50 protein-coding genes, 1 tRNA gene and 3 pseudogenes are annotated in these 57,671 nt (G+C 66.2%); 32 read left to right on the forward strand and 22 right to left on the reverse strand.

Translation table 11 applies throughout. The features are described 5' to 3' along the window. Positions 1-127 precede the first annotated feature (127 nt). Positions 128-1,644, reverse strand: a pseudogene (locus tag AB0M74_RS27145) (substrate-binding domain-containing protein). 49 nt (positions 1,645-1,693) lie between these two features. Here AB0M74_RS27145 and AB0M74_RS27150 point away from each other — a divergent pair. The 3 genes from AB0M74_RS27150 (at position 1,694) to AB0M74_RS27160 (ending at position 4,636) form a co-directional block, all read left to right on the forward strand. Further along, complete coding sequence (locus tag AB0M74_RS27150) at positions 1,694-2,119, forward strand: MarR family transcriptional regulator (protein ID WP_366529129.1); 426 nt, start codon at positions 1,694-1,696, stop codon at positions 2,117-2,119. Between the two features lie 210 nt (positions 2,120-2,329). After that, a complete protein-coding gene (locus AB0M74_RS27155) occupies positions 2,330-3,316 on the forward strand; it encodes an aliphatic amidase (protein WP_366529130.1) in 987 nt (328 codons plus the stop codon). A gap of 21 nt (positions 3,317-3,337) precedes the next feature. Next, complete coding sequence (locus AB0M74_RS27160) at positions 3,338-4,636, forward strand: M18 family aminopeptidase (protein ID WP_366529131.1); 1,299 nt, start codon at positions 3,338-3,340, stop codon at positions 4,634-4,636. Here AB0M74_RS27160 and AB0M74_RS27165 read toward each other — a convergent pair. After that, entirely contained in the window at positions 4,585-5,892 is a 1,308-nt protein-coding gene (locus AB0M74_RS27165; protein WP_366529132.1) for a glycosyltransferase 87 family protein, read from the reverse strand. The genes AB0M74_RS27160 and AB0M74_RS27165 overlap by 52 nt on opposite strands. A 235-nt stretch (positions 5,893-6,127) precedes the next feature. Between AB0M74_RS27165 and purL the strand changes: the two genes are divergently transcribed. The 3 genes from purL (at position 6,128) to AB0M74_RS27180 (ending at position 8,934) form a co-directional block, all read left to right on the forward strand. Next, positions 6,128-8,422 carry a phosphoribosylformylglycinamidine synthase subunit PurL gene (gene purL, locus AB0M74_RS27170; RefSeq protein ID WP_366529133.1) on the forward strand — a complete coding sequence of 765 codons (2,295 nt, stop codon included), beginning with the start codon at positions 6,128-6,130 and terminating at the stop codon, positions 8,420-8,422. 173 nt (positions 8,423-8,595) lie between these two features. Further along, positions 8,596-8,733 (forward strand): hypothetical protein, encoded by a 138-nt coding sequence (locus tag AB0M74_RS27175; protein ID WP_366529213.1) that lies wholly within the window; start codon positions 8,596-8,598, stop codon positions 8,731-8,733. A gap of 21 nt (positions 8,734-8,754) precedes the next feature. Further along, entirely contained in the window at positions 8,755-8,934 is a 180-nt protein-coding gene (locus AB0M74_RS27180) for an alpha/beta-hydrolase family protein (RefSeq protein ID WP_366529134.1), read from the forward strand. A 58-nt stretch (positions 8,935-8,992) separates the two neighbouring features. Here AB0M74_RS27180 and AB0M74_RS27185 read toward each other — a convergent pair whose 3' ends face one another. Then, on the reverse strand, positions 8,993-9,283 hold the full coding sequence (locus AB0M74_RS27185; RefSeq protein ID WP_366529135.1) for a YiaA/YiaB family inner membrane protein: 291 nt from the start codon (positions 9,281-9,283) through the stop codon (positions 8,993-8,995). A gap of 422 nt (positions 9,284-9,705) precedes the next feature. Here AB0M74_RS27185 and AB0M74_RS27190 point away from each other — a divergent pair, with 422 nt between their 5' ends. From AB0M74_RS27190 to AB0M74_RS27200, 3 genes are all read left to right on the forward strand, one after another. Then, on the forward strand, positions 9,706-11,439 hold the full coding sequence (locus AB0M74_RS27190; protein WP_366529136.1) for an alpha/beta hydrolase: 1,734 nt from the start codon (positions 9,706-9,708) through the stop codon (positions 11,437-11,439). Then, positions 11,436-12,083 carry a CPBP family intramembrane glutamic endopeptidase gene (locus AB0M74_RS27195; RefSeq protein ID WP_366529137.1) on the forward strand — a complete coding sequence of 216 codons (648 nt, stop codon included), beginning with the start codon at positions 11,436-11,438 and terminating at the stop codon, positions 12,081-12,083. Before AB0M74_RS27190 ends, AB0M74_RS27195 begins: the two co-directional genes overlap by 4 nt. Positions 12,084-12,314: 231 nt before the next feature. Beyond that, positions 12,315-12,710: a sterol carrier family protein gene (locus AB0M74_RS27200; RefSeq protein ID WP_366529138.1), complete on the forward strand. Its 396-nt coding sequence runs from the start codon at positions 12,315-12,317 to the stop codon at positions 12,708-12,710. Positions 12,711-12,813: 103 nt separating this feature from the next. Here the strand turns inward: AB0M74_RS27200 and AB0M74_RS27205 are convergent, their stop codons facing one another. Continuing rightward, positions 12,814-14,085, reverse strand: a complete 1,272-nt coding sequence (locus tag AB0M74_RS27205) for an ABC transporter permease (RefSeq protein ID WP_366529214.1) — start codon at positions 14,083-14,085, stop codon at positions 12,814-12,816. Between the two features lie 225 nt (positions 14,086-14,310). On the opposite strand from AB0M74_RS27205, the gene purF reads away from it, so the two are divergent. The 6 genes and pseudogenes from purF (at position 14,311) to purM (ending at position 23,530) form a co-directional block, all read left to right on the forward strand. Continuing rightward, entirely contained in the window at positions 14,311-15,915 is a 1,605-nt protein-coding gene (gene purF, locus AB0M74_RS27210; protein ID WP_366529139.1) for an amidophosphoribosyltransferase, read from the forward strand. 565 nt (positions 15,916-16,480) lie between these two features. Next, entirely contained in the window at positions 16,481-18,061 is a 1,581-nt protein-coding gene (locus AB0M74_RS27215; RefSeq protein ID WP_366529140.1) for an ABC transporter substrate-binding protein, read from the forward strand. A gap of 98 nt (positions 18,062-18,159) precedes the next feature. After that, positions 18,160-19,170, forward strand: a complete 1,011-nt coding sequence (locus AB0M74_RS27220; RefSeq protein WP_366529215.1) for an ABC transporter permease — start codon at positions 18,160-18,162, stop codon at positions 19,168-19,170. Between the two features lie 92 nt (positions 19,171-19,262). Then, positions 19,263-20,123, forward strand: a pseudogene (locus tag AB0M74_RS27225) (ABC transporter permease); the annotation flags it as partial. Positions 20,124-20,508: 385 nt separating this feature from the next. Then, positions 20,509-22,242, forward strand: a complete 1,734-nt coding sequence (locus tag AB0M74_RS27230; RefSeq protein ID WP_366529141.1) for an ABC transporter ATP-binding protein — start codon at positions 20,509-20,511, stop codon at positions 22,240-22,242. Between the two features lie 208 nt (positions 22,243-22,450). Continuing rightward, positions 22,451-23,530 (forward strand): phosphoribosylformylglycinamidine cyclo-ligase, encoded by a 1,080-nt coding sequence (gene purM / locus AB0M74_RS27235; RefSeq protein WP_366529142.1) that lies wholly within the window; start codon positions 22,451-22,453, stop codon positions 23,528-23,530. A gap of 183 nt (positions 23,531-23,713) precedes the next feature. Here purM and AB0M74_RS27240 read toward each other — a convergent pair whose 3' ends face one another. From AB0M74_RS27240 to AB0M74_RS27255, 4 genes are all read right to left on the reverse strand, one after another. After that, positions 23,714-23,932 (reverse strand): DUF3073 domain-containing protein, encoded by a 219-nt coding sequence (locus AB0M74_RS27240; RefSeq protein ID WP_328408793.1) that lies wholly within the window; start codon positions 23,930-23,932, stop codon positions 23,714-23,716. A gap of 174 nt (positions 23,933-24,106) precedes the next feature. Continuing rightward, positions 24,107-25,060, reverse strand: coding sequence for an asparaginase (locus AB0M74_RS27245; protein ID WP_366529143.1), 954 nt, complete (start codon positions 25,058-25,060; stop codon positions 24,107-24,109). Positions 25,061-25,115: 55 nt separating this feature from the next. Beyond that, positions 25,116-25,817: an MOSC domain-containing protein gene (locus AB0M74_RS27250; protein ID WP_366529144.1), complete on the reverse strand. Its 702-nt coding sequence runs from the start codon at positions 25,815-25,817 to the stop codon at positions 25,116-25,118. Between the two features lie 74 nt (positions 25,818-25,891). Further along, the gene (locus AB0M74_RS27255; protein ID WP_366529145.1) at positions 25,892-27,010 is read right to left on the reverse strand and encodes a folate-binding protein YgfZ; all 1,119 of its coding nucleotides are present in this window, start codon (positions 27,008-27,010) and stop codon (positions 25,892-25,894) included. Positions 27,011-27,194: 184 nt separating this feature from the next. Between AB0M74_RS27255 and AB0M74_RS27260 the strand changes: the two genes are divergently transcribed. The 6 genes from AB0M74_RS27260 to AB0M74_RS27285 all read left to right on the forward strand — a co-directional run bounded on the left by AB0M74_RS27260 (position 27,195) and on the right by AB0M74_RS27285 (position 35,689). Continuing rightward, entirely contained in the window at positions 27,195-28,115 is a 921-nt protein-coding gene (locus AB0M74_RS27260) for an aminodeoxychorismate lyase (protein ID WP_366529146.1), read from the forward strand. A 182-nt stretch (positions 28,116-28,297) separates the two neighbouring features. Beyond that, positions 28,298-29,797 (forward strand): cytochrome ubiquinol oxidase subunit I, encoded by a 1,500-nt coding sequence (locus tag AB0M74_RS27265; protein WP_366529147.1) that lies wholly within the window; start codon positions 28,298-28,300, stop codon positions 29,795-29,797. 10 nt (positions 29,798-29,807) lie between these two features. Next, positions 29,808-30,875 (forward strand): cytochrome d ubiquinol oxidase subunit II, encoded by a 1,068-nt coding sequence (gene cydB, locus AB0M74_RS27270; RefSeq protein WP_366529148.1) that lies wholly within the window; start codon positions 29,808-29,810, stop codon positions 30,873-30,875. Positions 30,876-30,879: 4 nt separating this feature from the next. Next, entirely contained in the window at positions 30,880-32,751 is a 1,872-nt protein-coding gene (locus tag AB0M74_RS27275; RefSeq protein WP_366529149.1) for an ATP-binding cassette domain-containing protein, read from the forward strand. A 62-nt stretch (positions 32,752-32,813) separates the two neighbouring features. Then, positions 32,814-34,709 (forward strand): thiol reductant ABC exporter subunit CydC, encoded by a 1,896-nt coding sequence (gene cydC, locus AB0M74_RS27280; RefSeq protein ID WP_366529216.1) that lies wholly within the window; start codon positions 32,814-32,816, stop codon positions 34,707-34,709. 539 nt (positions 34,710-35,248) lie between these two features. Then, positions 35,249-35,689, forward strand: coding sequence for a hypothetical protein (locus AB0M74_RS27285; RefSeq protein ID WP_366529150.1), 441 nt, complete (start codon positions 35,249-35,251; stop codon positions 35,687-35,689). Positions 35,690-35,847: 158 nt separating this feature from the next. On the opposite strand, the gene AB0M74_RS27290 is transcribed toward AB0M74_RS27285, so the two are convergent. The 6 genes from AB0M74_RS27290 to AB0M74_RS27315 all read right to left on the reverse strand — a co-directional run bounded on the left by AB0M74_RS27290 (position 35,848) and on the right by AB0M74_RS27315 (position 40,048). Next, positions 35,848-36,552 (reverse strand): FABP family protein, encoded by a 705-nt coding sequence (locus AB0M74_RS27290; protein WP_366529151.1) that lies wholly within the window; start codon positions 36,550-36,552, stop codon positions 35,848-35,850. A gap of 207 nt (positions 36,553-36,759) precedes the next feature. Continuing rightward, on the reverse strand, positions 36,760-37,065 hold the full coding sequence (locus AB0M74_RS27295) for a DUF1416 domain-containing protein (protein ID WP_366529152.1): 306 nt from the start codon (positions 37,063-37,065) through the stop codon (positions 36,760-36,762). Between the two features lie 4 nt (positions 37,066-37,069). Then, positions 37,070-37,903, reverse strand: a complete 834-nt coding sequence (locus AB0M74_RS27300; RefSeq protein WP_366529153.1) for a sulfurtransferase — start codon at positions 37,901-37,903, stop codon at positions 37,070-37,072. A 31-nt stretch (positions 37,904-37,934) separates the two neighbouring features. Further along, entirely contained in the window at positions 37,935-38,507 is a 573-nt protein-coding gene (locus AB0M74_RS27305; RefSeq protein ID WP_366529154.1) for a DUF4395 domain-containing protein, read from the reverse strand. Positions 38,508-38,798: 291 nt separating this feature from the next. Further along, positions 38,799-39,236 (reverse strand): thioredoxin family protein, encoded by a 438-nt coding sequence (locus AB0M74_RS27310; RefSeq protein ID WP_366529155.1) that lies wholly within the window; start codon positions 39,234-39,236, stop codon positions 38,799-38,801. After that, on the reverse strand, positions 39,233-40,048 hold the full coding sequence (locus AB0M74_RS27315) for an LmeA family phospholipid-binding protein (RefSeq protein WP_366529156.1): 816 nt from the start codon (positions 40,046-40,048) through the stop codon (positions 39,233-39,235). Before AB0M74_RS27315 ends, AB0M74_RS27310 begins: the two co-directional genes overlap by 4 nt. Before the next feature lie 298 nt (positions 40,049-40,346). On the opposite strand from AB0M74_RS27315, the gene AB0M74_RS27320 reads away from it, so the two are divergent. From AB0M74_RS27320 to pstB (AB0M74_RS27345), 6 genes are all read left to right on the forward strand, one after another. Beyond that, positions 40,347-41,111, forward strand: a complete 765-nt coding sequence (locus AB0M74_RS27320; protein ID WP_366529157.1) for a response regulator transcription factor — start codon at positions 40,347-40,349, stop codon at positions 41,109-41,111. A gap of 2 nt (positions 41,112-41,113) precedes the next feature. Further along, the gene (gene mshD / locus AB0M74_RS27325; protein WP_366529217.1) at positions 41,114-42,007 is read left to right on the forward strand and encodes a mycothiol synthase; all 894 of its coding nucleotides are present in this window, start codon (positions 41,114-41,116) and stop codon (positions 42,005-42,007) included. Between the two features lie 245 nt (positions 42,008-42,252). Further along, positions 42,253-43,368, forward strand: coding sequence for a phosphate ABC transporter substrate-binding protein PstS (pstS, locus tag AB0M74_RS27330; RefSeq protein ID WP_366529158.1), 1,116 nt, complete (start codon positions 42,253-42,255; stop codon positions 43,366-43,368). An 88-nt stretch (positions 43,369-43,456) separates the two neighbouring features. Continuing rightward, positions 43,457-44,428: a phosphate ABC transporter permease subunit PstC gene (gene pstC, locus AB0M74_RS27335; RefSeq protein ID WP_366529159.1), complete on the forward strand. Its 972-nt coding sequence runs from the start codon at positions 43,457-43,459 to the stop codon at positions 44,426-44,428. After that, entirely contained in the window at positions 44,428-45,330 is a 903-nt protein-coding gene (gene pstA, locus AB0M74_RS27340; protein ID WP_366529160.1) for a phosphate ABC transporter permease PstA, read from the forward strand. The genes pstC and pstA overlap by 1 nt, the downstream gene beginning before the upstream one ends. 18 nt (positions 45,331-45,348) lie before the next feature. Next, positions 45,349-46,125 carry a phosphate ABC transporter ATP-binding protein PstB gene (gene pstB, locus AB0M74_RS27345; protein ID WP_366529161.1) on the forward strand — a complete coding sequence of 259 codons (777 nt, stop codon included), beginning with the start codon at positions 45,349-45,351 and terminating at the stop codon, positions 46,123-46,125. A 247-nt stretch (positions 46,126-46,372) separates the two neighbouring features. Here the strand turns inward: pstB (AB0M74_RS27345) and phoU are convergent, their stop codons facing one another. Then, a complete protein-coding gene (gene phoU / locus AB0M74_RS27350; protein WP_366529162.1) occupies positions 46,373-47,035 on the reverse strand; it encodes a phosphate signaling complex protein PhoU in 663 nt (220 codons plus the stop codon). Between the two features lie 334 nt (positions 47,036-47,369). Between phoU and AB0M74_RS27355 the strand changes: the two genes are divergently transcribed. From AB0M74_RS27355 to pstB (AB0M74_RS27365), 3 genes and pseudogenes are all read left to right on the forward strand, one after another. Next, positions 47,370-47,534 (forward strand): hypothetical protein, encoded by a 165-nt coding sequence (locus tag AB0M74_RS27355; protein WP_366529163.1) that lies wholly within the window; start codon positions 47,370-47,372, stop codon positions 47,532-47,534. 28 nt (positions 47,535-47,562) lie between these two features. Further along, a complete protein-coding gene (locus AB0M74_RS27360) occupies positions 47,563-47,970 on the forward strand; it encodes a Rieske (2Fe-2S) protein (RefSeq protein WP_366529164.1) in 408 nt (135 codons plus the stop codon). A gap of 50 nt (positions 47,971-48,020) precedes the next feature. Further along, positions 48,021-48,101 (forward strand): annotated as a pseudogene (gene pstB, locus AB0M74_RS27365) (phosphate ABC transporter ATP-binding protein); the annotation flags it as partial. Positions 48,102-48,658: 557 nt separating this feature from the next. Here pstB (AB0M74_RS27365) and AB0M74_RS27370 read toward each other — a convergent pair. The 4 genes from AB0M74_RS27370 to AB0M74_RS27385 all read right to left on the reverse strand — a co-directional run bounded on the left by AB0M74_RS27370 (position 48,659) and on the right by AB0M74_RS27385 (position 53,675). Next, complete coding sequence (locus AB0M74_RS27370; RefSeq protein WP_366529165.1) at positions 48,659-50,884, reverse strand: LCP family protein; 2,226 nt, start codon at positions 50,882-50,884, stop codon at positions 48,659-48,661. Positions 50,885-51,050: 166 nt separating this feature from the next. Next, positions 51,051-52,193 (reverse strand): tRNA dihydrouridine synthase DusB, encoded by a 1,143-nt coding sequence (gene dusB, locus AB0M74_RS27375; protein ID WP_366529218.1) that lies wholly within the window; start codon positions 52,191-52,193, stop codon positions 51,051-51,053. A gap of 112 nt (positions 52,194-52,305) precedes the next feature. Further along, the gene (locus AB0M74_RS27380; RefSeq protein WP_366529166.1) at positions 52,306-52,707 is read right to left on the reverse strand and encodes a DUF2834 domain-containing protein; all 402 of its coding nucleotides are present in this window, start codon (positions 52,705-52,707) and stop codon (positions 52,306-52,308) included. Between the two features lie 98 nt (positions 52,708-52,805). Then, positions 52,806-53,675 carry an SDR family oxidoreductase gene (locus AB0M74_RS27385; RefSeq protein ID WP_366529167.1) on the reverse strand — a complete coding sequence of 290 codons (870 nt, stop codon included), beginning with the start codon at positions 53,673-53,675 and terminating at the stop codon, positions 52,806-52,808. A gap of 302 nt (positions 53,676-53,977) precedes the next feature. On the opposite strand from AB0M74_RS27385, the gene AB0M74_RS27390 reads away from it, so the two are divergent. Both AB0M74_RS27390 and AB0M74_RS27395 read left to right on the forward strand, forming a co-directional pair. Next, positions 53,978-54,493: a hypothetical protein gene (locus AB0M74_RS27390; protein WP_366529168.1), complete on the forward strand. Its 516-nt coding sequence runs from the start codon at positions 53,978-53,980 to the stop codon at positions 54,491-54,493. Continuing rightward, a complete protein-coding gene (locus AB0M74_RS27395; protein WP_366529169.1) occupies positions 54,490-54,618 on the forward strand; it encodes a hypothetical protein in 129 nt (42 codons plus the stop codon). The genes AB0M74_RS27390 and AB0M74_RS27395 overlap by 4 nt, the downstream gene beginning before the upstream one ends. Positions 54,619-54,723: 105 nt before the next feature. Here AB0M74_RS27395 and AB0M74_RS27400 read toward each other — a convergent pair whose 3' ends face one another. The 3 genes from AB0M74_RS27400 to AB0M74_RS27410 form a co-directional block, all read right to left on the reverse strand. Further along, positions 54,724-55,689: an acyl-ACP desaturase gene (locus AB0M74_RS27400; RefSeq protein ID WP_366529170.1), complete on the reverse strand. Its 966-nt coding sequence runs from the start codon at positions 55,687-55,689 to the stop codon at positions 54,724-54,726. Between the two features lie 328 nt (positions 55,690-56,017). Further along, a complete protein-coding gene (locus tag AB0M74_RS27405) occupies positions 56,018-56,611 on the reverse strand; it encodes a DUF937 domain-containing protein (RefSeq protein ID WP_366529171.1) in 594 nt (197 codons plus the stop codon). 159 nt (positions 56,612-56,770) lie between these two features. After that, positions 56,771-56,843 (reverse strand) — tRNA-Lys (locus tag AB0M74_RS27410). Positions 56,844-57,671: the final 828 nt, after the last annotated feature.

Consider the following 57,671-nt stretch of genomic DNA (forward strand, 5'->3'; position numbering starts at 1 on the left):
CTCGGAAGGCATCATCGTGCCGAGTAGGCGCTTCGGTGGTGATCTCGCGACTGAAGTGTGTGTGCCTTGGATGTTTGTGGCATGGGCCGTGAACTTTGGTGCTGGGTCTCGCTTCGCTCGGAAGGCATCATCGTGCCGAGTAGGCGCTTCGGTGGTGATCTCGCGACTGAAGTGTGTGTGCCTTGGATGTTTGTGGCATGGGCCGTGAACTCTGGTGCTGGGTCTCGCTTGCTCGAAATGCGTGATCGTGCCGAGGAGGTGCGTCGGTGGGATGGTTGCGCCTGCGGCGCGCGCGTTTCGGCCGCGGCGAGATCGAGCCCCAACACCCGCCCCCGTCGCACCACCAAGACGGCGGCGTAGACAACAAGTCGCGAGGACCCGCGACCAGCGAATCCCTCGGCACGACAACGCCTTCCGAGCGCAGCGAGATCGAGCACGAGAGTTCGCGGCCCGTCTCGCGTCCGAGCGGCCGATGCGACTGCGACGCAGTCGCGAGCATCGGCCGCTCGGACGCGAGACCAAGGGGGCCGCGAACACGCAGCGCCGCAGGCGCTGCCAAAAACACAGCTCGAACAATACGGTCGATGATGTCGAAGTCGATGCCGTCGGCGGTGGCGATGTAGCCGGGCTGGATTGCCTGATTGCCGAGGAAACCTCTTGTGCCGCAGTGGGTTTCGGGCAATACGCCATTGTCGAGTGCGGCGTGGATATCGGGCACAGCGAATGAGTCCACTGTCGAGGCGAGTGCGCTCGAGGTGTGGATGGCCTCGTAGCTGGCGTTGCTGAAGCTGGTCAGTGCGGGGGGCGAAGCCGCCGTGCGGTTGCGGTAGCGGGCCATGCGCGCGCGGCCGTCGGGCGTGCGTTTGTCCACGAAGAAGCTGGAGGCCACATAGACGTTGTGGTTGGCGTTCGGGCCTGTGGCCAGCAGCACGTTCTCGTCGGCGGCGGGGCTGATCCGCACCTGGGTCGCGGCTCGCCCGGTCGCGGCGAATTGCTGGTTGAACCGGGATACGTCCCCGCCGACCATCAGGATGAGGACGGCGTCGGCGCGCTCGAGTGCGGGGGCGGACGGGAACTCGCCGAAGTCGGGTAAACCGAGCGGCAGGAATCGTTCGAGCACGATGGCGTGTGGGTCGGTCAGGCTGGCCCGCACCGCCCTGGCCGATTCGCGCGGCCAGATGTGTCGTTGCCGATGATCGCCCAGCGCCGCACGCCGTACTCGCGTTCGAGCCAGTGCACCGCGGGCAGGGTCTGGCCTGCCGGGTGTTCGCCGAGCATGAGCACACCGGGTAGTTCGTCGGTGAGGCCCTCGCGCCCGGTGGCGAAGAGGTAGGGCACCCGGCTCGCGTTGGCGCGTGCCACGGCCAGTCGCACCGCTGAGGTGTGCCAGCCGGTGATCGCGTCCACCATCTCGGTGGCGAGCAGCGCGGCGACCTCATCGGCGACCTCGTGCGGCGCGCGTCCGCCATCGATATTCGTGGTACGAATTTCACGTCCCAGAATTCCGGTGCTGCTGTTGATTTCATCGACCGCAAGCGAAATTGCCGCGTCGCAGGAGACGGCGACGATACCGCCGGGACCCTGCATCGGAACGATGTTGAGGATCTCGATAGTCCCGTCTTGGCTCTCGCCGAACGCTGACATTCGGTACTCTTCTTCTCGTTCGGGCGAAATTCAGGGCAGGCAGGAAATAATGACGACCATTGTAGGCGGATATTCCACGCTGCATGGTGCGCTGCGTGCTGCGGAACGCCGTTGGCTGGGTCACCTCGATGACGCGTTGTGTGCCAGGCAACTATCGGCGGATCAGTGGTCGATGCTGTCGAATCTGTCCGATGAGGCAGGCATCACAATGAGCGAATTGGCGTTCAGATCGCAGCTGGCGCCGTCGTCGGCGACCAGGCACGCGGACTTTCTCGCGGAACGTGGGCTGATCTTCCGGCTGGCCGCGGAGGATGATCGGCGGCGGATTCTGATTGGGCTGAGCAGGCTCGGCGTCGAGTTGGTCGAGTCGGTGCAGGCCGAGGAGGCGCGTGCGGAGCAGCAGCTGAGGACCAGGATGGGTGCGCGCCGTTACGCCGAACTGCTGCGGCTGCTCGAACTCGTTTCCGCAACTTGACTTTCGATGGTCCGGATTTCGGTAACATGGCGTTCGGCGAATTGATGCGAATGCGAATCATCGGATGTAACCGTCGACGTGCATGCCGCTCGGACAAATCATCCGATGAATGTCTCGAAAGTCCGGTTCGTCAGCAGTAAGCGCACGGAATGCCGTTCCTTCGGTTATGTTTCCAAACAGAATTAGTTTGGTCGATCGTCAGGAGCGAAGATGGGCTACGAAGCGGTTGTCTCGAACCCTGATGCGGTGCAGGTGGCCGTCATCAATCACATGATGCCGCGCTTGCACACGCGGGCCGAGGTGCTGGCGAACTGCTACCGGATCGGTCACCTGATCGACGGTCTGCGGCGCGGCCATCGCGATCTGGATCTGATTGTGCTGCCGGAGTATTCGGCCATGGGCGTGATGTACGACGAGACCGAGCTGTACTCCACCGCCGCGGTGATCCCCGGCGACGAGATGAAGATTCTTGCCGAGGCGTGTCGCCGCAACGGGGTGTGGGGCGTGGTCTCGATCGCGGGCGAGCGGCACGAGGAACACCCACTGCGCGCCCCGTACAACACCGCCGTGCTGATCAACGACAGCGGCGAGATCGTGCAGCGCTACCGCAAGATCGCGCCCGCCGCCGAGGGCGAAGCCTGCTACCCGGGTGATACGACCTATGTCTGCGAGGGCCCGAAGGGCATACAGATTTCCCTGATCCTCGGCGAGGACGGCAACTATCCCGAGGTCTGGCGCGACTGTGTGATGAAAGGCGCCGAGCTCGTCGTGCACTGCCAGAGTGTGCGCGGGTGCGCCGCCGAACAGCAGCTCACGATGGCCAAGGCGATGGCATGGGCCAACCGTGCCTACGTCGTGGTCGGCGGCGCCGCCGGTTTCGACGGAGTGCACTCCTACTGCGGCCATTCGGCGATCATCGACGCCGAGGGCCGGTCGCTCGCGCAGTGTGGGTCGGAGCCGAACGAGGTACGCACCGCGCGACTTTCGGTGCGGACGGTGCGCGAAACGCGGTACTTCGATCGCAACCGGTTCGGCCCGTACAGTCTGCTGCATCGCGGTACGACCCGAGACGCGCATGCGCACGGGCTCGCGGACTGCCCGCTCGACTTCTACCGGACCTGGATCAACGATCCGGTCAAGGCGCAAGAACAGGTCCAGGAGATCGTCGACCGGGCGGGCGTACCGGCGGTGCGCTGAGGGCTGCCTAGGATCGCAGGCATGCCCGTTTCCAGTACCGATGCCACCGCCGCAGGCTTGTGTGCGTTCATCGATGAGTCGCCCTCGTCGTTCCATGTGTGCCGTACGGTCGCCCGTGCGCTGGAGGCCAACGGTTTCACCCCACTCGAGGAGTCGGCGTCGTGGCCGTCGGGCGGGCCGAGCAGGCACTACGTGATCCGAGGTGGTTCGCTGATCGCCTGGGCGACCCCGGATTCCTCCGGTGACACGCCCTTCCGTGTCGTCGGTGCGCACACCGACAGTCCGAATCTGCGGGTGAAGCAACATCCGGACCTCGCCGTCGCGGGCTGGCAGCTGGTCGGGCTCGAGCCCTATGGCGGCGCGCTGCTGAATTCATGGCTCGATCGCGAGCTCGGCATCTCGGGTCGGCTGAGTGTGCGTGACGGAAATGTGGTGCGCGACCAGCTGATTCGCATCGACGAGCCGATCCTGCGGGTGCCGCAGCTGGCGATCCATCTGTCCGAGGATCGGCGCGGCGTCACGTTGGATCCGCAGCGCCACGTCAATGCGATCTGGGGCGTCGGGTCCGAACCGCGCTCGTTCCTCGCTTTCGTAGCCGAGCACGCCGAGGTCGACCCGTACGAGATCCTCGGTTGGGAACTGATGACCCACGACCTGACGCCGAGCAGGCTGGTCGGGCGCGACCTCGATCTGGTCAGCGCGCCCAGGTTGGACAACCAGGGCACCTGCTACGCGGGGCTGCATGCCTTCCTGGCCGCGGTCGCCGAGCCGGGGGCTGCCATTGCGGTGCTGGCGATGTTCGATCACGAGGAGGTCGGCAGCCAGTCCGATCGAGGTGCGCAGTCGGATCTGCTGCCGACCGTGCTGGAGCGCATCGTGCTGGCCCGAGGTGGTGGCCGTGCCGAATATCTGGCCGCGCTGGCCGGATCCGTGTGTGCCTCCGGTGATATGGCGCACGCGACCCACCCCAACTATCCGGACCGGCACGAGCCCGCGCACCGGATCGAGGTGAACGGCGGCCCGGTGCTCAAGGTCAACCAGAACCTGCGCTACGCCACCGACGCGGCGGGTGCGGGCGCGTTCGCGCTGGCCTGTGCCCAGGCCCAGGTGCCGTTGCAGCGTTACGTGCATCGTGCCGATCTGCCGTGCGGTTCGACCATCGGCCCGATGACAGCCGCGCGCACCGGCATGTCGACCGTTGATGTCGGCGCACCGCAGCTGGCCATGCATTCGGCTCGCGAGCTGATGGGCGCCGCCGACGTCGTGGCCTACGCCGCGGCGCTTGCCGCCTTCCTCACACCTGCCCCGGCCGGGCGGTAATTGACAACGGCGACAATGAATATCGCGAGCGTGGCGAGCACATAGGCGCTGCCGATGAGCTGTTGCCACCAGGCCCAGCCGAGTTCGCGGTCGTGCTGGTGTGGCAGCAGCCACTGGGGGCCGATCGCGAACATCACGGTGCCCACGGCGACGGCGCCGATGAACCACCGATTGCGCCTGCCGCGCTCTATAGCGTCGGCGACGACAACAAGCGCGGGTGCGATCCACACCCAGTGATGAGACCAGGAGACCGGGGAGACGAGCAGGACCGCGGCCGCGTTGACCATCAGCGCGGCCACGTTCGCGCCCGCCTCGATGAGCCTGCGCATCCAGATCGCGGCGAGCCCGATCGCCACCAGCGACAGCGTGATCCAGATGAGGGTCGCCAGCGAATCGGCGACGCCGAGCCGGAAGGCCATGCCCTTGAGGGACTGGTTGCCTGCGTAGTACGGCGGCCCGATCCGTCCGGTGTCGGCCAGCGTGTCGAACCAGTACTCGACCGAATCGCTGGGAAACAGCAGGAATCCGAGCCCGACCGCCGCGATCGCGGACACCACCAGCGTGCCCGCTGCCTTCCAGTCTTTGCGCAGCAGGAAATACAGCAGATAGCCGGCCGGGATCAGTTTCACCGACACCGCGATGCCGATCAGCATGCCGCGTGGCCAGAACGGTTTGCGCACCAGGCAATCCATCGTGATCGCCGCCATCAGCACCAGATTGATCTGCCCGAACCCGAAGGTCTGGCGCAGCGGTTCCAGCAGCTGCAGCAGTGCGACCGCGGTGATGACCAGTGGGAGGACGACCATCCGGTCCAGTTCCGAGCGCAGGCGTGCGAGCACAAGCCACAGCGTGATACCGAGGCTGAGCACAGACGTGGCGAGGACAAGCACCTCGGCGAGCAGCAGCGGCATCAGTGCCAGCGGCGCGAAGAACAGCGCGGCGAGCGGGGGATAGGTGAACGGCAGCCCGATCCCCATCACCGGCGGCATCGGTCCGTACAGCTCGCCGTCGTCCAGCCAGACCCGAGCACCGGTGCGATACACCTGCAGATCGATATATCCGCTCCACCAGTGCACAAGCAGCGAGACTGCGGCGGAAACGACGAAAAGGGCGACAGCACCGATCAGCCAGCGCAACTGCCGGTTCGACATCGGGGGTCGCGACAACTCCGGGTCGGTCGCTGCGGATTCCGGGCGCACGTGCTCCGAGGTGACGGGCCGCTCAGCCGGATCCGCAACTCCCGATCTATCGCTCACCGCCAAAGCGTAGCGGTTGCGATGTCGGCCGATGTGTGCAGACCTGAGCCGGTCGCCACGGTCTACACCATGTCTTGCGTCACATTCCGCCAACGGGATTCGGCGCCGAACCCTGCGCGAAACCGGCTAACCGGGCGGCGGGTGCGATGCGGCCCGCTGTCGGTTGGAAGCCACAGCTAAACTTCGAAGCGAATCCCCAGCTTCGCGCTCCGGCCCGAAAGGACCCTGGTACTCCGTGACTCCGCAGGTCGACACCGTCAGCGCAGCCGCAGCAACTCCGGACATCTCGCAGCCCTATAAAGAACTAGGTCTGAAAGACGACGAGTACGCGCGGATCAAGGAGATCCTCGGCCGCAGGCCGACCGACGCCGAACTGGCGATGTACTCGGTGATGTGGAGCGAGCACTGCTCCTACAAGTCCTCGAAGGTGCATCTGCGCTACTTCGGTGAGACCACCACCGACGAGATGCGGGCCTCCATGCTCGCGGGCATCGGTGAGAACGCGGGCGTCGTCGACGTCGGCGACGGCTGGGCGGTCACCTTCAAGGTGGAAAGCCACAACCATCCCTCCTACGTCGAGCCCTACCAGGGTGCGGCCACCGGCGTCGGCGGCATCGTGCGCGACATCATGGCCATGGGCGCCCGGCCCATCGCGGTGATGGACCAGCTGCGCTTCGGCGCGGCGGACGCGGCCGACACCCGCCGTGTTGTCGACGGCGTGGTGCGCGGCGTCGGCGGTTACGGCAATTCCCTCGGCCTGCCCAATATTGGCGGCGAGACCGTCTTCGATGCTTCCTATCAGGGCAATCCGCTGGTCAACGCGCTGTGCGCGGGCGTAATGCGGGTCGAGGACCTGCATCTGGCGTTCGCGTCCGGCACCGGCAACAAGATCATCCTGTTCGGTGCGCGCACCGGGCTCGACGGCATCGGCGGCGTTTCGGTGCTGGCCTCGGACACCTTCTCCGGCGACGAGTCCGGTACCGGCCGCAAGAAGCTGCCGAGCGTGCAGGTCGGCGACCCGTTCACCGAGAAGGTGCTCATCGAGTGCTGCCTCGAGCTGTACGCCGCCAAGCTGGTCGTCGGCATCCAGGACCTCGGCGGCGCCGGGTTGTCCTGCGCCACTTCGGAACTGGCCGCGGCGGGCGACGGCGGCATGCACATCGACCTGACCAAGGTGCCGCTGCGCGCCAAGGGCATGACCCCGGCCGAGGTGCTCTCCAGCGAATCGCAGGAGCGCATGTGCGCGGTCGTTACCCCGGAGAATGTCGACGCCTTCATGGCCGTCTGCCACAAGTGGGACGTGCTGGCCACGGTGATCGGTGAGGTCACCGACGGCGACCGGCTGGTCATCAGCTGGCACGGCGAGACCGTCGTCGACGTGCCACCGCGCACCGTCGCCCACCAGGGCCCGGTCTACGAGCGCCCGGTCCAGCGCCCCGACGAGCAGGACGCGCTCATCGCCGACAGCACCGACAAGCTGACCCGCCCGAAGACCCCGGACGAGCTGCGCGACACCCTGCTGCGGATGATTTCCAGCCCGCAGCTGTGTAGCCGCAAGTGGATCACCGAGCAGTACGACCGTTATGTGCGCGGCAACACCGTGCTTGCCGAGCACGCCGACGCGGGCGTCATCCGCATCGACGAGCAGACCGGTCGCGGCATCGCGTTGGCCACCGACGCGTCGGGCCGCTACACCAAGCTCGACCCCTACACCGGCGCGCAGCTGGCGCTGGCCGAGGCCTTCCGCAATGTCGCGACCACCGGCGCGACACCGAAGGCCGTCACCAACTGCCTCAACTTCGGTTCTCCCGAGGATCCCGGCGTGATGTGGCAGTTCCAGCAGGCCGTGCGCGGTCTCGCGGACGGCTGTGTCGCGCTCGGCATCCCGGTGACCGGCGGCAACGTCAGCTTCTACAACCAGACCGGCCAGGACGCCATCCTGCCGACTCCGGTTGTCGGCGTGCTCGGTGTCATCGACGACGTGCACCGTCGCATCCCGACCGGCCTCGGCCTGGAGCCGGGCGAGACGCTGATCCTGCTCGGCGAGACCCACGACGAGTTCGGCGGATCCATCTGGTCCCAGGTCGCCCACGACCACCTCGGTGGCGTGCCGCCCAAGGTCGACTTCGCCCGCGAGCAGCTGCTCGCCGAGGTGCTGACCTCGGGTTCGCGCGACGGCATGATCAGTGCCGCGCACGACCTGTCCGAGGGCGGTCTGATCCAGGCCGTCGTCGAGGCCGCACTGGCCGGCGAAACCGGTTGCCGCATCCTGCTTCCCGAGGGCGCGGACCCGTTCGTGACACTGTTCTCCGAGTCGGCGGGCCGCGTGCTCGTCGCGGTGCCGCGTTCGGAGGAAACCCGCTTCACCAAGATGTGCACCGCGCGGGAGCTGCCGTGGGTGCGGATCGGCGTTGTCGATCAGGGCGCTGATTCCGTCGAGGTCCAGGGCCAGTTCAGTATTCCCATGGACGAATTGCGCACGGCGCACGAGGGCACGCTGCCGAAGCTGTTCGGGGCCAGCGCCGTTTGACCGGGGCTGGGGCTCGAGCAGTCTCAGTACGTCTACGCGACGGCGTCGGCACGATTGTCGGCGCCGTCGAGCGGTTCTTTCATCCCAACTATGCCGGGCTCATCGTGGCCACCGTCTTCTTCGCCTGGTCGTCGACTCCGTCGCTGCTGCCGCGGGATTGGTTGTTCGAGGGGTTGGTCAGCGGCATCAACGCGGCCATCGGCTACGGGGTCGGCTGCGTGCTGGAATGGGTGTACCGCAGACCGCGATCGTCGCCAGTCGGTATTCGTATCTGCCGAGTGTGCTGTCGTTCCTTGTCGGACAAGCAGTAAAGCGACACTGGCCGGAAGCTGTTGTTCGACCAGATTTACGAGCATTGGCCGGCGCGGCCGGCGGAGGCAAGGCCGAAGCTGCTCGTCTACGGTGAGAGCCTCGGCCCCCAAGGTTCGGAGGGGGCTTTCACCGGTTTCGCGGATATCCGTGCGAAGGCAAACGGGGTGCTGTGGGTCGGCCGCGATCGCGCAGTCGAGTAACGCACCACCTGGGCGGACTCGGACCCCTCGTGTGCCGGGCCCGTCCAGGTGAGCGCCCTCAGGCGACGGACTTGAACGGATCGTGCTCCGCGATCAGTCTTTCCATCCGCGCCTCGTCGATGCGGCTGCGCACACTCGCAGTTTCCTGCTGGTCGCGAACCACCTTCGCCAGGGTGAAGGTGCTCGACACCAGGAACAGGACCGACATTGCGAGAAAGCCGCGCTGTGAGATATCGAGTGGGAGATAGCAGATGCCGACGCCGGTCCCGAAGAAGCTGACGCCGAAGGCGATGGCGGCCTGCGCGAGGAAGGCCGAGGTGGTCTTCGGCCGTGCGTTGGGGGTGCTCATGGGTACTGAGTCTGCTGGCCGGCCCGCCTACGCGACCGGGTACAACTACTCGAGCGCACTGGGTAATTGCCGCGCGTCCCGTAATCGCCTGGCCACCACAACAATTAGTTGATCTGCCCAACTCTGCGCACAAACCGAGCGACCACGGAGCGAGTCTTACGAGCGACCGTTCGCGGCCGGCTCGCGTCCGAGCGGCCGAAGCGCACGCGACGCAGTCGCGAGTCTCGGCCACTCGGACGCGAGCCCTGGGGGCCGCGAACACGCAGCGCCGCAGGCGCTGCAGATCCAACACAGCCGCGAACACGCAGCGCCGCAGGCGCTGCAAAAACCAACACAGCATACTGTTCGGGTGATGATCGTTACGGACCCGCCGACGCCACCCGTGCCCAACTGTCGCGGCATGCGGTCACGCTGAGCCGATCGTGCTCGAGACCGCCACGACACTGACGAGGCTGCGTACGCGCGGCGTCGTTGTCGTGCGGCGAGCCGAGGACGTCATCGACCTGAACTATGTGGGGCTGATCGTCGCGACGGTGTTCTTCGCGCTATCGGTGACACCTTCGCTCGTCCCGCGCGACTGGCTGTTCCAGGGCCTGATCAGCGGCGTCAATGCCGCGCTCGGCTACGGCCTCGGTTGCCTGCTCGAGTGGGTGTTCCGGGTGTGGATTCGACCGCGGCTCACACTTCCCGCACCACCGACCTGGGTGCGCTACGCGGTGAAATCCGCGGTCCTGCTGACCGCCGCATTGAGTGCGGCCCTGATGCTCGTGCAGTCGGCGCGCTGGCAGCGGGAGATCACCGCGCTGATGGATATGCAGGGGACCACCACTCCCGCCTACCTGCGTACCGGACTGCTCAGTGTGGCCGTCGGTGCGGCGGTGGTCGCCGTGTACCGGACGCTGCGCGAGATCATCCTTTTCCTGGCCCGTCAGCTCAATCGCTGGGTGCGGGTGCCGCGCGAGCTCGCGCCGACCGCCGGGTTCCTGGTGCTGGTACTGCTGGTCGTCACGATCTTCAACGGCGTGGCCTCGCGTGCCTTTTTCGCTGTGGCCAACTCGGCATTCAGCGTGCGCAACGATTACACCTCGCCCAACGCGGTGCCGCCGCATCAACCCGAGCGGTCCGGCAGCCCCGGGTCATTGGCGAAGTGGGACTCGCTGGGTTTCGAGGGGCGGTGGTTCGTTTCGCACGGTCCCTCCGCCCAGCGGATCACGGCGGTCACCGGTCGGCAGGCGCGGGAGCCGATCAGGGCCTATGTGGGCTTGGAGTCGGCGGCTGACAGCGCGGCACAGACGCAACTCGCGGTGTCCGAGCTGGAGCGCACCGGCGCGTTCGACAGGAAGGTGATCGTGGTGGTCACTACCACCGGCACCGGCTGGGTGAATTCGATGGCGACCGGTGCCATCGAGTACATGTACGGCGGCGACACCGCGATTGTCGCCTCGCAGTACTCCTATCTGCCCAGTGTGCTGTCGTTCCTCGCCGACCGCAGCAAGGCCATGGACGCGGGTAAGCGGCTCTTCGACGCGGTGTATGAGCATTGGAAAGCGCGGCCGCCGCAGGCACGGCCGAAGCTGCTCGTGTACGGGGAAAGCCTGGGTTCGCAGGGCTCGGAGGCGGCCTTCGACGGGCTCGCGGACCTGCGGGCGAAGGTGGACGGCGCCCTGTGGGTGGGGCCGCCGAACTCCAATCGGCTGTGGCAGCAGTTCGTTTCGCGGCGCGATCCCGGGTCGAGGGAGGTACAGCCGGTGTACGCGGACGGCCTCGTCGTCCGATTCGCCAGCGATAGTGCCGATCTCGCCAGACCGGGTCCCGAATGGCGGTCACCGCGCATCGCCTATCTGCAACACGCTTCCGATCCGATCGTGTGGTGGTCGCCCGATCTGATCCTGTCCCAACCGGATTGGCTCTCGGAGCCGCGTGGCTCCGATGTCTCCTCGCAGATGCGCTGGTGGCCCTTCGTCACCTTCTGGCAGGTTGCCGCCGACCTCACCAATGCTCAGGGCGTCACCGATGGACACGGTCATCGTTACGGCAGTCTGGTGCTCGACGGCTGGGTGGCCGTCGCGCAGCCACCGGATTGGACCGCGGAGCTTTCCGACAAGATCCGTAGACAGCTCGAGGCCGCCGAGGACTACGAGCGGGAGACCAAGTGACTGCTGGCGGCAGTGTCGCGAAAAGTGCCGCTGCTCTTGCTACTGCGCTGCTGTGGAGCAATTGGCTGCTGCCGCGGCTCGGTCTCGATGTGCGCGGCAGGACCGGTGCCAATGCCGGATTCGCCACCGGGTACGCGCTGGTGTTCGATAGCAGGGCGAACTGGTGGTCGGTGCGCGGGCTGCGCTGTGGGCTGGCGCCGGCGGCTGTTGTGGTCGCGGGCTACGGTGCGGCGCTCACTGGCGCGGGAGTGCGGCGCCGGCTACGCGAGTTCGCCGATCGTGGCCCGGATGTCTCGCTGACGGAGTGGGTCGCCGTGCACATCCCGATCGGCACCGTCTACAGCGAAGAACTGGTGTTCCGCGGCACCCTGGAGCCGTTGCTGGACACTACCTTCGGTTCACGAGCGGGACTCCTCTTCGGCGCCGGCACCTTCGGCCTGTGGCACATCCACCCGGCCCGCGCCGCGGGCGACAGTGTTCCGGTGACCGTTGCCGCGACCGCGCTCGGTGGCCTCGTCTTCGGCCTGCTACGCCGCCGCTGCGACAGCGCCACCGCTCCCGCCTTGCTGCATCTGGCCTTCAACGGCGGCGGAGCGCTCGCGCCACAGCTTGCCGCGCGGTGGGCGCACCGATCGACGCGCTGACCGCGCAGCGACTCGCCGTGCGACCGCTGACCGGCAGGTCCCAGTCGGCTTGCGTCGTGTGAGCCCTGACCGGTCGGCGTCGGTGAGCTCGCGTGCGGTGGCGGTCGCTTGGCGGGCAGGCGCAATTGTTCGATGTCGGCGTGGTGCGGGTCGGCGGTGGCATGGCTTGTTCGGTGAGGTCTGACCCCGGCTCGGCATTCGATGACGGTGGGCGTCAGTATTCTCGGCACCGTGGCGGGAAAGTCGACAGTGGATCCGGTGGCGTTGCGGGCGGCGGTAGCGGCGGTGAGCGAGTGGTTGCGGGACGAATCCGCCCCTGCACCGGCCCGGACCGAGCTCGCTGCGGCGGTACGCACGACTGTGCGCGCGTTGGCCGCTTCCGCGCCCGGGCATTCGGTGGAGGTGCGGGTGCCGCCGTTCGTCGCGGTGCAGTGCATCGAAGGGCCGCGGCACACCAGGGGCACGCCGCCGAATGTCGTCGAGACCGATCCACGCACCTGGCTACTGCTGGCCACCGGCCTGCTCGAATTCGCCGGCGCGGTGGATGTCGGTGCGGTGACCGCGTCGGGGTCCCGGGCCGCGGAGGTCGCACACTGGCTGCCGGTCACGCGGCCGGTCGACGACTGACGAGCATCAGCCGTCGGCTTCCGAGCCTGCCGACGGGTTGTGCCGCGCATACCGGTGTGCGGTCGCAAACCATCGAACCGGGCTGGACGCGGTGTTTCGCCGGTCAGCTCTCGGGAGCGGCCGCGCCGCGGTGCAGGCCCTTGCGGTCGTAATAACGGGTGATGACCGCGCCGAAGACCAGACCGACCACGAGCCCGAGCACGACCATCCAGAAACCACGGGCCAGACCCGCGTCATAGTTGCCGTCGAAGTAGAGGATGGCGCGGACGCCGAGGAAGACCTGATGCATCGGCTCGAATTCGGCTAGCCAGCCGAAATATTTCGGGGTGGCCTCGATCGGCACGGTGCCGCCCGAGGAGGGCAGGCCGAGGACGATGAACAGGATCAGGTTCACCAGCAGGCCCGCGGAGCCGATCGCGGCGAGCACCGAGAGGCCGGTGATGCCGACGGCGATGATCGCGAACGCGCTGTAGAGGAACAGACCGAGCGGATGGTCGATCGGCATGCCGAGTGCGTTGGCAACGATGAGGTAGATCGCCGCGACGATATTCGCCGTCAGCACCATCACGCCCCATTTGATCAGCAACGTACGGAAGCGCGAGATCGGTGTCGGCGGGAAGTGTACGAACCACGGTCCGTACTCGGTCGGCACGAAACCGAGCGCGGCATCGACCATGGTGTGAATTGTCATCGAGCCGACCAGCCCGGCCAGCAGCAGCAGCAGGGCGAAGAAGAAGGCGGTGAGACCCTGGCCGGTTCCGCTGGGCAACGGCCGGAACGGCTCGACGACGATCTGCAGCGGATTCGCCAGCGCGATTCGGGTGGCCCCGGTCAATTCCGGTGCCGGTGGCCCACCGGGCTGCGCGGCCAGCTGGGCCCGCACCTGCTCGGTCAGCTGCTTGCCGACCTGCGCGTTCACTTGCGGCAGCGCCTGGGCGCCGATGTGGTTGACGATCTCGGTGGCGAAGGCGCCGGTGCGCGGATTGGTCTGCAGCGTGATGATCGGGCGCTCGATATCGCCGGGAATCACGCTGCCGACGCCGAAAATGCCGAGCCGCTTGCTGAAATCGCTCGGAATGATGATGGCCCCGTAGACCTTGCCGTTCTGCATCTGGAGTTGGGCCTCGTTGATGCCGAGTACGCGCAGGTCGATGCGGTCTGCGGGCACGGCCTGCTCCAAGCCGGCGGCCACCTGGGCGCCGAAGTCGACCCGCTTGTCCTGACCCGGCGCACCGATCGTGTCGCCGACATCCTGGTTGACGAGCGCGATGGGGAAATCGTGCAGGTTCTGCTCCGGATCGACGACATAGTCCAGATACATGATGCCCAGCAGCGTGGTCAGCAGGGTCAGTACCGTGACGGGCAGCAGCACCATGCGAAGCCGGCGGCCCCGCGGTGACCTTCCCGTCGCGCCACCCGCCGCCCCGTCGGTGCCCGCATTGTCGGTGGTCCTCACGGCTCGCACGGTAACAGCTGACCCGGCCGGAATCGGGCAGCCTACCGCGGCGATTGCTGCCCGGATGCGGCGTCGGTGATCGCGCACAGGAAATCACCCGTAGAATGTCCATTGCCCCCAGCCCGCCCGAACAGGGAGCAAACGGTGACCAACGCCGAACTGCCGGTCGACAGCCGCATGCCCGTTGAAATCAACTCAGCCGTCACACCGGATCAGGATGAGAACGAGCCACGTGAAGAGTGTGGCGTGTTCGGAGTCTGGGCGCCGAGTGAAGACGTGGCCAAGCTCACTTACTACGGCTTGTATGCGTTGCAGCACCGTGGTCAGGAGGCGGCGGGCATCGCCGTTTCCGACGGTTCGCAGATCCTGGTCTTCAAGGATCTCGGGCTGGTCAGCCAGGTGTTCGACGAGCAGACCCTGGCCGCCATGCCGGGGCATATCGCCATCGGCCACTGCCGCTACTCCACCACCGGCGGCGTCACCTGGGAGAATGCCCAGCCGATCTTCCGTACCACCGCCGTCGGTTCCGGACTCGCCTTGGGCCACAACGGCAATCTGGTCAATACCTCCGAATTGGCAGGCCGGGCAAGGGAACTCGGGCTGATCGGCGGCGCGACAGTGTCGGGCGGCCGCCCGGCGCCGATCGCGGCGACCTCGGACTCCGATGTGATGACCGCGCTGCTCGCCCACGCCGCGGCGGACTCGAGTATCGAGCAGGCGGCGATGGAGCTGCTGCCGACGCTGAAAGGCGCGTTCTGCCTGACCTTCATGGACGAGCACACCCTGTACGCCGCGCGCGACCCGCACGGCGTGCGTCCGCTGTGTCTCGGCAGGCTCGATCGTGGCTGGGTCGTTGCCAGTGAAACCGCCGCACTCGATATCGTCGGCGCGGCCTTCGTCCGCGAGATCGAGCCGGGCGAACTGCTGGCGATCGACGCCGAGGGCGTCCGGTCGATGCGCTTCGCCAACCCGGAGCCCAAGGGCTGTGTCTTCGAATTCGTCTATCTGGCCAGGCCGGACAGCACCATCTCCGGCCGCTCGGTGCATGCGACCCGGGTGGAGATCGGGCGGCTGCTCGCCAAGGAACATCCTGTCGAGGCCGACCTGGTGATCCCGGTGCCGGAATCCGGCACCCCGGCCGCGGTCGGTTACGCCCAGGGTTCCGGCGTGCCCTACGGGCAGGGCCTGATGAAGAACGCCTACGTGGGGCGCACCTTCATCCAGCCGAGCCAGACCATTCGCCAGCTGGGCATTCGACTCAAGCTGAATCCGCTGCGCGAGGTGATCCGTGGCAAGCGGCTCATCGTGGTCGACGACTCCATCGTGCGCGGCAATACCCAGCGTGCGTTGATCCGCATGCTGCGTGAGGCGGGCGCACTGGAGATCCACGTGCGGATCGCCTCGCCGCCGGTGAAGTGGCCGTGCTTCTACGGCATCGACTTCGCTTCGCGCGCCGAGCTGATCGCCAACGGTGCGGGCGCGGAAGACAGCTACGCCGATATGGTCGAGGGCGTGCGCCGCTCGATCGGTGCCGACACCCTGGGCTACATTTCCACCGAGGGCATGATCGCCGCCACCGAACAGCCGCGTACGCGACTGTGCTGTGCGTGCTTCGACGGCGACTACCCGATCGCGCTGCCCACGGAGGCGGCGATCGGTAAGAACGTGCTCGAGGGCATGCTCAGCGGCCAGTCCGAGGCGATGCTGCTGGGTGACAACGCGAATGCGAGCGCACTGAGTCGTCCGTGAGGGTCGATATCCCGGGTGCAGCGCCCCGGGAATTCGGACGCTGTATTCCAGCCGTGTTCTCGTGGAGTCCTCTCCGTCCTGAGAACTCGCGTATTCGTGTCGGCGCAGGCTGCGAATTACGGTGGTCTTCGCGCGTTGTGATGAGCCGCTGAACCCCGACCCGATGGCGCGTCGGCGACACCGGGTCGAGCTCTGTAGGGAGCGCGGTGAACGAGCAAATCATTTGCGGTGTTTAACTTTTGCGCGCTACGGGTACCGCCGCGGCGCTGTCCGGTCACGTGACGTGGCATCCTCGAGACGCCTCGGCCGCCGTTTCCGCGTGAACCTGGTCATTCGACCGGTGAGCGGGGGGTGGCCGCCGCGCTATAGGCAACGGCTGATAACGCCCCGGCAATTTTTCTTTGAAAACGCAACCTGTCGGAAATGGTTCGTGGGTACGGTGCCCGGTTATATCGGAAGTTCACCGTGTCCGTACCGGGGCCTGTGATCCAGGAGAACGCGGTGCGGCGCTCGAGAAGTGGGGCCGGAGATGTTGGTTTCAAGGACGCCTGGAGAACGAAAGCGGATGCGAGCCTTCGCGGCCATCGGCGCCGCAGCGCTACTGACCGCCGGTCTCGCGGGCTGTGGTTCCGGACGAACCGGGGAGGGCGGTGGCGGCGCCGGGCTGGTTGCCGGCACCACGGACAAGATCTTCTCGTTGGATCCCGCCGCCGCATACGACAACGGATCGCTGCTGGTCGAGACTCAGATCTACTCGTATCTGCTGAACTTCACCCCCGGCGATGCGACGCCGAAGCCGGACGCCGCGCAGAAGTGTGAGTTCTCCACGCCGACCGTGTACACCTGCAAGCTGAAGTCCGGGCTGAAGTTCGCCAATGGAAATCCCTTGACCGCCACCAGCGTCAAGTTCTCCTTCGACCGAATGGTCAAGATCAACGATCCCAACGGACCCGCCTCACTGCTCGGCAATCTGGACAAGACCGACATCGTCGACGACCTGACCGTCGCGTTCACCCTGAAGGTCGGCAACGACCAGACCTTCCCGGCGATCCTGCCCACCCAGGCCGGTCCGATCGTGGACGAGAAGGTCTACCCGGCCGACAAGATCATGGCCGATGAGGACGTGGTGAAGGCCAAGGGCTATTCCGGGCCGTACACCATTGCGAGCTACGACAAGAACAAGCTGGTCGAGTACAAGGCGTACTCGGACTACCAGGGCATTCTCGGGACCCCGAAGACCTCGACGGTCTCCACCAAGTACTACGCGACTTCCGACAACATGAAGCTGGACCTGCAGAACGGTGCGCTCGACGTCGGCTACCGGTCCTTCACACCGACCGACATCGAATCGCTGCGTGGCAACGACAAGGTCAAGGTGTACGACGGTCCCGGCGGTGAGTTGCGCTACATCGTGTTCAACATGAACACCATGCCGGGCGGCACACCGGAGCAGAAGCTCGCGGTACGCAAGGCCATGGCGTCCTCCATCGACCGGCCCGCGCTCGCCGAGGGCGTCTACAAGAGCACCTACAAGCCCGCCTACGGCTACGTGCCACAAGGTATGCCTGGTGCCGCGGAGCCGCTTCAGGATCTCTACGGCGCGAAGCCGAACAAGGACGCGGCCGCCAAGTTCCTCGCCGATGCGGGGGTGGCGACGCCGGTCGAGCTGAACCTGCAATACAACCCGGACCACTACGGCTCCAGCAGCTCCGAGGAGTACGCGGCGATCAAGTCTCAGCTCGAGGCATCCGGGCTGTTCAAGGTGAACCTGCAATCGACCGAATGGGTTACCTACCAGCGTGAACGTGCGCGCGACGGCTACCCGCTCTACCACTTCGGCTGGTTCCCGGACTTCCCGGACGCGGACAACTACCTGACCCCGTTCTTCGGGCCGAACAACTTCCTGCAGTCGCACTTCGAGGATCCGAAAGTCACCGCGCAGCTGACCGCGGAGGTGACCGAGCCGGACAAGGACACGCGGGTCAAGCGGATCGAGGCGGTGCAGCGTGACCTCGCGCAGAACTACCTGCCGACGCTTCCTCTGTTGTCGGGTAAGCAGATTGCGGTCGCGAATCCCAAGGTCCAGGGGGTGCCGCAGACACTCGACGCCTCGTTCAAGTTCCGCTACACGGTGCTGAGCAAGTGACATCCGGTGAAGCCGGGCTCGAGGCATCGCCTCGGGCCCGGCGATTCGGGCTGCTGCGCCGCGTCAAGGGGGGTGGCGGGGATTCCCGCCAGCTCGCGCTGTTGCGGTATTTGGGGATTCGGCTGCTGCTGATTGCGCCGACCGCATGGATTCTGGTGACGGTCGTGTTCTTCCTGATGCGGGTGATCGGTGATCCGATCAGCGCGGCGATGGGCGGCCGCATGACCCAGGAGCAGATCGAAGTGCGCAAGGAGGCGGCCGGGTTGAACCGGCCCATCCTGACCCAGTACTGGGAGTACATCTCCGGGCTCATGCACGGGGATCTCGGTCACTCCCAAGACAATCGGCAGATCAGTGAGGTCGTGACGACCTACGGTGCGGCGACTCTGGAGCTGGTCTTCTGGGCGTTGCTCGTGGCCTTCGCGGTCGGCGTGCCACTGGGCAGATATGCGGCGACGCATCGTGATTCGACCGCCGACGCCGGACTGCGAATGTTCGCCATCCTGGCCTACGCGGCGCCGGTCTTCTTCGTCGGCATGCTGCTCAAGTTGATCTTCGCGGTGAAACTGGACTGGTTGCCGGTCGCGGGCCGGGCCAGTACACCGGTGGAGTTGGAGCTGCAGCATGTTTCGCCGAAGACCAACATCATGGTCATCGATGCCATTCTCTACGGAGACGCCGGCTATCTCGGCGATGTGTTGAAACATGCTGTGCTACCCGCGATCGCGCTCGGCCTGCTGACCGCGGGAATCTTCCTACGCCTGGTTCGCATCAATCTGATCCAGACGCTGCGCAGCGACTACGTGGACGCCGCGCGGGCCCGCGGGCTCTCCGCCCGCGTGGTGACCGGGCGACATGCCGTGCGCAACGCGATGATTCCCATTGTCACCGTGATGGGCATGTACATCGCGATGATGCTGGGCGGGGCAGTGCTCACCGAGACAACCTTCGAATGGAAGGGGCTCGGCTATCAGCTCGCGGAGTATCTGCACCAACGTGACTTCATCGCGGTGCAGGGCATCGTGGCGTTCGTGGCACTCGCCGTCGCGGCCATGAGCTTCCTGGTGGATGTCATCGTCGCACTGATCGACCCGAGGGTGAGGTTCTGATGACCGCACCGGAATTGGCCAACGAGCCGGTGATCGTGCCGCCGGTGTCGCCCGGCGGACGCGGGCGATTGCCAGGGCTGCGGCTGTTGGCGATGACCGCGGGGTTGCAGCGGGTGACGCTGATCATCGGTCTCGGCCTGGTCGCGCTGTTTGTGCTCACGGCGATCTTCGCGCCGTTGATCGCCCCCTATGGGCTTGCCCAGAACTCCTCGGACGGAGTCGCTTTCACTGCGCAACAACCGCCCTCCGGGCAGCACTGGTTCGGGACATCCGTCCGCAGTGAGGACGTGTTCTCTCGGGTGATCTATGGCGCGCGCACCGCGCTCTTGGTGATCGCCATCTCGCTGACACTGTCGTTGCTCATCGGTGTGCCGCTGGGTTTGGTATCCGGATACGTCGGTCGCTGGGTAGACCGAGTACTGGTGCTCTTCATGGACGCGATCTACGCGTTCCCGACCCTGTTGCTCGCGATCGTGGTCTCGATCGTGGTGGCCGGCGGCCAGTCGAGCAGCTTCGGTGGTGTGCTCTCCGCCGCGGTGGCGATCACGGCGATCTATGTGCCGCAGTACTTTCGGGTGGTACGCAACGCCACGGTGGCGGTGAAGAATGAACCGTATGTGGATGCGGCCCGCGTCACCGGCGCCTCCACCACACGAATCCTGTTCCGGCACATCCTCGCCAATGTCACCCAGTCGTTGCCGGTGATCATCACCCTCAACGGCGCGGACGCCATCCTGACGCTGGCCGCACTCGGCTTCCTCGGCTTCGGCATCGAGCCGACCCAAGCCGCGGAATGGGGTTACGACCTGAACAAGGCGCTCAACGATGTCTCCAACGGCATTTGGTGGACGAGCGTCTACCCCGGTACCGCCATCGTCCTCGTGGTCCTCGGCATGACGCTGGTAGGCGAGAGTCTCAACGAGGCCCTCAACCCACTACTGCGGACCCGCCGCGCAGTTGCGGTGTCAGCGGACGACACTCTCTCGGCCGAAGCAGCCGAAGCCGATCGGGGCGAGAATTCCACTGCCGCAGTGCAAACCGATGCCGGCGCAAGCGATGGCTCTGCGGATGGCCGTGGCGCTATTGCGCTGGAGAAAGCCGATCCCGACCAAATCTCGGGCGGCGCCGGTGGAAAGGCTGTCGCGGCTGTCGGCGACATCGCGTTGGGCCAGGCCGATCCGGAGGAAACTGCGAGTGCTGCCGACAACAAGGCTGCTCCAGCGGATGACGACGGGGCTGCACCGGACCAGGCTGATCCCGGCGAATCACCAAGTGCTGGAACCGAAACCGATGCTCTCGTCGACGGTAGCAGCGAGCCGGTGCGGAAGGACAAGTCCCATGAGTGAGCCAGCTGTGGTGGCCGATCGACGACCGGCGTTGTCGATCGAATCGCTGTCGGTCACCTTCGCCACCGATGCCGGGCCCGTCTACGCCGTCAGCGATGTGTCCTACGAGGTGTTTCCCGGAGAGGTCGTCGCGATCGTAGGGGAGTCGGGCTCCGGGAAGTCGGTGAGCTCCCGCACGGCCATGGGCTTGCTGCCCGCGACCGCGCGGGTGCGCGGCCTCGTCACCCTCGGCACCGAGGCCATCACCTCGATGAGTGAAAAGCAGCTCACTGCGCTGCGCGGTGGCGCGATCTCGATGGTGTTCCAGGAGCCAGGTCTCGCGCTCGACCCACTGTTCACCGTCGGCTTCCAAATCGGCGAGGCGCTGCGGGCGCACCGCGACATCGGGCGCAAGGCGGCCAAAGCGCGTGCGGTGGAATTGCTTCGGCTGGTCGGTCTGCCCGACCCCGAACATCGGGTCGACTACTACCCGCATCAGCTCTCTGGTGGGCAGAAGCAGCGCGTGGTGATCGCGATCGCCATCGCCTGCGAGCCGAAGGTGATCATCGCCGACGAGCCGACCACCGCGCTCGACGTCACTGTGCAGGCCGAAATCCTGGAGCTGCTGCGCGATCTGCGCGATCGTATCGGCAGCGCCATCGTGCTCATCACCCACAACATGGGGGTGGTCGCGGACCTCGCCGATCGGGTCGTGGTGATGCGCGACGGCCGTGTGGTCGAGGAGGCGCCGGTGGACGAGCTCTTCGCGAATCCGCGCGCGGACTACACCCGCGCGCTACTCGCGGCCGTGCCACACCTCGGCACCGAACAGCTCCAGCACGGTCCGCCGAAGGATGTGACGATCGCGGGCGACCCGGTGCTCGAGGTATCCGATCTGGTGGTGCAATTCCCGGGACCGTTCGGCAGGCCGCCGTTCCGTGCGGTCGACAACGTGACCCTGTCCATCCGGCCGGGCGAGACACTCGGACTCGTCGGTGAATCGGGCTCGGGAAAATCGACCATCGGCCGCTGCGTCGCCGCGTTGCAACGACCGACGTCGGGTGTTGTCCGGGTCCGTGGGCAGGACATCGCCGGGCTGTCGCAGCGGCAGTTGCGGCCGATCCGGCGGCGCTTCGGTTTTGTCTTCCAAGATCCGGCCAGCTCGCTCAACCCACGCCTCACCGTCGGCGACTGCGTCGCCGAGCCGTTGATCGTGCACAAGAGGGGCACGGCAACCCAGATTCGTGATCGGGTGCGGCATTTGCTCGAGGACGTGCAACTGCCCGCAGACACCGATCGCCGCTATCCACACGAACTGTCCGGCGGCCAGCGCCAGCGCGCCAGTCTGGCAAGGGCCCTTGCCCTCGACCCCGATCTCCTGGTTGCCGACGAGCCGACCAGCGCACTGGACGTCTCGGTGCAGGCCGCTGTGCTGGAGCTGTTCGGTCAGCTGCAACGCGAATGCGGGTGGGCCTGCCTGTTCATCAGCCACGATCTCGCCGTGGTCGATCAGCTGGCCGATCGGATCGTGGTGCTGCGCGATGGCGCGGTGGTCGAACAGGGCGATCGGGATCGGATTCTGCGTGCGCCGCAACAGGAGTACACGCAGCGCCTGGTTGCCGCCGTGCCGGTGCCCGATCCGGTGCAGCAGCGTCGCCGGCGGGCCCGGACCGCGAGTCTGTTCGCGACCGAGCTCGGCGAATCGAGCGTGACGCCTACCCGCGCGGCGGATGGGGATTCGACGTGACAACCGATTTCGCTCGCGCCGGGGTAACTCACCGGGCACGCCCAGAACTCGACTCGACACGTCACCGCCGGTCCGCGCGGAAACCGTCGTGGCAGCTACCACCCGCGAAAGTCGCGGAGAGGCGGGGGAGCGCTGTGTGCTCGTTATCTGGCTCCGGTAGCGTGATCAGGCATCTATCCGCCGATTCGGTTTGGAGCTCTCCCCGAAAATGACTGAACAGACACCTAGTGGCGCCGGTGCCTCCTACGCCGCAGCGGGCGTGGACATCGAGGCCGGTGACCGCGCCGTCGAGTTGTTCGGACCATTGGCGAAGAAGGCCAGCCGGCCCGAAGTCCAGGGTGGCCTCGGCGGATTCGCCGGACTGTTCGCACTGAAGGGCGGCTACCGCGAGCCGCTGCTCGCCGCCTCGACCGACGGCGTCGGCACCAAGATCGCCGTCGCGCAGGCCATGGACAAACACGACACCGTCGGGCTCGATCTGGTCGCCATGGTTGTCGACGATCTGGTGGTGTGTGGCGCCGAGCCGTTGTTCCTGCAGGACTACATCGCCGTCGGCAAGGTGGTGCCGGAGCGGGTCGCCGAACTGGTCTCCGGCATCGCCGAGGGCTGCGTGCAGGCAGGCTGCGCGCTGCTCGGCGGCGAGACCGCCGAGCACCCCGGCCTGATGGATCCCGACGACTACGACCTGTCGGCGACCGGTGTCGGCGTGGTCGAGGCCGACGCGGTACTCGGACCGGAACGAGTACGTCCCGGCGACGTGGTGATCGCGATGGGCGCGTCGGGCCTGCACTCCAACGGTTACAGCCTGGCCCGCAAGGTGCTGCTCGACATCAGCCGGATGTCGCTGACCGGGCACGTCGAGGAGTTCGGTCGCACGCTGGGCGAGGAACTGCTCGAGCCCACCAGGATCTACGCCAAGGACTGCCTCGCGCTGATCGCCGAAACCGATGTGCGCACCTTCGCGCACGTCACCGGTGGCGGTTTGGCGGCCAATCTGGGCCGGGTACTGCCCGCGGGTCTGGTTGCCGAGCTCGATCGCGGCACCTGGAATCCCGCGCCGGTCTTCAAGTTGATCGCCCAGCGCGGGCGGGTCGAGCGGGTCGAGATGGAGAAGACCTTCAACATGGGCGTCGGCATGGTTGCCGTGGTTGCGCCGGAGGATGTCGACCGGGCGCTTGCGGTACTGACCGCACGGCACATCGAATGCTGGACCCTCGGCACCGTCAAGAAGGCCAAGGATGCCGACGCGTTGCGCGCGGTCCTTGTCGGTGAGCACCCGAGGTTCTGACCGCCGCGGTCGGACACGATCGTCGAACGCACAATAGAGTCCCGCATCGGATGATGCGGGACTCTATTGTCGTATGCAGGTGATTGTGTTTGCAGGCCTAGATGTTCGCGTCCGCCAACACAGGGTCAATCGACGCATGAAAGCGGGGGAGGCCCTGGCCTCCCCCTCATACGTAGACGTGTGTCAGCGGCGCCAGTCGTCGTAGTTATCGTCGCTGTCCCAGCGGGACCGCGATTCGTCGACATCGTGCTCGTCGGAGATCACATCACTGCGCTGCGCGGTGTGGGGAGCACTGCTACCCGCCAACTCGCGCTGAAGGCTCGTGAAGTCGGTCGACGGAGAGCTGTACTTCAGCTCGCGTGCGACCTTGGTCTGCTTTGCCTTAGCCCGGCCACGGCCCATGGCTGACCCCCTCGCGTCACTGCGGGGCGGCCTGGGGTGGTTTGGCGGCCCCGTTCGAATTGATATCTTCCTGACAGACACTTTAGCGTGTGTCAGGCAGTCTCGCTTCCATGAGTGGGTGAAGAACTCGTCGAGCGGTGCCGTTTGCCCGGTTGTCGCCCTCGACGCTCGGGCCTACACCACCCCGGGGATGGCACGGATGACCCCGACTCGGGCGCCGCCGCCGAGCACCGCGGGCGCCGCGAGCTCGGTATGCGCGTCGGTCCACTCGACACCCATCCGATGCAGAATGGCCAGCGTCAGGGGGATGCGAGCCCTATCGTGGCCGTCATCGATCTTGTACGCGAACGCCGTTCCGTTCGGCAGCGCACCGGCATGCACGCCGTCGGCGCCGATCTTGCAGACCAAGCCGGGGGTTGCCTGCATAGTCAATAAATCGGGCGCGTTCGTGCCGGAAATCACTCGCGGATGGGCGCGAATCGCGTCGGCGACGCGCCGTTCCGGCGCCTCGGGATCGGCCGTCGCCATGGTCGCGAAGGCGCGCGCGAGGTTGACCAACGAGACCGGAATGATGGGCAGCCCACAGCCATCGATACCGAGATCGGCCTCCGGTTCCCCGGTGAGGTCGGCGATGGTGGCGATCACCGACTGCTGCAGCGGGTGTGCCTGATCGAGGTAGCTCGTGGTCGGCCAGCCATTGATGGCGCAGGTGGCCAGCATCGCCGCGTGCTTGCCGGAGCAATTCATGAAAACGGGGCTCGGCTCGACGGATCCGGCGAGCGCCGCGGCCCGCGCCTGCTCGCCCGAGGGTAGGTCGGGCGGGCACGCGAGGTCCTTTTCGTCGAACCCGAACCGGTCGAGCAGCCTGCGTACCAGCGCGACGTGATCCGGCTCGCCGTAATGCGAGGCTGTCGCGATGGCCAGCTCCGCGTCGTCGAGCGGTTCGAAGCCGTTGCGCAGCAGAGTGATCGCCTGCATCGGTTTGTTGGTCGAACGCGGGAAGATCGGCAGGTGCACCTCGCCGAGCGCGAGGGTTGGCTCACCGTCCGAGCCGAGGATGACCGCCGAGCCGCGGTGCACGCATTCGCGGAAACCGGAACGGACTACTTCGACCAGTTCGACGCTCATGACAGCACCTCGCCGATGATCGGTTGCGTGGTGTCCTTGGTGTCGCTGCGCTCGATCACAGGTGGGCTCCCGTCGCGAGTTCGTCGGCGCGCTGTTGTCGGGCGCGTTGTTCGTTCGCATGGCGGCGTGCGTGCCGCTCGATCTGCATGCGTACGTCGTCGGAGATCGACGGTTCGTTCTCCAGTAGCACCGCGAGCCGGTCCATGTCTTTGCCGGTGAAGAGATCACGGACGGTCACTCCGTGCTCGGGAACGTGTACCACCCGCACTTCGTCGCAGGCGCCGATGCTGCCCTCGGTCAGCACCCGTAGGTAGGCGCCGGTATCGCTCTGCAGAGTGAAGCGTCGGACCCACTGCGCCTCATCGCTCCAGTGCTGAAAGGTGGCGCACGGCACGCGCGGTGCGCTTACCTCGAGCAATGTCTCGCCGATCGACCAGCGGGCGCCGATCACCGCGTCGCTGACCGCGAGCCCGGAAATCCGCAAGTTCTCACCGAACCAGCCCGCAGGCAGGTCGCGGCCGAGTTCCTGGGCCCAGCGTTCGGCATCGGACTGGGCATACGCGTAAACGGCCTGATGGATACCACCGTGATACTTGGTGTCGCAGACGTGATCACCGTCGAGCCCGAGCGACCGTACCGTCACTCGGCCGGGCTGGGGCCGCTTGTCGATCGCGGTCTTGCCGACTCGGCTCGGCACCTCGAGTTCGGCATGCACTACACAGACCGCGAGCACGTGGGCGGAGTCATCGGGTTGCATCGCGCCTACCCCTCTGTGTTGGATTGCCACGCCTGCGGCGCATGGGAACTTTGGCCACCACAGCCCGAACCGGCTCAGCGCCCGCGTAGCCGGTCGACAGCGAGCCTGCCCGCTTGGGGTGCGTCATCGGCGGGCACCGAATCGGGATCGATTGCGGCGGCACACGGTCCGGCCGTCAGTGCGGTATCGGCGGGGATGGTGCGCTTGATCAGGGCGAGGGCAATCGGGCCGAGTTCGTAGTGATCGATGATGGTGCCGATGCGGCCGACCGCGCGACCACCTGCGGTGACGTCGTCGCCGACGTCAGGACGGTCGTCGGCGGAGCCGTCGAGGTGCAACAGCACCAGATGGCGCGGCGGTTTGCCGAGGTTGTGCACCCGGGCGACGGTTTCCTGTCCGCGATAGCAGCCCTTGTTCAGGTGGACCGCGCCGTGCTCGTCGATCCCGCCGATCCAGTGCGCTTCGTGCGGGATGGTCCGCTCATCGGTGTCCAGCCCGACGCGCGGGCGCAGTGCCGCGACGCGCAGCGCCTCGAAGGTCCACATGCCCGCGGGTTCCGCGCCCGCACTGGTCGATCGGGTCCACAGATCGTCGAGCTGTGCACGCGGAATCACCAGGTCGAAGGAATCGCTCGTCGGCCACGGCATCCGGCGTAGGAAACCGCCGCCGGGCAGCGGCACCGCCTGGTAGGTGTCGGGCAGTGGCTCGGTCAGGCCGAGTACCTCGGTCAGCCGGTCGACCTGCGGACCGAGCAGGCTCAGCACCGCGTAATCGGCGGCCGCTTCCGGCTTGGCGTCGGCCCAGAAGACCATCTTCTTCAGAAAATCGAGGAGCGCGGGTCCGCGGTCGGCCTCGGTGTCGATCCACAGCGTGCCGTCCAGATCGGTGAGCACGAAGTGGTGCAGCACCCGGCCGTTGAGATCGAGATCCAGATTCTCCGCAGACTTCCGGTCGCCCAGGTTTGCGATGTGCTGGCTGCTGATGGTGTGCAGCCAGGTCAGCCGTTCGGCGCCGGTGATGCTCAGCACGAATCGGTGCGACCGATCGACGATGGCCACCCGTTCCACGGCTGCGCGTTGTTCCCCGAGGGGATCACCGTAATGCCATGCGACGGCGGCATCCGGCGAACCGGGTGCTCCCGCGACGGCGCCCGGGACAACAAGGATGGGGCTCGGTACAACGACCACGGACACGCCAACCACTGTAGGCGGGTGCCGAGCGTCATGCCGCAGTCGGGCTACCGGCGGTGTCCGATCGGGGAGTGGCACAGGTAACTTCGCCGCACAAGTCGCGCTCGGTCCGATACCGATCGGAATGGCCGCGAAACATTTGCCGTGACGTAGGCGCGGCCGGCGAACAGGGCCTACGCTTCCTCGCATGGTAGATCGAGTTCTGGTAACACTCGATGGCGCGGTCCGGGATTCGGACGCGCCGTTGTTATTTGCCGACGATATCGGCGTGCTTCGTGGTGACGGTGTTTTCGAGACGGTGCTGGTGCGGGCAGGCAGTCCTTGTGCGATCGAGTTCCATCTAGGCAGACTGCGTCGTTCGGCGCAGGCGCTGGACTTGCCGGAGCCGGAATTGGGCCGGTGGCGCGAGGCGGTGGAGCAGGCCGCGAAGGAATGGGGCACCGAACGCGAGGGTCTGATGCGGCTGGTGTTCACGCGGGGGCGCGATACCGAGTTCTCCGGCGCCAAGTCCTCGGTCACCTCCGGTGATCTCGCCGCCGCGGTGCCGGTACCGACTTGCTATGTGCTGGTGCTTCCGGTGCCGGAACGAGTGCAGCAGGCCAGGACCGACGGTGTGTCGGTGGTGACGTTGTCCCGCGGTATTTCGGTGGACCTGGCGCAGGCCGCGCCGTGGCAGCTGCTCGGCGCGAAGACGCTGTCCTACGCCTCCAACATGGCGGCGCTGCGGTTCGCGCACCGGATGGGCGCCGACGACGTGATCTTCACCAGCACCGAGAACCGGGTGCTGGAGGGTCCGCGTTCGACGGTGGTGATCGCCCGCGACAAGCAGCTGATCACTCCGCCCGCCAAGAACGGCGTCCTGCCCGGCGTCACGCAACGCGCGCTGTTCGCCGAGGCGGAGAAGGCGGGCTGGAAATGTGAATACAAGTCGCTGTTCACCGCCGATCTGCTCACCTGCGACAGCATCTGGATGTTGTCGAGCATCACGCTGGCCGCGCGGGTCAATTCTTTGGACGGTCTACGCATGATGGCGCCGGACAATGCCGCGGAGATCGTCGAGTTGGTCGATCGGGGCGTCGGCAGGGCCGGTGCCATCGGGGATTGGTGAGTGGCTCGGGACGCCTGCCCCGTGATCTTCGTCCTACTACGACACGTAGAAGCCGTTGGCGAGCTCGGGAAATGGCCGTCCCGAGCCCGACAGCGTGGTGTGTCGCGCGTTAAGTCTTCTTGATCGGGCAAGCCGCCGGCGTAGCCTTTACTACGACATGTCGTAGATCGGCTGGAGGTCGAATGAGCGTCTTGGATATCTCGCGCTGGCAGTTCGGCATCACGACCGTCTATCACTTCATTTTCGTCCCGCTGACGATCGGCCTCGCCCCGCTAGTCGCGGGCATGCAGACCGCATGGGTGGTGACCGGCAAGGAGCACTGGTACCGGCTGACGAAGTTCTTCGGGAAGCTGTTCCTGATCAACTTCGCGCTGGGCGTCGCCACCGGCATCGTGCAGGAATTCCAGTTCGGCATGAACTGGAGCGAGTACTCCCGCTTCGTCGGCGACGTGTTCGGTGCCCCGCTCGCGCTGGAGGCGCTCGTCGCGTTCTTCCTGGAGTCGACGTTTCTCGGCCTGTGGATCTTCGGGTGGACCCGGTTGCCCAAAAAGCTGCACCTCGCCACTATCTGGCTGGTCGCCATCGGTGTGAATGCCTCGGCGTACTTCATCGTCGCGGCCAACTCGTTCATGCAGCACCCGGTTGGCGCGAGGTACAACGCCGAGCGCGGCCGCGCCGAGCTCACCAGCATCTGGGAGGTGCTGACCAACAACACGACGCTCGCGGCCTTCCCCCACGTCGTCGCGGGCGCCTTCCTCACTGCGGGCACCTTCGTCGCAGGCATCTCCGGCTGGTGGATGGTTCGGAATGCGCGCAGCGGCGACGAGACGAAAGTCGCCGAGGCGCGGGGCATGTGGCGCTCGGCGGGGCGTGCGGGCATGTGGGTGATCGTGGTGTCCGGCATCGCCATCTTCTTCACCGGTGATATCCAGGGCAAGCTGATGTTCGAACAGCAGCCGATGAAGATGGCGTCGGCGGAGTCGTTGTGCCACACCGCGACCGATCCGGACTTCTCGATACTCACGGTCGGCACGCACAACAACTGCGACAGCGTCACGCACGTGCTCGACGTGCCCTACGTGCTGCCGTACCTGGCCGAGGGCAAGTTCAGCGACGTCACCCTCGACGGCGTCGTCGACCTGCAAAAGGCCTACAACGAGAAGTTCGGGCCCGGCGACTACCGGCCCAACCTGTTCGTCACCTACTGGTCCTTCCGTGCCATGATCGGCCTGTCCGCCGGTGCGATCGGGCTCTGGCTGGTCGGCATGTGGCTGACCAGAGGCGGCCGCGTCGCCGATCAGCGCTGGTACTCGTGGTTGTGCCTGCTCGCCATCCCGACACCGTTCCTGGCCAACGCCGCGGGCTGGGTGTTCACCGAAATGGGCCGCCAGCCCTGGGTTGTCGCGCCGAACCCGACCGGCGATCCACAGTTGCGGCTGATGGTGCAGCAGGGCGTCTCCGACCATGCCGCGGGGGCGGTGATCACCTCGCTGGTGGTCTTCACACTGCTCTACGGTGCGCTCGCGGTGGTGTGGTTCTACCTCATGCGCCGCTATGTGATCGCCGGACCCGAGCAGCCGACCCTCGGGCCGCCCGGCGGCGGACCGGACGATACGGATGGTCCTGTCGGCCGCCATCGCGCCGAAGAGCCTGCCGTCGAACAGCTTTCCTTCGCTTACTGAGGAGCCGACGATGAGTTTGCAAGAGTTCTGGTTCATTCTGATCGGCGTCCTGTTCACCGGCTATTTCGTGCTGGAGGGCTTCGACTTCGGGGTCGGCATGCTGATGCCCATCCTCGGCAAGGGCAGCGATGCGCGCAGGCGCGTGGTGCTCAACACCATCGGCCCGGTGTGGGACGGCAACGAGGTCTGGTTGATCACGGCGGCCGGCGCGATGTTCGCGGCCTTCCCCGAGTGGTACGCGAGTCTGTTCTCCGGCTTCTACCTCGCGCTGCTACTGGTGCTCGTCGCATTGATCCTGCGGATCTGCGCCATCGAGTACCGGAGCAAGATCGACGACCCGAAGTGGCGGGCCCGCTGCGACATCGGCATCGGTATCGGCTCCTGGATACCGGCTTTGGCCTGGGGCTGGGTGTTCGCCAATGTGGTGCGCGGAGTGCCGTTGAACGAGAAGAAGCAGATCACCGGTTCGGTGTGGGAGCTGCTCGGACCATACGCACTGCTCGGCGGGCTGACGACCGGGCTGCTGTTCGCGCTGCACGGTGCGGTCTTCCTGGTATTGAAGACCGGCGGCGACGTGCGCGACGACGCGGTGCGAACGGTGCGACTGCTGCTCGTGCCCACGGCCGTGGTCGTCGGTGCCTTCGGAGTGTGGACCCAGCTCGCCTACGGCACCGGCTGGACCTGGATTCCGTTGGCGCTCGCGGTGCTCGGGCTCTTGGTCGCGGGCGCGTCCTCGTTCGCCCAGCGGGACGGCTGGGGTTTCACCGGCACCGCACTCACTGTCGCCGCCGCGACCGTGCTGCTGTTCGGGTCGTTGTACCCGAGTGTGTTGCCTTCCACCATCAGTGATCTGTTCGACCTCACCATCGACAACGCGTCCTCCACGCCGTACACACTGAAGGTGATGAGCTGGGCCGCGCTGATCGTCACTCCGGTCGTGCTGGCCTACCAGGGCTGGACCTACTGGGTGTTCCGCAAGCGCATCACCGTCGAACAGATCCCACCGCCCATCGGGCTGCCACTGCAATCGGCATTGCCGGTGGAAACGACCGCCCCCCAGGACTCGAACAAGGACTGATTCCATGGCCCGCCCGCCCGTCGATCCGCGCCTGTGGCGGCACGCCCGTTCGGCCCGCCGCTATCTGGCGCTGAGCGTGGCGCTGTCGCTGCTGATCACGCTCGCCATCGTGGTCACCGCGATCGCATTGGCTCGGGTGCTGGCCGGGGTCATCACCGACCCGCATCGGCGCGCTCTCGGCGGGTGGATGACCGCACTCGTTGTCCTGGCCTGCGCCGTCGCTGTTCGGGTTGTGGCCACCTGGGTGCAGTCACGCCTGGCGCATCGCGCGGGCGCCGCGGTGGTGACCGAGTTGGAGACCGCCGTCCTGGCCGCCGGTGCTCGCATGGCGCCGCGCGAACTCGAAACCCGCCGAACCGAACTCGCGGTCGTCGTCGGCACCGGCCTCGCCGGTCTGCGCGCCTACCTCACCGGCTACCTGCCCGCTCTGCTGCTCGCCTGTCTGGTGCCACCGATCGTGCTGGTGGTCATCGCCGTGCACGACCCGATCTCCGGCGGTATCGCCGTGGTGACACTCCCGCTGATCCCGATCTTCATGATCCTCATCGGCCTGCTCACCCAGGGCCGTGCCGAAGCCACCCTCGCCGCGACCACCCGCCTCTCGGATCAGCTGTTGGACTTGTTCGCCGGTATGCCGACGTTGCGGGCGCTCGGCAGGGAGGGGGGTGCGGACGAATCCGGCACCACCTCGGCGCGGACGCGAGTACGCCCCGACCAGGGTGCGGGTCTCGGCTCCGACAATCGGATCCAGCGGGCAGGCTCGATGGAACACCGGGTGCGCGAGCTCGGAGATGCGTTGCGGCAGCGCACCATGCGCGCGCTGCGCATCGCGTTTCTGTCGTCGATGGTGCTGGAGATGCTCGCGACGTTGAGTGTCGCGCTGATCGCGGTCTCCATCGGCCTGCGGCTCGTTTACGGCGAGATGAGCCTGTACGCCGGATTGGTGGCGTTGATCCTGGCACCGGAGGTCTACTTGCCGCTGCGGATGGTCGGCGAGCGTTTCCATGCTGCCCAGGACGGAATGGCGGCGGCCGACAAGGCTTTTGCCGTTCTGGAGCCGGAATTGGCAGCTACCGAGCCGGGGATGCCCGGTTCGGCCTGCCTCGGTCCGGTCGGCGAGTCCGACGAGGTCGATCACCGTCGCTCGTCCCCAGGAGCGGGTGCGGCCTTCGGTGGCGTCATCGTTGTGCGTGATCTCACCGTCCGTGCCAGGGATGGTTTCGCGCCTGCCTGCCTTTCGGCAGTGCTGCGCCCCGCCGCGGTCACCGTGCTTGCCGGTCCCAACGGGAGTGGGAAATCCACCACCCTGCAGGCGATTCTGGGCCTGATCACGCCGGATCGAGGCTCGGTAACGGTCGACGGAACCGACGTCCGCGACCTCGACGCGGACGCCTGGTGGGGGCGGGTGGCCTGGTTGCCGCAGCGGCCTGTCCTGGTGCCGGGAACTCTGCGCGAGAATCTCGAGCTGCTCGGCGCCGATGTGCCGGACACGTCGGCACGTGACGCAACGCGAGTCGTCGACGAGCTCGAGGCGGCCTGCCTCGCCACCGGATTAGATGCAGTTCTCGCCGACCTGCCTCACGGCTGGGACACGGTGGTCGGCGCCGGCGGTGTCGGGCTCTCCCTGGGCCAACGCCAACGCTTGGCTCTCACCAGAGTCCTCGCCGCCGACCGTCCGGTACTGCTGCTCGACGAACCGACCGCCCACCTCGACCCCGACAGCGAGGCCGCCGTGTTGCTAGCCCTGAAACAGCGTGCCCGTGCCGGAGCCACCGTCATCGTCATCGGCCACCGTCCCACCGTCCTCGCCGCCGCCGACCACGTGATCGGAGTCCACGCCGAAGCAGGCGACCCCCGCACGGCGGTCTCCCGATGAGCACAACCATGGAGGCAGTCGGCGGGAAGGTGGCGACGGGCGTGGTCGGCGATATTCGACGGATGTGGCGGCTGCTCGCGTTGTCGCCGTGGCGGATCGCGGTGGCGATCGGGTGGGGCACGTCGGCGTTGGGCAGTGGACTGGGTCTGGCCGCGTTGGCGGCGTGGTTGATCGCGCGGGCCTGGGAGATGCCACCGGTGCTCGATCTGAGCGTCGCGGTGGTCTCGGTGCGGGCGCTGGGAATTTCGCGTGGGCTGTGCAGGTACCTGGAACGCCTTGCCACCCATGATGTCGCGTTGCGCGCGATGACCACGGCTCGGTCGACCGTCTACCGGGCGCTGGCGCGCTCCGAGGTCTGGATGCGACGGGGCGGGTCCGGGATGCGCTCGCAAGGGCGAGCCGAAGCGGATGGTGCGGTTGCCGGACAGTTCGGCGGTGCCGAGCTCGGACCTCGGGACACGGCCGCGGAAAAGTTCGGTGGCTCGGGGCGCGGCGCTGAGGTGGCCGCGTCGGGTTCCGGCGGCGCCGCGCGGTTGCGTCGCGGGGATCTCTTGGTTCGAATCGGTAGCGATATCGACGATCTGGGCGCGGTGGTCGTGCGCGTCTTCGTGCCGATCGCGGTGGCGATTCTCTTGTCGGCGGCCGCGATCGGGCTGTTGGCGACTCTTTCGGTGGCAGCGGCCGTGATTCTGGCTGCGGCGCTCGCCGTTTCGGGGATCGCCGCGCCTGTGTTGTCGGCGCTGGCCGCACGCGAAGCAGAGACCGCCGTGCGGGCCGATCGGGCCGAGTTCACCGCGCGGGCGGTCACCGTGCTGGACCACGCGGCCGAGCTGCGCGTCGCAGGCCGCCTGGATGCGGCCCTGGCGGCCGCGAACAGCGCCGGGCAACGTGCGGTGGCAGCGGAGGACTCGGCGGCCTCACGCAGCGCGTGGGCCGCCGCCGCGACGCCGCTCTCGATCGGGGCGAGCGTGCTCGGCGCGCTGCTGGTCGGAATCGCGAGCTACGGGCCCAACGGCGGTGGTTCCGGTGCGATGACGCCGATGGCGCTCACCATCCTTGTGCTGCTACCACTCTCGGCTTTCGAGGCGGTGGGGACGTTACCCGCCGCCGCACAGGCGCTGACCGCCGCTCGTGCCGCTCTGCACCGGCTCGTGCTTATCGAGGGCGGCGACCCTGCTAGTCGAGAGCTCCCAGGGCGTCGGTCATTCGGACGCACCGATGACACGAGCGACGAGGACCGAGTGCGGCGCGGTTGTTCGCGAGAACTTGTGATGCACGGCTCGGTCGCCGGTTCGGATAGCTCGGACCGAAATCGGCACGCAGCATCCCCGGACCTGTTGCCGGACAACATGCCCGACCGCCCCGCCGGACGCAGGATCGCCGTTGTCGGCCCGAGCGGTGCGGGCAAGACGACGCTGCTCATGCACTGGGCCGGGCTCTTCGACACCCCGCACCCCGGTGTCACCTTCTTCGCCGAAGACGCCCACCTGTTCGGCACCTCGGTCCTGGAGAATTTGCGCGTCGCGCGCGGCGACCTGACCGAGGCCGACGCCGAACAGGCCTTGCGCGCGGTCGGTCTCGGTGACTGGCTGGACTCGCTCCATGACGGCCTGCGCACCGATCTGGTCGGCGGTGCCGCGGCGGTCTCCGGTGGCCAACGCCGCCGCATCCTGCTCGCGCGTGCCCTCATCGCGCCCGCTCGCGTCCTGCTGCTCGACGAGCCGACCGAACACCTGGAAGCCGAAGCAGGCGCCCATTTGTTGCGTGATCTCCTCGATGCCGACAGCGGCCTGATCGAACCCGATCGAATTGTGGTCGTCGTCACACATCAACTCCCACCGGACCACCGCGCCGACGCGATCGTACGAGTCTCCGCATCAGGCCAGGTCAGCGCGGTATTCACGGCATCGGAACGCGCCGTTTACGCGCACCGGGAAATTCCGTTGCCGACTCGCTGACACCTCGCTAAATTCTTCCTTACACAAGGAAGGAGGTGGTTCGAGAAATGTATTTTTCCAGGACACGTGAGGTGGCTGCGCGCTAGCGCCACCGCTGCAGGATTCCCGCGCGAGCGCTAGCGAATCCAACGCAGTCACCCGGCCCCCGAGCCCCCGGTCCAGTCCGACCGGGCCTTGTGTGAGTTGCATCCACAAGGAAAGGCTCGGGGGTCGTTCCCTTTTGTGTCGAAGATCGGCCCGCTCGCGTAGCTACCGGCGGATGGAGTGTCGAGATGCTGTCGTCCAAGCCTGAGAACTCGATCCAGCGACCAACGGCGAGGGGGCATTCTCATCGACACCGACCAAGCCGGAATCGGACCGCCGCGGTGGAGCGTCGGCCGATCTGCGCTGAAGCCGGGGCGGCAGCCATGATCGCTGTCTCCCGAGGGCGGATCGGCTTCGGGCGCACGGTGGTCGCGGCTGCGACACCGGCAGGGTCCTCGTGACGGACGGCTGGAACGATACAGTTCATCGGTCGGTTCGAAGAAGGGGTATCCGGGGTGGCATCGGAGAGTCTTGCTGCGGCGATCGGTCGGCGCATCACGGCGGTCAGGCGCGTGTTCTACGTGCACGGTGACGATGTCGACCGTTCGGAGGGACCGATCGAGTTGACGTTCGACGAAGGCACCGTGCTGCTCTTCGACGCAGGCACTGACGGTGAGGAACTGCGCGTTGTTCCGGCGGCGTGGCGTGACCCGTTCGCCGGCGTGAGCGAGCCCGAGTACATCGAGTACGTGGCGGAGTCCGGGAAGTACACGGCGTTCGACGTCGGTTCGGAATACCCGTACTCGCAGCTGGTCGGAAGTCGGATCGCCGCGGTCTCCGAGTCGCGCCTGCACGATGAACGACTGCGCGGCGCGGTTTTGGAGGTGAGTGGTTTCACCTTGGCGGTGGAAACGGTCGCCGACGAACTGCTGGTGACCTGTGATCCTCGCCCGTGATCGGAATCTGCGTACCCGACCCTGAGGACACTCCTGTTCTGGTGACGACGCACGTGCGATGACCACCGGGTTCGTGCGGTCTCCGATACCCGTCCCGGACAGCAGATCGCCCCGCCCTCATGGTGATTCGGGGGCGGGGCGGGGCGTGTGGTGGTCGACTATCCGATGTATCGCTGGAGCCGGGCGGAGAGGCGGGGTTCGAGGGGGCCGTCGGCGACGACGCGTTCCTCGACGTAGGCCAGGTCGCCACCCTCGATGATGCCGTACAACCGCTTGGCGCCACCGACGACGATGCCGGATTGGCTGCGGATAACGACGTCGGTGGCCAACTCCCAGGAGGACTGGGTCAACGCGGTGCCATAGAAGAGCTCGACGATGCCGGTGCTGTGGGTGAGCAGCAGCTCGATGACCTCGTCATCGCCGTCGATACCTACCCGCCAGAAGCCGCTCTCACGCAGGTCCGGGCCACCGTAGGAACCGTCTGACTCGATGAACCAGGAGCGCGAGTCCCAGGCCAGGTAGTCGCCGCCGTCGTGGGAGACGATGATCTGCTGGCCGAAGCGGTAGTCTCCGCGCTCAGGAGAGTTCCCCTCACCTTCACCGCGCCAGACACCGACCATCGGTAGTAGCGCCAGCATCGAGGCGCTCAGATCCGGGCCGAGTCGCAGGTTCGCGGTGTCCTCCGGCAATGGCAGATCCGGGAGGACCGGAATGTTGCGTGCACCGGTTGATTTCGCGCGTTCGGCCGCATCGGCCACGGCTTGATCGCCGCTGCGGCGAGACGGCTCGGCCGGAGCGGCGCCGTTCATGTGTTCACTCGCTCGCTCGGCCGGATCGGAACCTTCGCTCGCGAGTTCGCTCATGATTCAGTGAACAGCCGGTAGAAAACGTACAGGCCGAACCAGCCGATAAGCACGGCCACGGCCACCAGCAGAATCTCGAAGAAGAGGACCACGTTTGGAGTCTAACGACTTGCTCGCCACCCAGCACAACGGCCCCGAGCTTCCCGGTGGAACCTGGGAAGCGCCGGGGCCGTTGATGGCTTGCGGTCGCTGGTGGGACCTCAGCTATTACTTCGCGACGGCGACGTCGACCGGGTGGATACCCGCGCCGTCGGGGCGGATCTCCGCGGAGCCGTTGCCGACCGAGGAGAGCGCCCGCACGGTCCATGCGCCGGGAGCGGCGAAGAACCGGAAGTCTCCGGTGCCCGAGGCGACGACCTCGGCGGTGAAATCACCGTTGCCGTCGAGCAGGCGCACGAACGCGCCGCCGACGGGCTGGCCGTCGGTGCTCAGGACCCGGCCGGTGATGACCGTTTCCTTCTCCACATCGACTCCGGCCGGAATGGCCTGACCCTGGGTAGGTGCTGCGCACATGTGATTAGGCTCCCAACTCGATAGGTGCACCGACGAGCGAGCCGTATTCGGTCCAGCTCCCGTCGTAGTTCTTGACATTCTGGTGGCCGAGCAGCTCCTGCAGCACGAACCAGGTGTGCGAGGAACGCTCGCCGATGCGGCAGTAGGCGATGGTGTCCTTCTCGCCGTCCAGGCCCGCTTCCCGGTAGATCTCGGTGAGCTCGGCGTCGGACTTGAAGGTGCCGTCCTCGTTCGCGGCCTTGCTCCACGGCACGTTGATGGCGCCAGGGATGTGGCCGGGGCGCTGGCTCTGCTCCTGCGGCAGGTGGGCGGGGGCCAGGATCTTGCCGGAGAACTCGTCGGGCGAACGCACGTCGACCAGGTTCTTCGCGCCGATCGCGGCGATGACCTCGTCACGGAAGGCACGGATGGTCAGGTCGGGCGCGGCGGCCTTGTACTGGGTGGCCGGGCGGCTCACGGCGTCGCGCGAGAGCGGACGACCCTCGAGCTCCCACTTCTTGCGGCCACCGTCGAGCAGCTTGACGTTGTTGTGGCCATAGAGCTTGAAGTACCAGTACGCGTACGCGGCGAACCAGTTGTTGTTGCCGCCGTAGAGCACAACCTCGTCGTCGTTCGCGATGCCGCGCGCCGAGAGCAGATCGGAGAACTGCTCCTGGTTCACGAAGTCGCGACGAACCTGATCCTGCAGGTCTTTCTTCCAATCGAGCCGGACGGCACCCTCGATGTGGCCGCCGTCGTAGGCGGAGGTGTCCTCGTCTACCTCGACGAAGACGACGCCGGGGGCGTTGAGGTTCTCTTCGGCCCAGTCAACGGAGACCAGGACATCGGAGCGGGCCATGTTGTTCCTTTCGGGGTGGTGACTTGCAGTGTCAGTTCGAAGCCGGGGCGGGGCCGGCGATGTGAGTGTCGGGCACGGAGGCGGTGGCTCGCGTGACCACGGAGGGCCCGCGAACATCGCCTGTTGTCCGAGCCCGGCGGAAACGGGCGACCAGTGGATAGATCTGGCAGCCCAGGCAGATTCCGAACGCCGCGTTCAAAAACGCCGCGAACAGGGCGAAGCCGGCGAACACCGCGCCGACGACGGAGGAGCCGGCCAGGAAACCCAGCAGGCTGACGGCACTGAAGACCAGGCCGAGCAATTGGGCGAACCGCAGCGGCGCGACGGGTTCGGTTTCGGTCGGCGGGCCGACGCGCGGTGCGACCAGTTCGGCGTAGATCCGACGGTAGGGGCTGCGCCGCGGGCCGGTGGCGGCGCCGATCGCGAAGACCGTCGCTTGGATCGCGATGAGCACGGCGGCGGCCGCGGTGGACAGGGCGGCGGTGATCAGCACGACGACGAGGACGGCTGTGGTGACCCATGCGGCGAAGCGCGGTCCACGGACATCGACGGAATCGAAAGGAATGGCTTGCCCGGAGGCGATATTACGGGTTTCGGCAGACATTGTGCGGACTCCTGCGCTGAATGACTCTGACGGCTGGAAAATTGCCAGTTCGCCGGGGGATCAAGAGATCACTCGCACGGCGGACAAAGGTCGGCGTCAGGAAATCTGAACGGACCGACCGGTCAGCGGCACAGGCAGCAACAACCACCGAGGCGACACAGATCAACTGTGCGGCGTCGGGTGAGCATCAGCTCGTGGTCGGATTGCACGAGAGGCAGTTTACCTGGTTCCGGGGGGGAATTGGACCCCGGGTTCGTCACATTGGCTATAGGGCCATTTCAGGCCCCGTTTTTACACCGTCAGTGGCTCTAGCGCGGTGTGGAGGTCGGCAGTTTTCGGGACGCCCGAGATACGGAAACGCTCCCGGCCTTCCCTGTCGAAGACGAAGGTGGTCGGCAACGAGAGCACGTTCAGCTCTTTGGCCAGCGCGGGCTCGGCATCGATATCGACCTCGATGTCCAGCGGCGGGTTCGGCGCATCCGACAGTCCTTCGGTCACGCCGGCGACCACCCGGCGCACTGCCCCGCACGGTCCGCACCACTGCGCGGAGAAATGCAGCACCGTGGGCCCCGAACCGCTCATTCCGGCGGCGGCGAGCAATTCGGTGCGCGCCGCCTCGGTCGGTGTGATCGTGTCCGCAGCGCGCAATTTCCCGTCTCTGCGCCGTAGCGCCGTGCCGACCGCCAGTGCGGCAAGCACTATCACCACCAATATTGTGATTTCGATCATGGCCGCTGCAATCTATCCAGGTCGATCGTCACATTCTCCCCTTTGCCTTCGACAACGATCTGGCCGCCTTGCGCGGAGACCTTCGTCGGGCGCAGACCGAAGGGCAATTCCTTCGTATCGATGGTGCGCGTGAACAGCTCCAGTACCGCGGGCCGGTCGGCTTCGGGGACGACCGCGGTGGAGATGAGCTCCGTGCCGGTGCCGCGGTAGAAACCGGTCGCGACGATCCGCACCTGATCACCGTCGAGCAGCAGATCCGCTTGCACACTGACCTTGTCGCCACCGAGCGGCGCGCCGGGCACAGTCGAGGCGAGCGGTGTGCCGGGCAGCGTGCCGGTGAGCACCAGTGCGCCGCCCGTCGTCATTCCGGAGCCGCCCGATCCGCCTGTTCCGTCGGATTTATCCGCAGGTCGCGAATGCACTTGCAGATCCGGGATTTTGAACAGCCTGCCCAGCTCGGTGGGCTCGAGACGCATCCTGCCCTCGACCCGTTCCACCGGGACGCGGCGCACGCTGCTGTCGACGAGATCGCCCAGCGGCAGATGCACTCCGGTCAATGTCGCCTCGGCCGAGACTTCGCCGGGGATGTCCGGGCGCACGATACGTGCGCGGATGTCGACGTTCTGGAATCGACTCTGGAGCGCCTGGCCGAAGAAGGGGAACCCGTGGATGGTCACCTCGGGGTCGGCGATGAGATCGGCACCCTCACGCAGAGCGCGCGACACGCGATACTCGGAGTAAGCGGCGGCGCCGAAATCGATGACGACCGCCAGTCCCGCGAGAACCAGCAGCCCGATGATCAGCTTGCGCATGGCTGGTCCGCCTCTCCGCGTCTCTTGTCGGTCGTCGGTGCCTCGACAGTGTCGTACCGGGCCGACGCTCGACTGTGTTGCCGGGTTTTGGGCGTACCCGGTGAGTTACCCATGTCCGCACGATATCTGTTGTCAGCTTTCGAGGCTGCTTCGTGTCTACCAAAGTGACGTACGCACCCGGAACGCGTGGTCATCGGCGTAGACACGCTAATGTTGCACTCGATTACCTGTGATTAAGCGACGTGGCTTCGGCGGTTACTGCTGTTGTCGTCGGAGCGACGAGATGGGAGGAGGGCTTGTGGAGCTGCTCCTGTTGACCTCCGACCCCAACCCCGAGTCGGTACTGCCCTCGCTCGCGCTGCTGGCGCACAACGTGCGGCCGGCACCGACCGAGGTGGCGTCCCTGCTGGAAGCAGGTACCGCGGATGTGGCACTTGTCGACGCGCGCACCGACCTGGCCGCCGCGCGCGGCCTGTGCCGGCTGCTCGGAAGCACCGGTTCGTCGGTGCCCGTCGTCGCTGTGCTCACCGAAGGTGGCCTGGTGGCTGTGAACGCCGATTGGGGCCTCGACGACATTCTGCTGCCCGGCACCGGGCCCGCCGAACTGGACGCCCGACTGCGGCTGCTGGTCGGTCGCACAGGGGGGGTGGCGAGCCCGGAGAACACCGGCAAGATCACCCTCGGCGAGTTGGTGATCGATGAGGGCACCTACACCGCGCGTCTGCGTGGGCGTCCGCTCGATCTCACCTATAAGGAATTCGAACTCCTCAAGTACCTCGCGCAGCATGCGGGCCGGGTGTTCACCCGGGCCCAGCTGCTACAGGAGGTGTGGGGATACGACTTCTTCGGTGGCACCCGCACGGTCGACGTGCACGTGCGTCGCCTGCGCGCCAAGCTCGGCAGTGAGTACGAGTCGCTGATCGGCACCGTGCGCAATGTCGGCTACAAGGCGGTGCGCCCGTCCAGGGCCGCAAAGGGCGAGCCGGTCCCGCTCCAGGAGGACGAGATCGAGGGCACCGACGAATCTCCGTTCGCGCCCGTGAACGGCTCCGTGCCGCAGTGACGATGCGCTGGATCGAACAGGTCGATGTCGATGTCGCGCGTTCGGTGCGTGAACTGCTGGACCGGGCGACCGCCGCCGACGGCGTCGCCCCGATCTCCGAGCAGGCCGTGTTGTCGTTGACCGCCGCTGATGACGCACGGCACCTGATCGTGCGTCACGACGGCGCGATCGCGGGATACGCGAATCTTGTTCCCGCGCACGGTGAGCACCCGGCGATGGCCGAGGTCGCGGTCGATCCGGCGGCCCGCGGTCACGGCATCGGGACGCTGCTGGTCAACGCGGTGCTCGCCGAAGGCGGCGCCGGGACCCGGGTCTGGGCGCATGGCAATCGGCCGCAGGCGCAGGCCGTCGCGGCCCGTCTGAATATGGTGACAGCACGTGAGCTGTGGCAGATGCGACGTGCTGTGGCTACACCGGAGCTACCTGAGCTGGAGGTTCCGGCGGAGATCGTGCTGCGCACCTATGCCGGCCCCGCCGACGACGCCGAACTGCTGCGGGTGAACAAGGCCGCCTTCGCCTGGCATCCGGAACAGGGCGGCTGGACCGAGCGCGATATCGAGGTCCGGCGCAACGAGCCGTGGTTCGATCCGAAAGGCCTGTTCATCGCGGCCGATGCCGCCGACCCCGGTCGGGTGCTCGGATTCCATTGGACCAAGGTGCATTACGACGAGGACCCGGCGATCGGCGAGGTGTACGTGGTCGGTATCGATCCGGCTGCGCAGGGTCGTGGGCTCGGCCGCCTGCTCACCCTCGCCGGACTGCGCTACCTGCGTGAACGCGATCTCGCCGAGGTGCTGCTCTACACCGAAGCCGACAACACCGCGGCCGTGCGCACCTACACCCGGCTCGGATTCGCTCCCGCGCACGTCGATGTCGCCTACGCGGCCCGTGACTGAATAAAAAGCGGACCCTTGGGGTTACCCGAGTAACACTGGGGCAAATCTCACACCTGCCGGGCTCAATCGCGCCGGGCTGTTCACTCGGCGTTCACTCAGCTTGGTCCAACTGTCAACCGAGCGAATCTACGTTACTTGTGGGCGGCGCAGCTGCCTGGTGCGCAAGTTCCTCGCGAACGGCACCACAACACCCGCCCGGGCCGGTGAGGGACCGGGCGTGTCGGACGTGATTCCCCGGAGGAATAGTGAACTTCAAGCGCAGCAGCGCCTTCGTCGGCGTGCTGGCCGTCGGAGCGATGACTCTCGCCGCCTGTGGCAGCGACGACAACTCCGCGACCAGCGACACGAGCAACGCCGCCAACACCAGCGTCGCCTGCGGTGGCAAGAAGGCCCTCAAGGCCAGCGGTTCGTCGGCGCAGAAGAACGCCATGGAGCGTTTCATCGCCGCTTACGAGACCAACTGCGACGGCAACACCCTGAACTACACCTCGAGTGGCTCCGGCGCCGGCGTCAACGAGTTCCTCGGCAGCCAGACCGATTTCGGTGGCTCCGATTCACCGCTGAGCGCGAAGAAGGAAGAGCCTGCCAAGGCTCAGGAGCGCTGCGGTGCCCCGGCATGGAACCTGCCGACCGTCTTCGGTCCGATCGCCGTGACCTACAACATCGACGGCGTCACCGACCTCGTGCTCGACGGCCCGACCGCGGCCAAGGTCTTCAACGGTGCGGTCACCACGTGGGACGCCCCGGAGATCAAGGCGTTGAACCCGAACGCCAAGCTCCCCTCTGACAAGATCGCCGTGATCTTCCGCAGCGACGAGTCGGGCACCACCGACAACTTCCAGCTCTACCTCGACGCGGCGTCCGACGGCGCGTGGGGCAAGGGTTCGGGCAAGGTCTTCGCAGGCGGCGTCGGTGAGGGCGCGAAGGGCAACGAGGGCACCTCGGCCGCGATCAAGAGCACCAAGAACTCGATCACCTACAACGAATGGTCGTTCGCGAAGTCGCAGAACCTGTCCATCGCGCAGATCGTCACCTCCGCGAGCAAGGACCCGGTCAAGCTGACCGTCGCGTCCGCGGGCAAGGCCATCGACAGCGTGAAGCTCAAGGGCGAGGGCAATGACCTGGTGCTCGACACCAGCTCGTTCTACAAGCCGACCGAGGCGGGTGCCTACCCGATCATCCTGCCCACCTACGAGATCGTGTGCTCGAAGTACGCCGATGCCGACACTGCCAAGGCAGTCAAGGCCTTCCTGACCTCGGCGACCACCAACGGTCAGAAGGGCCTTGACGAGAGCGGTTACATCCCGATCCCGGACAAGTTCAAGACCAAGCTGACCACCGCGATCAACGCCATCTCCTGATCGCAACGTCATGACCGCGCACCCTGAGGTGACCGCTGCGGGCTCGTCGAACTCGACGGGCCCGCGGGCGGCTGGAGATACTGCCCTTATGCCGAGTGAACCGAGCACCGAACCGGCCAAGAAGGTTCGTCCTGCCCACAGCCAGCGGGCCGAGATCATCTTCCGGTCGCTGGCCACGGCAGCCGGTGCCACCATTGTCGCCGCCATCGCACTGATCGCGCTGTTTCTGTTGATCCGCGCGTGGCCTTCGGTCATGGCGAACGAGGCGAACTTCTTCACCAGTACCGAGTTCGTCACCAACAACGCCGACCATCTGCGCTTCGGCATTCGCGACCTGCTCATGGTCACGGTGCTGAGCTCGATGCTGGCCTTGGTGATCGCGGTGCCCGTGGGTGTGGGCATCGCGCTGTTCTTGACCCACTACTCGCCCAAGACGATGGCGCGTCCGTTCGCGATGCTGGTCGACCTGCTCGCCGCGGTGCCGTCGATCGTCTTCGGCCTGTGGGGCGTGCTCGTGCTCGCGCCCCAGTTGGAACCGGTGGAGACGTTCCTGAACCGGAACCTCGGCTGGCTGTTCCTGTTCTCCGATGGCAACGTCACGATCTCCGGCGGTGGCACGATCTTCACCGCGGGCGTGGTGCTCGCGGTCATGATCCTGCCGATCATCACCTCGGTCTCGCGCGAGGTCTTCAATCTGACTCCCGCCGCGCACATCGAGGCAGCGCACGCGCTCGGCGCGACGAAGTGGGAGATGGTCCGGATGACGGTGCTGCCCTACGGTCGCAGTGGTGTCATCGCGGGCTCCATGCTCGGCCTCGGTCGCGCCCTCGGCGAGACGATCGCGGTGCTGCTCGTGCTGCGGACCTCCGCCCAGGCCGGACACTGGTCGCTGTTCGACGGTGGCTTCACCTTTGCCTCCAAGATCGCCTCTGCGGCTTCGGAATTCAGTTCACCGCTGCCGACCGGCGCCTACATTGCGGCCGGCTTCGTGCTGTTCGCGCTGACCTTCGTCGTCAACGCGCTGGCACGTCTGGTGGCCGGTGGAAGGGTGAACGGATAATGACCACGACGACACTCGACAAGCCGGTCAAGGCGCCGACCTTCCGTCATGTCAGCGTGAGCCGCCGGATACGCAACAACATCGCCACCGGTGTGGTCTGGGCGTGCTTCGCCATCGCACTCGTGCCTCTGGTCTGGGTCCTGCTCATGGTGGTGACCAAGGGGTTCGAGGCGATCACCTCATTGAACTGGTGGGAGAAGTCGCAGAAGGGCGTGCTGCCCGACCAGTTCGCGGGCGGTGTCTACCACGCGATCTACGGCACCATCGTGCAGACCTCGGTCGCCGCGATCATCGCGGTGCCGCTGGGCATCATGGCCGCGGTCTATCTGGTGGAATACGGGCGCGGTTGGCTGGCCAAGACCACCACCTTCATGGTGGACATCCTGGCGGGCGTGCCGTCTATTGTCGCGGCGCTGTTCATCTTTGCGCTGTGGATCGCCACGTTCGGCTTCCCGCAGAGCGCCTTCGCGGTGTCTCTCGCGCTGGTGCTGCTGATGCTGCCGGTGGTCGTGCGCAGCACCGAGGAAATGCTGAAGCTTGTGCCCGACGAGCTACGCGAGGCGTCGTATGCTCTAGGCATTCCGAAGTGGAAGACGATCCTGCGGATCGTCGTGCCGACCGCATTGCCCGGCATGCTCAGCGGCATCCTGCTCGCCCTTGCCCGCGTGATGGGCGAGACGGCGCCGGTGCTGGTGCTCGTCGGCTACAGCAAGTCGATCAACACCGACCTCTTCGACGGCAATATGGCCTCGCTACCGCTGCTGATCTACCAAGAGCTGTCGAACCCGGAACCCGCGGGCCGACTGCGGGTGTGGGGTGCGGCGCTGACGCTGATCCTGATCATCGCGCTGCTGTACCTGGCCGCGGCGGTCGTCAACAAGCTGCTCACGCGGAACCGATAGAAGCGAACGGATACTCAGATGGCCAAGCGGATCGACGTCAAAGACCTGAATATCTATTACGGCAAATTCCATGCGGTTGCCGATGTCGAGCTCTCGGTGCTGCCGCGCAGCGTGACTGCCTTCATCGGACCGTCCGGTTGCGGTAAGTCCACCGTGTTGCGCTCGCTCAACCGGATGCACGAGGTCACCCCGAACGCTCGCGTCGAGGGCGCCGTGCTGCTCGACGGCGAAGACATCTACGGCTCGCAGGTCGATCCTGTGGGTGTGCGCCGCACCATCGGCATGGTGTTCCAGCGGCCGAACCCGTTCCCCACCATGTCGATTCGCGACAATGTGGTGGCCGGGCTGAAGTTGCAGGGCGTGCGCAACAAGAAGGAGCTCGACGAGGTCGCCGAGCGCTCGTTGCGTGGCGCCAACCTCTGGAACGAGGTCAAGGACCGGCTCGATAAGCCGGGTGGCGGCCTCTCCGGTGGTCAGCAGCAGCGGCTGTGCATCGCGCGTGCGATCGCGGTCTCGCCGGACGTGCTGTTGATGGACGAGCCGTGCTCGGCGCTGGACCCGATCTCCACCCTGGCGATCGAGGACCTGATCACCGAGCTGAAGAAGGAATTCACCATTGTCATCGTCACCCACAACATGCAGCAGGCCGCGCGGGTGAGTGATCAGACCGGCTTCTTCAACCTGGAGGCACAGGGTAAGCCGGGCAAGCTGATCGAGATCGACGACACCGAGAAGATCTTCTCCAACCCGGGGCAGAAGGCGACGGAAGACTACATCTCCGGCCGCTTCGGTTAGGCAGGACAGACGAAAAGGCCCGCACGTGATCGTGGGTTCATGCGGTCGTCGCAACACTCTCGATGTGAGAGGTTGCGGCGCCCCTTGAATTCACCGATGTGCGGGCCTTTTTCGTGCTCGGGCATGGCGGGCAGCAACCGATTTCATCGGCGCCCGGGTACCCGCAGGATTCATCCGCGTCCTCGACCGCCGGCTCGCGATGCGAGCCGGGCGGCACTCGAGTACGGCTGAAATAACGGCGCCGCGGTTACGCTTCGGCGTCGGGGTCCGGGGGGAGGACGCCGGTGACGAGGAAGATCACGCGGCGGCCGATCTCCACGGCGTGGTCGGCGAAACGCTCGTAGTAGCGACCCAGCAGTGTCACGTCGACGGCCGCGGCGACGCCGTACTTCCAGTCGCGATCCATCAGCAGCGTGAAGAGGTGACGGTGCAGGTCGTCCATCGCCTCGTCGTCCACGTTGAGTTGCGCCGCACGCTCCGGGTCGCGGGTCTCGAGCACCTCTTTGGCGCCCGCGCCCATGTTCACCGCGATGCGGCCCATTTCGGCGAAGTAGCCGTTGACCGATTCCGGCAGGGTGTGGTTGGGGTGGCGGCGTCGCGTGACCTTGGCGACGTGCAGCGCGAGCGCGCCCATCCGGTTGACGTCGGCGACGATCTGGATGGCGCTGACCACCTGTCGCAGATCGCCCGCGACGGGAGCCTGCAGCGCAAGCAGGGCAAACGCCTTCTCTTCGGCGTCCTGGATCATGTCCGAGATCCGGTCGTATTCGGTGATCACCGACTCGGCAAGGGCGAGGTCGGCCTGGAGCAGTGACTGAGTGGCCCGGTCCATGGCCGAACCCGCCAGACCCGCCATCTCGCCCAGCAGGTGAGCGAGATCGGCCATTTGCTCGTTGTAGATGACACGCATGAGTTCAGACACTAGTGCCCTGCCCTGACCTAGTCACGAACACAGGGTTAATGCCCGGTTGCGGTCGTTTGCGCTGGTGTTGCCGCAGCTGGGAGCAGGGCCTCAGCTCCGACAGTGTGGCAGCGGCCGTGGGTGCGATATCGAACCGTGGCGTGACCGGGATCGCATTCGATTGCGATCATCGCTGTCCCCATCGGTGGCTCGGGCCGGTCATGACCGCGCGACCAGTTCGTATTCGGACTGTTGAAAGATTATTTTCGGGCTGCCAAACTATGGATACCGCTCACTCTGATCGCGACAGGCTGGGATGACTTCTTCGACACGGCGCCGGTTCATGATCGGTGGCACCGTCGCGGCTTCGACGGGCCTCGCGCTCGGAGCGTTGCCGCTGCGCGACTACGGCCCGGCCACCGCGGACTCGCCTCCCGCCCCACCCGCACCCCACCCCGCGCACCATCCGACGACCGGTACGCACGGCGGCGGGGTGAACGGCTGGTGATGTACTCGACCGGATTGCTGGTGGCCACATGAACAACCCTGCCGCACCGCATTCCGATCCACCGCCGTGCACCGGGTGCACGCGGCGCGGAGTATTGCTCGGAGTCGGCGCGGTGCTCGCCGCCGGATGCGCGAGCGGCAGTGCTGATTCCGGACCCTTGCGGGCTTTGCCGGCCGAGATTCCTGTCGGTGGCGGGCGGATATTTCCAAAGCAAGGTCTGGTTGTCACCCAGCCGGCCCCCGGTGAGTTTCGCGCCTTCTCTGCCGTCTGCCCCCATCAGGGCTGCGCTGTCGCCAAAATCGGCGACACTATCGAGTGCCCTTGCCACGGGCGCAAATTCAGCATCACCGACGGGTCGGTGCTGCGTGGCCCGGCCCGCGAACCTTTGGCGGTCGGGGATGTTGCTCTCGAAGCGGCCGAGATAGTCGTCAGATGAAGATCGCTGTCTGGACGCAGGTCTGCCGAGCGCTCGTTGCGTGGCGCTGAATCGTCATCCACAATATGGAGCAGGCCGTGCGTGTGGCTGACCAGACCGGCTTCTTCAACCTGGAGGCCAGGGGTAAGCCCGAGAAGCTGGCGGAAGACTAAATCTCCGGCCGTTTCGGTTAGTTAAGAGTAGCGGAAAAGCCCGCGTTACGGCGCGGGCCTTTCCGCTTTGTCCGGCAAGGCAATTCGCACAGCGCGCCGTCGTCCTGGCGAACGCAGGGACTGAGACGGTGGGACTGCAGTGATTACCTGCGCCGGTCATATGCTACGTCCAGAACTTATAGCCGCCATCGCCATTGGAATCGCAGCTGTCGCTGACCCGATTTCCACTCTGCTGGAACTCTATCCGTATTTGCTCGCATTTTTCCCGAGTTTCGTAACTGTGCCAGTAGTGAGCCCAATCTGGTTTATCAGCCGCTGCCGGCCCCGCCAACAGCGTCAGTGCTGACGCGGATGCTGCTGCAACGAAGAATAGTTTGTGTAACACCTGAGAATCCCTCCCCGAATGATGTTGATCCAACCGCTTCCGGCTCTACCTGATCTAGATCAGAATTGAAGCGAATATCGTTGCGGCAGTACGGGATTCGGCACTTGAACGAGTGAGTCATCGGGAGCCTCGTCGATGCAGTCGCGACGAGCTACTTGCAGGTTTCGTCGGCGGCGTTGACGTGTTCCAGGTCCGAGGGAAGCGTCACCGGCGTCGGGGACGAGGAGACGCTGACGTTGACGTTCGAGATCGGATCGCCCACCGGTGTCGGCGGGCGGATGTTGCCTGTGTAGTCGGCGCCGATCACCACTTCGATGATGCCGCCGAGATCGCTCGACTGCTCCATCGTCGCTCCTGGCATCGAGCTGGCCACCGTGGCCGCTTCGGCCTCATGTCCGCTCCCGTAGCGGACCTTGGAGGCCACCTCCGAGTTGCCGCCCGAGTAGTTGGCGGTGTTGTAGATCTGGAAGCCCTGGTTGCCGAATTTGGTGGCCGCCTTGCTCCCCGCGCCTACGGTGGTCGAGCCATTGGAGACCAGTAGTGACACCGTGCTCGGATCCACGGCGATCAGCTTCGGCGGTGTGGGCGGAGCCGAGGGGATCGAACCGGGTGCGGGCGCGACCTTCTTCTCACCGGGCAGCGGTTGGTCGTCTCGGATCGCCTTGAAGATGGCCTTGATGTCGGACTCGCGCGGGATCTCGTTGCCGTAGGAGGTGGTGCCCGCCGTCGGGATAGTCAAGAAGGTGACCGCACCAGCGTCCATCTTCTGCAGTGACCGCCCGAGGGTCAGCAGATCGCTCGCGTTGACCGCGTCGACGAAGGTCGCTTCGGTGAATGCCTTGATGAATCCGTTCAATTTGCCCGGATCGAACAGCACCTTGCTGGACAGGGCGCCGCGTAGTAGTGAGGCGAGGAACCGCTGCTGTCGGGCGATGCGGTCGTAGTCGCTGCGTTCCTCGCCGTAGACATGCCGGGCGCGCACATAATTCAACGCGGTCTCACCGTTGATCCGCTGCTTGCCTGCTGTGTCGAGAACGGTGCCGAGAATTTCGTCCTTGACCGGCTTCGGTGCACAGACCTCGACACCGCCGACCTCATCGACCATTGCTTCGAAGCCAGCGAAGTCGATACCGATGAAGTGATTGATGTTGCTGCCGGTCAGTCGCTGAATCGTGGAGACGAGGCATTTGGGGCCGCCGAGGGCATAAACGGCGTTGAGCTTGCCGCCGATCGCGGAGGGAAACGTTTCCTGCGTGTAGCCCGGCTTGTCGTTGTCCCAGCCTTTGCACTGCGGCCGGGTCACGTCGAGGTCGCGTGGAAACGACACGACGACGACTCGCGAGCGGTTCTTCGGGATGTGCACCAGCATCGCGGTATCCGCGCGAGCACCCTCGGCATCGTCGACCGTGCCGGCCCCGAGTCGTCCGTTGACGCCCGCGCGGGTATCGGTGCCGACGAGCAGGAAGTTCTCGTCGCCGAGCTGAGCGCCGGAGTCGACGACATCTTCGGAGTTGTCGTCGATCGCGTTGACCTTGGTGAAGCCATTCGCAGTCGCGTTCAGATAGCTCCAGCCGCCGCCGGTGATCAGGAGCGCGACTGCCGCGCAGATCGAACCGCTGACGCGTCCGGCGATCTGAAGCCGCTTGTTGCGGCGCTGCTTGGACGCCGCGAGCCGCGACAGCGGTGGATTGCCGACGGTCTTCGGTTGTGCGGCCCGATCACGCTTATCTGATTCGGTCGTCGGCCATCCGGCGCCGCGGCGTTTGGTCTTGGCGGGTTCCTTGACCGGCGGGATGATGTCGGTGACGACCTCGGGTGGTTCCTGCGCGCCCGGTGCGGACGGTGCCGATCGCCTGGGGTCCTCGGCGGTGCGCCGGGCGGCGGGGCGGGTCGCGGACGGTGCGCCCGCGATGTCGTCGACGACAGGGGAGGCCACTGCGCGGCGCGCGCCGGTGACGCCTGCGGGTCGCGCGGGTTCGGTCGGTCGTTGCGGCGTGCTGCCTGCGGGCCGTGCTTGCGGGGCGCCGGATTCACGTCGGGGCGTGCTGGCCGGCTGCCGGGACTGGGGGGTGCCGGATTCGCGCTGGGGCGCACTATCGACGGGCCGCGCGGTCTCGGGGCGCCGGGCCGGCCTGCCGCTCGGCGCGGCTTCGCCCTCGGTGGCGGCCCTGCGCCTGCGACCGCCGCGTTCGTTGTCGACCTTCTGGACGATGTCCTGAACGGTCAGCGGTGCCGAGCCGGATTCGGGGCCATCGGTATGCCTGGACCGCCGGGACGACCGCGATTCATCTCGCTCGGTGTCATCCGCCGTGGGATACCGCTCCCACGGGGCGCGATCTCCGGGCCGAGGCGAACGCCCGTGCCGATCGTCACCCACCAACGAACCTCACTTTTCGTCTACGCCGCGTGGCTTATCGCGCCCGAGCCGGTTCGCCCGGCATGACCGATTCCGCCAATGATAACGATTCCGCCACGGCGAGCCAGCCCAGCGCGAAATCGAATAGGCCACCCGGGTGTTTCGCGTGGTGCGTGGCCTGGCGAAATCAGCCGCCGCTGTGCATCAGATCCGCACCCTCCGGTACGGCTGGATCCTCAGGATCGTCGAGCCAGCCGTGCGGCAGTGCGACCTTGCCCGGCGAGCCCTGGCGTCCGCGCGGCCCCTCGGCGTCGCGCGGGAACGGGGCGTGCGGATCGAGTTGTCCGATGAGATCTTGCAACTCGGTCAGCTGCGACACGGTGGCGAAAGACCGGCGCAGATCCGCACCGACCGGGAAGCCCATCAGATACCAGGCCATGTGCTTGCGCAGGTCTCGCATCGCCTTGTCCTCGCCGAGGTGCTCGGACAGCAGTGCGGCGTGCCGGTAGAGCACTTCACCGACGCGTCCGAGATTCGGTGCCTCCGGGAGCGGCTCACCGCGCAGCGCCGCCTGTAGTTCGCCGAACAGCCACGGCCTGCCGAGGCAGCCGCGGCCGACTACGACACCGTCGCAACCGGTTTCGTCCATCATCCGGACGGCGTCGGCGGCGGAGAAGATATCGCCGTTGCCGAGCACCGGGATCGTCTGCACGGCTTCCTTGAGCCTGGCGATGGCGGTCCAGTCGGCCTGGCCGGAATACCGCTGTGCGGCCGTGCGGGCGTGCAGTGCGACGGCCTTGGCGCCCTCGGCCTCGGCGATGCGGCCCGCGTCGAGATAGGTCAGGTGATCGTCATCGATACCGATGCGGAATTTCACCGTCACCGGAACGCCCGCCGGTTCGGCGCCGCTGACCATGGCCTGCACGATTCTGCTGAACAGGGCGCGCTTGTAGGGCAGCGCCGCGCCACCGCCGAGCCGGGTGACCTTGGGCACCGGGCACCCGAGGTTGAGATCGATATGGTCGGCCCACCCCTCGCCGACGATGATGCGCACGGCCTCGCCGAGAGTGGCCGGGTCTACGCCGTAGAGCTGCATGGAGCGGGGGTGCTCGTCCTCGTCGAAGGACATCATGTGCAGCGTCTTCTCGTTGCGTTCGACCACTGCGCGCGCGGTGATCATCTCGCAGACATAGATCGAGGTGGAGCTGCCGAACTCCCGGCACAGCTTGCGGAATGCCAAGTTCGTGATGCCCGCCATCGGCGCCAGCACCACCGGCGGATCGACCGGATACGGTCCGATCCGCAGCGTGGTCTTCGCCTCGGTAGTCATCGTCACGCCGTCCAGTGTCTCATCAGGGCAGGCAGACCCCGAAGCTGCCGGTGCGCGACGTGCGCTGATTCACTCCGTGAGCTGAGGGCAGCCCGGAGCCACCGCGGCGCAATCAGCGCTGCGCTGCGCCCACGCCACTGTCGGCATTGCGGATCCGATCCATGTTCAGCTCACGGACAAGTAGGAACAGCGGCACCGCACAGCAGATGCCGACGGCGAAGGTCAGCCCGACCGACAGCACCCACCAGCGTGTGATCCGGAGCTCGAGCGCTTCGGTCAGCGCCCAGCCCAGGAAGGCGATCACCACGATCGTCAGGTCGACCAACAGCTGAGTGGAGGGCAGGCTCGCGGTCCAGGCGCGGAAGTAGTCGGCTCGCGTGTGCTCCGAGCCGCTGAAGTACGCGATCACCATGGCGTTCGGTACGACGAGGCCGATCACGGTCATCGCGGCGAGAAACAGCCGTAGCGGGCTCGACCATCCGGTGCGTTGCGGTGCGGCGTGCAGATCGGACATCGTTGGCCTCCGTGTCGGCGGTGTCGTGCGCACCTGCCCGCGGCGGGCGCGTCCAACGGATCCTCTGAGGGTTGTCACAGGGCGCGGCGGCGCCGACGCTAATCGATGTCTCGGAGCCGACGGTGGTATTTCTCCCGCACCGAGGCATCCGGCTGCGCGTAAGCGGTTGTCGCACCGGTGAATCGGGCCACCGCGAGCTGTGCGCGGTAGGGCAGCAGCTGTGCCGATTTGATGATGGCGGCGAGCCTGCGCGGCACGGTCAGCATCGGCTTGTTCCGCTGCACCGATGTGACGATGGCCGCGGCGACATCGTCGGGGTCGACTGTGGTCAGCGGAGTGATCCAACTCGGCATATTCGCACCGGCGGACAGTTCGGTGCGCACGATTCCGGGCAGCACCACGCCGACGTGTACGCCGTGCTCCTTCATCTCGAGGTGTAGCGCCGAGGTGAAGCCGACCACCGCGTGCTTGGTTGCGCAGTAGGTCGCGAGGCCGGGGAGGCCTTGGGTTCCGGCCAGGGAGGCGATGTTGATGAGATGACCGCTACCGCGGTCGATGAATCGTTTGACGGCTAGTCGGGAGCCGTGGATCACGCCGTTGAGGTTGATGTCGATGATGCGGTCGGTCATCGCCTCGTCTTCGTCGGTGAACAGGCCGGTCGGCATGATGCCGGCATTGTTGACCAACACATCCAGCGGACCGAGCTCACTGTCCACGGAATCGAGGAAGGCGGCGAAGGAGGCGCGGTCGGTGACGTTCAGGGGCAGCCCGACGATCTTGGCATCGGGGTCCGCACCCAGCTCCGCCGCGGTCTTGGCGACCAGCTCGACATCGATATCGCCGATCGCGACCGCGGCGCCCGCGTCGAGGAAGGCTGCCGCGGTGGCGCGTCCGATACCGCGCGCGCCGCCGGTGATCGCGACGACCTTGCCTGCGAGCGAGGCCGCATCCTTCGCTGTCCTGGTCATATTCTCGGCCTTCCTACGTCGCTCGTCCCGTGGATGCGGCCGTGCGGCGCAGCACGCCGTTCGCGGCCGGTTGCGCGTCAGTTAGGAGCGCATACCCCCAGTGTCGAGGTTCGCGGACGGAATCGTCGGCGGATTCGGCATGCGGAGTTCGGCCGCGGCGCGGTGCGGGCGCGTCCCGGCGGTACTGCCGCAGGGCCGAGGGGCCGACGGCGCGTCTCCACCCTCAGTAACCTGGTACTCCGAGTAACACTTGCCGCAGGCGGTGGGAGCGCTCGACGCACCAGGCTCATCGGAGAGGCCGCATGACAGCACGGATCGAAGACGCCGGTACGGGCGGGGACGACGTCGCGACAGCCGCACCGACGGCGGGACAGGCAACCACATCGACAACCGCGCAGGCATCGGATGCGAAGCCCGCCCGCCCGGCAACAGTGTCGATCCAGATTTCGACGGTAATCCGGGGCGCCGTTATCGCCGCGCTCGTCGTCGCGGTCTGCATGCTGAGCGGACTGCTGTGGTCGACGCGCCACGATATAACCCAGCGCGACGATCGCGCCGCGAACGACCGGAAAGCCGAGCAGGTCGCCACCGAATACTCGGTCGGCGCGGCAACGGTCAATTATCAGGACATCAATGCCTGGGTCGTGAAGCTGAAGGCGAATACCGCGCCGCAGCTGGCCAACAAGTTCGAGGCGACAGGACCCGAACTCGAACAGATTCTGGTGCCGTTGAAGTGGACCTCGTCGGCCACGCCGATCACCGCGAAGGTGATGTCGGAACGGGACGGCATCTTCAAGGTGAATGTATTCGTCACGTGAGTTCGACGAATGCGCAAAGCCCGGAGGGTGCGCAGACCTCGGTGACATACAACGTCACGCTGGATAAAAACTCGGGATGGAAGATCACCGATGTCGGCGGCGTCGACGGCGCACTGCCCCGATGAATTAGCTCGCCCGGCAATAACTAGATAGCGGAACATAAACGCGCCGGAACATAAACGCGCCGCCGCCCGGATATCCGGGCGGCGGCGCGTTCATGCCGGTGGGGATCAGCCCGCGGCGACCCCGGCCAGCTCACGCTTCTTCGCCTCGCGGGCCAGCATGCGGTCGCGCTGCTCTTCGAACTTGATGACGTCGCCCGCCAGCTTCTCCAAGAAGATCGCGAGTCGATCGCGGACCGCCTCACCGCGAGGGGTGAAGTCGGTGCGTTCGAAGATGTCCCACTTCTTGAGCACCGGCTGCACCACCTCTTCGAGGTGCTGGCGCAGGTCGTAGATGCCGTGCTTGGCCATCAGGACGCCGTTGCGACGGAAGTTGGGCATGCCTGCGCCCGGCATCTGGAAGTTCTCCAGGATCAGCGTGATCGCCTCGATGGACTGGTCCGGCGACAGATCCAGTGCCGCACCGCACATGTTGCGGTAGAAGATCATGTGCAGGTTCTCGTCGGCCGCGACGCGCTGCAGCATGCGGTCGGCGATCGGGTCGTCGCAGACCTTGCCGGTGTTGCGGTGGCTGACCCGGGTAGCGAGTTCCTGAAAGGTCACGTAGGCGACCGAGTGCAGGAAGCCGGCGTCGGCCTCGGTGGGCGAGGCGAAACCGTTGGTCATGTGGACCATGCGCGCCTCTTCGAGGGCGACCGGATCGACGCCGCGCGTGACAACCAGGTAGTCGCGCATGACGATGCCGTGGCGGTTCTCCTCGGCGGTCCAGCGACCCACCCACGTGCCCCACGCGCCGTCCTGCGAGAAGTTCTCGGCGATCTCACGGTGGTAGGAGGGCAAGTTGTCTTCGGTCAGCAGGTTGGTGATCATGGCCGCCTTGGCGACCTCGTTCAGCCGGGACTGCTCCGGGTCCCAATCCACCCCGCCGAGTGCCGCGAAATTGCGGCCTTCGTCCCACGGGACGTAGTCGTGCGGATGCCATTCCTTAGCCAGGGAGAGGTGCCGGTTGACGTTTTCTTCGGCAACCGGCTCCAACTCCGTGAGCAGCTCGAGTTGAGTCAGATCCCTTGCCATGCATATGCCCTTCATGTGTGCGTGCGCTCTTGCAAGTCGTCCCCCCAAGGTAAGACCGTGCCGATGCGGCCATACCTTACGGCACCGTAAGTGTGATGCGAAACGCATCTGTCTGACAATCGATGCCGGGTGATGCACGTCATACGCCGTCGTTGGCGCTCGGCGACTACGACGAGTCTATGGCTTCGGCCCGCGGCATAGGGACTATCGCTTCCGGCCGAGAGTTGTTAGCCCGGCGTGCTCGATCACACAGTGTGCCTTGACACCTGGCTCCCGCGGGCGGCAGGAGGGCTCGCGCACGACCGACGTCGAGTGTCACTGTACTGCTTCAGCGTTTGCCGCCGAAGAGACCGCCGAGCACGTTCTCCAGGGCGCCGCCGGCGTTCTTGGCCAGTGCCTCGCCGATGGCACCGCCGATGCCGCCGCTCTTGTTGCTGCCGCCGAGCAGCCCGCCGAGCAGATCGCCGATGCTGCCACCGCCGCCGGTCTGTGCCTGCGGTGCGCCTGCGCCACCGGCGCCACCGGTGAGCTGCTTTGCCAGATAGGCGAGCACGATCGGGGCGAGCATCGGCAGCAGTTTGGACACCAGGTCGTTGCCACCCATGCCCTCGGTGCCGCCGAGCGCGCTGATCACCGTGTTCTTCTCTTCGCCGAAGACGTTGTCGACGATCTTCGAGCCGTCCGCGACGTCGACCTTGTCGATATCGACCTGGCCCTCGCCTTCGACGAGCTCGCCATGGCTGTCGAGCGCGCCGACCAGCGAGGCGGCGCCTTCCGGCTGGGTGGCATTGGCCTGCAACCCGCCGAGCAGCGTCGGCAGCGCCGCGGTGACCGCGTTGGTTGCGGTGCTTTCGTCGACGCCGAGCTTCTCCGCGATCTGGGCGATGGGTACCTGGGAGAGCAAATCATCGAAAGAATTCATCAGCTCCGCCTGTCGTCGAGGGTGTCCCGGATGTACAGGTACGCGCCCACAGTAGGGGAAACGCCACGGACAGTGTGCTGTTTCGTGGCCGGAGCGGGGCGCGTCGCTGATCGATGAGACAGGTCGGGCGTCCGGTATGGAACCGGACGCCCGACGAGGTGCCCCCAGTAGGGCTCGAACCTACGACCTGCGGATTAAAAGTCCGTAGCTCTACCAACTGAGCTATAGGGGCGCGGAGGGACAGTGTAGTGGGCCCGGCGTGTATCCGGTAACCGGGGCGGCGGCGCGTCCGATGTGGCTCGGCGCGGCTGGTTCCTGCGTCGTGCCCGCGCCGCCGAGAGGCGATGCGACGGCGGGTAACAAAGGGTGCGAGCGTGGCGATGCTGCCGGTAAACGTTTGGTACCCAGCTTTGTTCATTTCGCCGAGACATGGATATCATCGAAACATGTTGCCTACCAGAGTATTTGGATTTGCGGGTGGCGCGGGACCGAGGCTCGGGGGAGCGCGTCGTCGGCGCGGGCTGGTGTCGCGTGTCGAATGGACACGTCATCGGTCGGCCGGTCGACTCGGGTGAACGTGGCTGCGACGCTGTCGAATTCGGAAATCGAGCAGGCGACCCGAATTGATTGCGAGATGTTTGCTGTAACAGATAGTCGGGCCTGGTTGCGACCCTACTCTCCAGTTTGCCGCGTGTCGGATGACGATTCCGGGTACGGTGGCGACTTGGTGAATACCGGAAGAATCGCCGTCTTGTCCGGCGTTCCGGAATTCGGCCTATCGTTGTTGTGTTCGAACGTGTCGCGACCGGTATGGCCGATCGTGGCGAACTACGAATCGACACCGGGGGAGGCGGATCCGAGACGAAGAAATACCCGGGTGCGCACCCCCTGCGGCGCACCCGGGCAGGAAAACTATACCAGCTGGTGTGTTTGAGGTTTTTCGCAAGTTTTCGTACCGAAAGTTTGAAACTGGGCGAAAACCCGGTTTGAAGTATTGATAAAAACTCATAACTTCGCGCCAAGGGTCTGTTCCTTTGGGGGCATCGATTGGCGGCGAGTA

Source organism: Nocardia sp. NPDC051463 (assembly GCF_040681975.1).
In the GTDB taxonomy this organism is placed as follows: Bacteria; Actinomycetota; Actinomycetes; order Mycobacteriales; family Mycobacteriaceae; genus Nocardia.

Excerpts from the sequence above, each read along its gene's own strand:
- AB0M74_RS27150 (WP_366529129.1), top strand. The coding sequence starts at position 1,694 with ATGACGACCATTGTAGGCGGATATTCCACGCTGCATGGTGCGCTGCGT.
- AB0M74_RS27155 (WP_366529130.1), top strand. The coding sequence starts at position 2,330 with ATGGGCTACGAAGCGGTTGTCTCGAACCCTGATGCGGTGCAGGTGGCC.
- AB0M74_RS27160 (WP_366529131.1), top strand. The coding sequence starts at position 3,338 with ATGCCCGTTTCCAGTACCGATGCCACCGCCGCAGGCTTGTGTGCGTTC.
- AB0M74_RS27185 (WP_366529135.1), bottom strand. The coding sequence starts at position 9,283 with ATGAGCACCCCCAACGCACGGCCGAAGACCACCTCGGCCTTCCTCGCG.
- AB0M74_RS27205 (WP_366529214.1), bottom strand. The coding sequence starts at position 14,085 with ATGGTGCTGCTGCCCGTCACGGTACTGACCCTGCTGACCACGCTGCTG.
- AB0M74_RS27215 (WP_366529140.1), top strand. The coding sequence starts at position 16,481 with ATGCGAGCCTTCGCGGCCATCGGCGCCGCAGCGCTACTGACCGCCGGT.
- AB0M74_RS27230 (WP_366529141.1), top strand. The coding sequence starts at position 20,509 with ATGAGTGAGCCAGCTGTGGTGGCCGATCGACGACCGGCGTTGTCGATC.
- purM (WP_366529142.1), top strand. The coding sequence starts at position 22,451 with ATGACTGAACAGACACCTAGTGGCGCCGGTGCCTCCTACGCCGCAGCG.
- AB0M74_RS27240 (WP_328408793.1), bottom strand. The coding sequence starts at position 23,932 with ATGGGCCGTGGCCGGGCTAAGGCAAAGCAGACCAAGGTCGCACGCGAG.
- AB0M74_RS27245 (WP_366529143.1), bottom strand. The coding sequence starts at position 25,060 with ATGAGCGTCGAACTGGTCGAAGTAGTCCGTTCCGGTTTCCGCGAATGC.
- AB0M74_RS27250 (WP_366529144.1), bottom strand. The coding sequence starts at position 25,817 with ATGCAACCCGATGACTCCGCCCACGTGCTCGCGGTCTGTGTAGTGCAT.
- AB0M74_RS27260 (WP_366529146.1), top strand. The coding sequence starts at position 27,195 with ATGGTAGATCGAGTTCTGGTAACACTCGATGGCGCGGTCCGGGATTCG.
- AB0M74_RS27265 (WP_366529147.1), top strand. The coding sequence starts at position 28,298 with ATGAGCGTCTTGGATATCTCGCGCTGGCAGTTCGGCATCACGACCGTC.
- cydB (WP_366529148.1), top strand. The coding sequence starts at position 29,808 with ATGAGTTTGCAAGAGTTCTGGTTCATTCTGATCGGCGTCCTGTTCACC.
- AB0M74_RS27275 (WP_366529149.1), top strand. The coding sequence starts at position 30,880 with ATGGCCCGCCCGCCCGTCGATCCGCGCCTGTGGCGGCACGCCCGTTCG.
- cydC (WP_366529216.1), top strand. The coding sequence starts at position 32,814 with ATGTGGCGGCTGCTCGCGTTGTCGCCGTGGCGGATCGCGGTGGCGATC.
- AB0M74_RS27290 (WP_366529151.1), bottom strand. The coding sequence starts at position 36,552 with ATGAGCGAACTCGCGAGCGAAGGTTCCGATCCGGCCGAGCGAGCGAGT.
- AB0M74_RS27295 (WP_366529152.1), bottom strand. The coding sequence starts at position 37,065 with ATGTGCGCAGCACCTACCCAGGGTCAGGCCATTCCGGCCGGAGTCGAT.
- AB0M74_RS27300 (WP_366529153.1), bottom strand. The coding sequence starts at position 37,903 with ATGGCCCGCTCCGATGTCCTGGTCTCCGTTGACTGGGCCGAAGAGAAC.
- AB0M74_RS27305 (WP_366529154.1), bottom strand. The coding sequence starts at position 38,507 with ATGTCTGCCGAAACCCGTAATATCGCCTCCGGGCAAGCCATTCCTTTC.
- AB0M74_RS27310 (WP_366529155.1), bottom strand. The coding sequence starts at position 39,236 with ATGATCGAAATCACAATATTGGTGGTGATAGTGCTTGCCGCACTGGCG.
- AB0M74_RS27315 (WP_366529156.1), bottom strand. The coding sequence starts at position 40,048 with ATGCGCAAGCTGATCATCGGGCTGCTGGTTCTCGCGGGACTGGCGGTC.
- mshD (WP_366529217.1), top strand. The coding sequence starts at position 41,114 with ATGCGCTGGATCGAACAGGTCGATGTCGATGTCGCGCGTTCGGTGCGT.
- pstC (WP_366529159.1), top strand. The coding sequence starts at position 43,457 with ATGCCGAGTGAACCGAGCACCGAACCGGCCAAGAAGGTTCGTCCTGCC.
- pstA (WP_366529160.1), top strand. The coding sequence starts at position 44,428 with ATGACCACGACGACACTCGACAAGCCGGTCAAGGCGCCGACCTTCCGT.
- pstB (WP_366529161.1), top strand. The coding sequence starts at position 45,349 with ATGGCCAAGCGGATCGACGTCAAAGACCTGAATATCTATTACGGCAAA.
- phoU (WP_366529162.1), bottom strand. The coding sequence starts at position 47,035 with ATGCGTGTCATCTACAACGAGCAAATGGCCGATCTCGCTCACCTGCTG.
- AB0M74_RS27355 (WP_366529163.1), top strand. The coding sequence starts at position 47,370 with ATGATCGGTGGCACCGTCGCGGCTTCGACGGGCCTCGCGCTCGGAGCG.
- AB0M74_RS27360 (WP_366529164.1), top strand. The coding sequence starts at position 47,563 with ATGAACAACCCTGCCGCACCGCATTCCGATCCACCGCCGTGCACCGGG.
- dusB (WP_366529218.1), bottom strand. The coding sequence starts at position 52,193 with ATGACTACCGAGGCGAAGACCACGCTGCGGATCGGACCGTATCCGGTC.
- AB0M74_RS27380 (WP_366529166.1), bottom strand. The coding sequence starts at position 52,707 with ATGTCCGATCTGCACGCCGCACCGCAACGCACCGGATGGTCGAGCCCG.
- AB0M74_RS27385 (WP_366529167.1), bottom strand. The coding sequence starts at position 53,675 with ATGACCAGGACAGCGAAGGATGCGGCCTCGCTCGCAGGCAAGGTCGTC.
- AB0M74_RS27390 (WP_366529168.1), top strand. The coding sequence starts at position 53,978 with ATGACAGCACGGATCGAAGACGCCGGTACGGGCGGGGACGACGTCGCG.
- AB0M74_RS27400 (WP_366529170.1), bottom strand. The coding sequence starts at position 55,689 with ATGGCAAGGGATCTGACTCAACTCGAGCTGCTCACGGAGTTGGAGCCG.
- AB0M74_RS27405 (WP_366529171.1), bottom strand. The coding sequence starts at position 56,611 with ATGAATTCTTTCGATGATTTGCTCTCCCAGGTACCCATCGCCCAGATC.